General features: G+C 75.0%; 53 protein-coding genes and 1 riboswitch (1 of these 54 only partly in view). Of the genes, 22 read left to right on the plus strand and 31 right to left on the minus strand.

The annotated features are described in order from the left end of the window. Positions 1–137: 137 nt before the first annotated feature. Together ftsL and rsmH are read right to left on the minus strand one after the other, a co-directional pair. Positions 138–758: a cell division protein FtsL gene (gene ftsL, locus J5Y05_RS26185; RefSeq protein WP_210875555.1), complete on the minus strand. Its 621-nt coding sequence runs from the start codon at positions 756–758 to the stop codon at positions 138–140. Positions 759–807: 49 nt separating this feature from the next. Next, positions 808–1,764: a 16S rRNA (cytosine(1402)-N(4))-methyltransferase RsmH gene (rsmH, locus tag J5Y05_RS26190; RefSeq protein ID WP_210875556.1), complete on the minus strand. Its 957-nt coding sequence runs from the start codon at positions 1,762–1,764 to the stop codon at positions 808–810. 427 nt (positions 1,765–2,191) lie between these two features. Here rsmH and J5Y05_RS26195 point away from each other — a divergent pair, with 427 nt between their 5' ends. The 4 genes from J5Y05_RS26195 to J5Y05_RS26210 all read left to right on the plus strand — a co-directional run bounded on the left by J5Y05_RS26195 (position 2,192) and on the right by J5Y05_RS26210 (position 7,786). Then, positions 2,192–2,740 (plus strand): beta-class carbonic anhydrase, encoded by a 549-nt coding sequence (locus J5Y05_RS26195; protein ID WP_210875557.1) that lies wholly within the window; start codon positions 2,192–2,194, stop codon positions 2,738–2,740. Between the two features lie 257 nt (positions 2,741–2,997). Continuing rightward, on the plus strand, positions 2,998–4,059 hold the full coding sequence (locus J5Y05_RS26200) for an AAA family ATPase (protein WP_247615371.1): 1,062 nt from the start codon (positions 2,998–3,000) through the stop codon (positions 4,057–4,059). Then, a complete protein-coding gene (locus J5Y05_RS26205) occupies positions 4,059–5,405 on the plus strand; it encodes a DUF58 domain-containing protein (RefSeq protein WP_210875558.1) in 1,347 nt (448 codons plus the stop codon). The genes J5Y05_RS26200 and J5Y05_RS26205 overlap by 1 nt, the downstream gene beginning before the upstream one ends. Continuing rightward, positions 5,402–7,786: a transglutaminase TgpA family protein gene (locus J5Y05_RS26210; protein ID WP_210875559.1), complete on the plus strand. Its 2,385-nt coding sequence runs from the start codon at positions 5,402–5,404 to the stop codon at positions 7,784–7,786. Before J5Y05_RS26205 ends, J5Y05_RS26210 begins: the two co-directional genes overlap by 4 nt. Before the next feature lie 227 nt (positions 7,787–8,013). On the opposite strand, the gene J5Y05_RS26215 is transcribed toward J5Y05_RS26210, so the two are convergent. The 3 genes from J5Y05_RS26215 to J5Y05_RS26225 form a co-directional block, all read right to left on the minus strand. Continuing rightward, positions 8,014–8,412: an SCO2097 family morphological protein gene (locus tag J5Y05_RS26215; protein ID WP_210875560.1), complete on the minus strand. Its 399-nt coding sequence runs from the start codon at positions 8,410–8,412 to the stop codon at positions 8,014–8,016. Between the two features lie 277 nt (positions 8,413–8,689). After that, positions 8,690–9,460, minus strand: coding sequence for a methyltransferase (locus J5Y05_RS26220; protein ID WP_210875561.1), 771 nt, complete (start codon positions 9,458–9,460; stop codon positions 8,690–8,692). 244 nt (positions 9,461–9,704) lie between these two features. Then, positions 9,705–10,265 (minus strand): SAV_6107 family HEPN domain-containing protein, encoded by a 561-nt coding sequence (locus J5Y05_RS26225; RefSeq protein WP_210875562.1) that lies wholly within the window; start codon positions 10,263–10,265, stop codon positions 9,705–9,707. 174 nt (positions 10,266–10,439) lie between these two features. Here J5Y05_RS26225 and J5Y05_RS26230 point away from each other — a divergent pair, with 174 nt between their 5' ends. The 4 genes from J5Y05_RS26230 to J5Y05_RS26245 all read left to right on the plus strand — a co-directional run bounded on the left by J5Y05_RS26230 (position 10,440) and on the right by J5Y05_RS26245 (position 16,083). Beyond that, positions 10,440–11,384 (plus strand): ABC transporter ATP-binding protein, encoded by a 945-nt coding sequence (locus J5Y05_RS26230; protein ID WP_307854096.1) that lies wholly within the window; start codon positions 10,440–10,442, stop codon positions 11,382–11,384. Continuing rightward, positions 11,356–13,434, plus strand: coding sequence for a YhgE/Pip domain-containing protein (locus J5Y05_RS26235; RefSeq protein WP_210875563.1), 2,079 nt, complete (start codon positions 11,356–11,358; stop codon positions 13,432–13,434). The genes J5Y05_RS26230 and J5Y05_RS26235 overlap by 29 nt, the downstream gene beginning before the upstream one ends. Positions 13,435–13,480: 46 nt before the next feature. Further along, entirely contained in the window at positions 13,481–14,110 is a 630-nt protein-coding gene (locus J5Y05_RS26240) for a TetR/AcrR family transcriptional regulator (protein ID WP_210875564.1), read from the plus strand. Between the two features lie 482 nt (positions 14,111–14,592). Then, positions 14,593–16,083, plus strand: a complete 1,491-nt coding sequence (locus J5Y05_RS26245; protein WP_210875565.1) for a phytoene desaturase family protein — start codon at positions 14,593–14,595, stop codon at positions 16,081–16,083. A 27-nt stretch (positions 16,084–16,110) separates the two neighbouring features. Here J5Y05_RS26245 and J5Y05_RS26250 read toward each other — a convergent pair whose 3' ends face one another. The 6 genes from J5Y05_RS26250 to J5Y05_RS26275 all read right to left on the minus strand — a co-directional run bounded on the left by J5Y05_RS26250 (position 16,111) and on the right by J5Y05_RS26275 (position 21,238). Continuing rightward, positions 16,111–17,106 (minus strand): SCO2102 family sporulation regulator, encoded by a 996-nt coding sequence (locus tag J5Y05_RS26250; protein WP_210875566.1) that lies wholly within the window; start codon positions 17,104–17,106, stop codon positions 16,111–16,113. A 56-nt stretch (positions 17,107–17,162) separates the two neighbouring features. Next, positions 17,163–18,086 (minus strand): methylenetetrahydrofolate reductase [NAD(P)H], encoded by a 924-nt coding sequence (metF, locus tag J5Y05_RS26255; RefSeq protein WP_210875567.1) that lies wholly within the window; start codon positions 18,084–18,086, stop codon positions 17,163–17,165. Between the two features lie 175 nt (positions 18,087–18,261). Further along, positions 18,262–18,915 (minus strand): thiamine phosphate synthase, encoded by a 654-nt coding sequence (gene thiE, locus J5Y05_RS26260; RefSeq protein WP_210875568.1) that lies wholly within the window; start codon positions 18,913–18,915, stop codon positions 18,262–18,264. A gap of 139 nt (positions 18,916–19,054) precedes the next feature. Continuing rightward, positions 19,055–19,420, minus strand: a complete 366-nt coding sequence (locus J5Y05_RS26265; protein WP_210875569.1) for an Rv2175c family DNA-binding protein — start codon at positions 19,418–19,420, stop codon at positions 19,055–19,057. An 80-nt stretch (positions 19,421–19,500) separates the two neighbouring features. Then, a complete protein-coding gene (locus J5Y05_RS26270) occupies positions 19,501–20,742 on the minus strand; it encodes an NAD(P)/FAD-dependent oxidoreductase (protein ID WP_307854098.1) in 1,242 nt (413 codons plus the stop codon). Between the two features lie 109 nt (positions 20,743–20,851). Further along, positions 20,852–21,238, minus strand: coding sequence for an avidin-fold protein (locus tag J5Y05_RS26275; protein ID WP_372450527.1), 387 nt, complete (start codon positions 21,236–21,238; stop codon positions 20,852–20,854). 51 nt (positions 21,239–21,289) lie between these two features. Then, a riboswitch (TPP riboswitch) is annotated at positions 21,290–21,401 on the plus strand. Here J5Y05_RS26275 and thiO point away from each other — a divergent pair. The 5 genes from thiO to J5Y05_RS26300 all read left to right on the plus strand — a co-directional run bounded on the left by thiO (position 21,399) and on the right by J5Y05_RS26300 (position 26,668). Further along, positions 21,399–22,580: a glycine oxidase ThiO gene (thiO, locus tag J5Y05_RS26280; RefSeq protein WP_210875570.1), complete on the plus strand. Its 1,182-nt coding sequence runs from the start codon at positions 21,399–21,401 to the stop codon at positions 22,578–22,580. It overlaps the preceding riboswitch by 3 nt. Then, a complete protein-coding gene (thiS, locus tag J5Y05_RS26285) occupies positions 22,577–22,789 on the plus strand; it encodes a sulfur carrier protein ThiS (protein ID WP_210875571.1) in 213 nt (70 codons plus the stop codon). The genes thiO and thiS overlap by 4 nt, the downstream gene beginning before the upstream one ends. A gap of 2 nt (positions 22,790–22,791) precedes the next feature. Then, complete coding sequence (locus tag J5Y05_RS26290; RefSeq protein WP_210875572.1) at positions 22,792–23,589, plus strand: thiazole synthase; 798 nt, start codon at positions 22,792–22,794, stop codon at positions 23,587–23,589. Positions 23,590–23,796: 207 nt separating this feature from the next. Then, complete coding sequence (gene pknB / locus J5Y05_RS26295) at positions 23,797–25,731, plus strand: Stk1 family PASTA domain-containing Ser/Thr kinase (protein ID WP_210875573.1); 1,935 nt, start codon at positions 23,797–23,799, stop codon at positions 25,729–25,731. Positions 25,732–25,789: 58 nt separating this feature from the next. Continuing rightward, positions 25,790–26,668: a deoxyribonuclease IV gene (locus J5Y05_RS26300; protein WP_210875574.1), complete on the plus strand. Its 879-nt coding sequence runs from the start codon at positions 25,790–25,792 to the stop codon at positions 26,666–26,668. A 42-nt stretch (positions 26,669–26,710) separates the two neighbouring features. On the opposite strand, the gene J5Y05_RS26305 is transcribed toward J5Y05_RS26300, so the two are convergent. Continuing rightward, positions 26,711–27,358 (minus strand): sulfite oxidase-like oxidoreductase, encoded by a 648-nt coding sequence (locus tag J5Y05_RS26305; protein ID WP_210875575.1) that lies wholly within the window; start codon positions 27,356–27,358, stop codon positions 26,711–26,713. 182 nt (positions 27,359–27,540) lie between these two features. Here J5Y05_RS26305 and bfr point away from each other — a divergent pair, with 182 nt between their 5' ends. After that, complete coding sequence (gene bfr / locus J5Y05_RS26310) at positions 27,541–28,059, plus strand: bacterioferritin (RefSeq protein ID WP_030417825.1); 519 nt, start codon at positions 27,541–27,543, stop codon at positions 28,057–28,059. Positions 28,060–28,129: 70 nt separating this feature from the next. Here bfr and J5Y05_RS26315 read toward each other — a convergent pair whose 3' ends face one another. Beyond that, complete coding sequence (locus tag J5Y05_RS26315) at positions 28,130–28,402, minus strand: (2Fe-2S)-binding protein (protein WP_210875576.1); 273 nt, start codon at positions 28,400–28,402, stop codon at positions 28,130–28,132. Positions 28,403–28,583: 181 nt separating this feature from the next. Continuing rightward, on the minus strand, positions 28,584–29,939 hold the full coding sequence (locus tag J5Y05_RS26320; protein ID WP_210875577.1) for a class II 3-deoxy-7-phosphoheptulonate synthase: 1,356 nt from the start codon (positions 29,937–29,939) through the stop codon (positions 28,584–28,586). A 107-nt stretch (positions 29,940–30,046) separates the two neighbouring features. Between J5Y05_RS26320 and J5Y05_RS32695 the strand changes: the two genes are divergently transcribed. Both J5Y05_RS32695 and J5Y05_RS26330 read left to right on the plus strand, forming a co-directional pair. Beyond that, positions 30,047–30,103, plus strand: coding sequence for a trp operon leader peptide (locus tag J5Y05_RS32695; protein ID WP_372450531.1), 57 nt, complete (start codon positions 30,047–30,049; stop codon positions 30,101–30,103). 134 nt (positions 30,104–30,237) lie between these two features. Then, positions 30,238–32,178 carry an anthranilate synthase family protein gene (locus J5Y05_RS26330; protein ID WP_210875579.1) on the plus strand — a complete coding sequence of 647 codons (1,941 nt, stop codon included), beginning with the start codon at positions 30,238–30,240 and terminating at the stop codon, positions 32,176–32,178. Here the strand turns inward: J5Y05_RS26330 and J5Y05_RS26335 are convergent. From J5Y05_RS26335 to J5Y05_RS26350, 4 genes are all read right to left on the minus strand, one after another. Continuing rightward, entirely contained in the window at positions 32,130–33,125 is a 996-nt protein-coding gene (locus tag J5Y05_RS26335; RefSeq protein ID WP_210875580.1) for a 2-hydroxyacid dehydrogenase, read from the minus strand. The two genes, J5Y05_RS26330 and J5Y05_RS26335, sit on opposite strands and share 49 nt — an antisense overlap. A gap of 122 nt (positions 33,126–33,247) precedes the next feature. Then, complete coding sequence (locus tag J5Y05_RS26340; protein WP_210875581.1) at positions 33,248–33,925, minus strand: response regulator; 678 nt, start codon at positions 33,923–33,925, stop codon at positions 33,248–33,250. Then, complete coding sequence (macS, locus tag J5Y05_RS26345) at positions 33,918–35,180, minus strand: MacS family sensor histidine kinase (RefSeq protein WP_210875582.1); 1,263 nt, start codon at positions 35,178–35,180, stop codon at positions 33,918–33,920. The genes J5Y05_RS26340 and macS overlap by 8 nt, the downstream gene beginning before the upstream one ends. A gap of 61 nt (positions 35,181–35,241) precedes the next feature. Continuing rightward, a complete protein-coding gene (locus tag J5Y05_RS26350) occupies positions 35,242–36,051 on the minus strand; it encodes a lysophospholipid acyltransferase family protein (RefSeq protein WP_247615373.1) in 810 nt (269 codons plus the stop codon). A gap of 166 nt (positions 36,052–36,217) precedes the next feature. Between J5Y05_RS26350 and J5Y05_RS26355 the strand changes: the two genes are divergently transcribed. Next, positions 36,218–37,021 carry an alpha/beta hydrolase gene (locus tag J5Y05_RS26355; RefSeq protein WP_210875583.1) on the plus strand — a complete coding sequence of 268 codons (804 nt, stop codon included), beginning with the start codon at positions 36,218–36,220 and terminating at the stop codon, positions 37,019–37,021. Next, the gene (locus J5Y05_RS26360) at positions 37,014–37,706 is read left to right on the plus strand and encodes a hypothetical protein (RefSeq protein ID WP_210875584.1); all 693 of its coding nucleotides are present in this window, start codon (positions 37,014–37,016) and stop codon (positions 37,704–37,706) included. The genes J5Y05_RS26355 and J5Y05_RS26360 overlap by 8 nt, the downstream gene beginning before the upstream one ends. Positions 37,707–37,780: 74 nt before the next feature. Here the strand turns inward: J5Y05_RS26360 and J5Y05_RS26365 are convergent, their stop codons facing one another. The 6 genes from J5Y05_RS26365 to J5Y05_RS26390 all read right to left on the minus strand — a co-directional run bounded on the left by J5Y05_RS26365 (position 37,781) and on the right by J5Y05_RS26390 (position 42,944). Then, positions 37,781–38,539 carry an endonuclease/exonuclease/phosphatase family protein gene (locus tag J5Y05_RS26365; protein WP_210875585.1) on the minus strand — a complete coding sequence of 253 codons (759 nt, stop codon included), beginning with the start codon at positions 38,537–38,539 and terminating at the stop codon, positions 37,781–37,783. 71 nt (positions 38,540–38,610) lie between these two features. Beyond that, positions 38,611–39,564 (minus strand): ROK family glucokinase, encoded by a 954-nt coding sequence (locus J5Y05_RS26370; RefSeq protein WP_210875586.1) that lies wholly within the window; start codon positions 39,562–39,564, stop codon positions 38,611–38,613. A gap of 132 nt (positions 39,565–39,696) precedes the next feature. Beyond that, positions 39,697–40,293 carry a DUF5304 domain-containing protein gene (locus J5Y05_RS26375; protein WP_210875587.1) on the minus strand — a complete coding sequence of 199 codons (597 nt, stop codon included), beginning with the start codon at positions 40,291–40,293 and terminating at the stop codon, positions 39,697–39,699. A 57-nt stretch (positions 40,294–40,350) separates the two neighbouring features. Continuing rightward, positions 40,351–41,523, minus strand: coding sequence for an ArsA family ATPase (locus tag J5Y05_RS26380; protein ID WP_210875588.1), 1,173 nt, complete (start codon positions 41,521–41,523; stop codon positions 40,351–40,353). A 57-nt stretch (positions 41,524–41,580) separates the two neighbouring features. Continuing rightward, positions 41,581–42,021 carry an SRPBCC family protein gene (locus J5Y05_RS26385; RefSeq protein WP_210875589.1) on the minus strand — a complete coding sequence of 147 codons (441 nt, stop codon included), beginning with the start codon at positions 42,019–42,021 and terminating at the stop codon, positions 41,581–41,583. Between the two features lie 125 nt (positions 42,022–42,146). Beyond that, entirely contained in the window at positions 42,147–42,944 is a 798-nt protein-coding gene (locus J5Y05_RS26390; protein ID WP_210875590.1) for a metallophosphoesterase family protein, read from the minus strand. A gap of 296 nt (positions 42,945–43,240) precedes the next feature. On the opposite strand from J5Y05_RS26390, the gene J5Y05_RS26395 reads away from it, so the two are divergent. Beyond that, a complete protein-coding gene (locus J5Y05_RS26395) occupies positions 43,241–45,037 on the plus strand; it encodes an AMP-dependent synthetase/ligase (protein WP_210875591.1) in 1,797 nt (598 codons plus the stop codon). Between the two features lie 82 nt (positions 45,038–45,119). On the opposite strand, the gene J5Y05_RS26400 is transcribed toward J5Y05_RS26395, so the two are convergent. Then, positions 45,120–46,262, minus strand: coding sequence for a glycosyltransferase family 4 protein (locus tag J5Y05_RS26400; protein ID WP_210875592.1), 1,143 nt, complete (start codon positions 46,260–46,262; stop codon positions 45,120–45,122). A 122-nt stretch (positions 46,263–46,384) separates the two neighbouring features. Here J5Y05_RS26400 and J5Y05_RS26405 point away from each other — a divergent pair, with 122 nt between their 5' ends. Further along, complete coding sequence (locus J5Y05_RS26405; protein WP_307854099.1) at positions 46,385–47,614, plus strand: glycosyltransferase 87 family protein; 1,230 nt, start codon at positions 46,385–46,387, stop codon at positions 47,612–47,614. A 39-nt stretch (positions 47,615–47,653) separates the two neighbouring features. Here the strand turns inward: J5Y05_RS26405 and J5Y05_RS26410 are convergent, their stop codons facing one another. The 5 genes from J5Y05_RS26410 to J5Y05_RS26430 all read right to left on the minus strand — a co-directional run bounded on the left by J5Y05_RS26410 (position 47,654) and on the right by J5Y05_RS26430 (position 53,235). Then, a complete protein-coding gene (locus J5Y05_RS26410) occupies positions 47,654–48,838 on the minus strand; it encodes a hypothetical protein (RefSeq protein WP_210875594.1) in 1,185 nt (394 codons plus the stop codon). A gap of 34 nt (positions 48,839–48,872) precedes the next feature. After that, a complete protein-coding gene (locus tag J5Y05_RS26415) occupies positions 48,873–49,943 on the minus strand; it encodes a C40 family peptidase (protein WP_210875595.1) in 1,071 nt (356 codons plus the stop codon). A 210-nt stretch (positions 49,944–50,153) separates the two neighbouring features. After that, positions 50,154–51,230 carry a C40 family peptidase gene (locus J5Y05_RS26420; RefSeq protein ID WP_210875596.1) on the minus strand — a complete coding sequence of 359 codons (1,077 nt, stop codon included), beginning with the start codon at positions 51,228–51,230 and terminating at the stop codon, positions 50,154–50,156. A 354-nt stretch (positions 51,231–51,584) separates the two neighbouring features. Continuing rightward, positions 51,585–52,934 (minus strand): NYN domain-containing protein, encoded by a 1,350-nt coding sequence (locus J5Y05_RS26425; RefSeq protein ID WP_210875597.1) that lies wholly within the window; start codon positions 52,932–52,934, stop codon positions 51,585–51,587. A 61-nt stretch (positions 52,935–52,995) separates the two neighbouring features. Then, positions 52,996–53,235, minus strand: coding sequence for a hypothetical protein (locus J5Y05_RS26430; RefSeq protein ID WP_210875598.1), 240 nt, complete (start codon positions 53,233–53,235; stop codon positions 52,996–52,998). 156 nt (positions 53,236–53,391) lie between these two features. Here J5Y05_RS26430 and J5Y05_RS26435 point away from each other — a divergent pair, with 156 nt between their 5' ends. Both J5Y05_RS26435 and J5Y05_RS26440 read left to right on the plus strand, forming a co-directional pair. Then, complete coding sequence (locus tag J5Y05_RS26435; RefSeq protein ID WP_210875599.1) at positions 53,392–54,153, plus strand: rhomboid family intramembrane serine protease; 762 nt, start codon at positions 53,392–53,394, stop codon at positions 54,151–54,153. Next, positions 54,150–54,431, plus strand: a complete 282-nt coding sequence (locus tag J5Y05_RS26440; protein ID WP_210875600.1) for an Lrp/AsnC family transcriptional regulator — start codon at positions 54,150–54,152, stop codon at positions 54,429–54,431. Before J5Y05_RS26435 ends, J5Y05_RS26440 begins: the two co-directional genes overlap by 4 nt. Positions 54,432–54,468: 37 nt before the next feature. On the opposite strand, the gene J5Y05_RS26445 is transcribed toward J5Y05_RS26440, so the two are convergent. Further along, positions 54,469–55,305 carry the 3' portion of an aminotransferase class V-fold PLP-dependent enzyme gene (locus tag J5Y05_RS26445; protein ID WP_210875601.1) on the minus strand. Its footprint extends 585 nt past the window's final position, so 837 of the gene's 1,422 nt are visible here — the last part of the coding sequence; the start codon falls outside the window, past its right edge; it ends in the stop codon at positions 54,469–54,471.

The raw sequence follows: 55,305 nt of genomic DNA on the forward strand, positions 1-55,305 counted from the left end.
GTCGGGGGGCCGGGGGCGGCCGGCGGGGCCGCGGGGGGACCGGGCGCCGGGTCCGGGCTGCCGCCGTCCGCCGGGGCGGACGGGCCGGGCGGGTCCGGGCACGCGTCGGCGCGGCGGTTGCCTGTCGGACACTTCCGTCACCTGCCGGGGGTCGGGGTCGGGAGGGGGCTGCCCGCCGCGGTGGGGGCGGGGGTGGGTCCGGGCGGCTCGGTGCCGGGTGGCGCCGTGCCGGGGGTGGCGGCCGGGTCGGTGGCGGGCGGCTCGCCGGTGGCCGAGGGGCCGGTGGACGGGCCGATGGCGGAGGGGCCGGTGGAGGCGTCGGTGGCGCCCGGCGACGGGGTCGGCGCCTCGGGGGCGACGGGCTGGGAGGTGGCCGGGGCCGGCGGGGTGGCCGCGGGGCTCGGCGAGCCCTTGACCTTGCCGTCGGGGCCGAGGAAGGCGGGATCGCCGCCGGGGACCATGCCCAGCTCGCCCGCGCGCCGGTGCAGGGCCTGGGGGGCCGCGTAGGCGTCGATGTCCCGCTGGAGGGCCTGCTCCTCGTCGGTGAGGCTCTTCGTCTCCCGTTTCAGGTCGTCGAGCTGGAAGGAGCCCTCGCTCAGCGCCGAGTTCAGCATCAGCAGGCCGATCAGCCCGCCGCCGAGCAGCACGACGACCAGGAGGACGAAGGGCGCCCTGGCCGCCTGGCCGCGTCCGCCGCCGGGCGGGAGGAGCCGGGCGAGCCGGGCGGCCCGCCCCTTCAGTTCGGGTTTCCCGCTCACATACCCTCCCCGCCGCCGGGACGGCGCGTCCGCACTCGCCTGGCCGGCCTCACTCGACGTCCTCCCTGATGCGCTCGGCCCCGCGCAGCCGGGCCGGCGCCGCCCGCCGGTTCTCGGCGATCTCCTCCTCGGTGGGAAGTTCGGCACCGCGGGTGAGCAGCTTGAGCCGCGGCGCGTACCGCTCCGGCACGACGGGCAGTCCGGGCGGCGCGGTGACGGCGGCGCCGGCCGAGAGGACCTGCTTGACCAGCCGGTCCTCCAGCGACTGGTACGACAGCACCGCGATCCGGCCGCCGACCGCGAGGGCGCGCACCGCGGCCGGAACGGCCCGCTCCAGGACCGACAGCTCGCCGTTGACCTCGATGCGCAGCGCCTGGAAGGTGCGCTTGGCCGGGTTGCCGCCGGTGCGCTTGGCGGCCTGCGGCAGCGCGTCGCGGATCAGCTCGACCAGCCGGGCGCTGGTGGTGAAGGGCTCCTTCTCCCGTTCGCGCACGATCGCCGAGACGATGCGCCGGGCCTGCTTCTCCTCGCCGTAGGCGCGCAGGATGCGCACCAGGTCGCCGGGCGGGTAGGTGTTGAGGACCTCGGCGGCGCTCATGCCTGCCGTCTGGTCCATCCGCATGTCCAGCGGGGCGTCCTGCGCGTAGGCGAAGCCGCGGCCGGCCTCGTCGAGCTGCATGGACGACACGCCGAGGTCGAAGAGCACGCCCTGCACGCGGGGCAGGCCGAGCCGGTCCAGGACCTCGGGCAGTTCGTCGTAGACGGCGTGGACCAGGGTGGCGCGCTCCCCGTAGCCGGCCAGCCGCTCGCCGGACAGGCGCAGGGCCTGTGGGTCCCGGTCGAGGGCGACCAGCCGCGCCCCGGGGAAGCGGTCGAGCAGGGCCTGGCTGTGTCCGCCGAGCCCGAGCGTGCAGTCCACGACCACCGCCCCCGGTTCCTGGAGCGCGGGTGCCAGCAGGTCCAGGCACCGCTGGAGCATCACCGGGACGTGTCGACTCTGGCTCAAGTGGGGCGGCCTCTCGGGTCCGGCACGGCGTCACGTACCGCCGGGTCCCCTCCCGCTCGCTCGGAAGGGGAGACCTGCCGGCGCCGAAAGCGTCAGCCGGCCGGGAGCGGGAGGAGGCCGAGCCGTACGTACGCGCCGCGCACGTGGGGAGAGCTGGCGGGATCTCGCCCAGCTCTCCGGGGTGTTCAGTCCAGCGGGGAGAGCCTCGCCTCCCGCTTCGCGTCACTTTAGTCGACCGGGTCGCCCGGTCAATCAACCGGCCTGCGCGTCGCGGACACCGTCGTCCGCAAACCGGTGCACCGCGCCTTTTCACCCGTACGGGCACATTCACACCGCCCTGTGGGTTGGCTCACAACAAGGCTCGATGACGTTCTTTGTCCCGCTTCACAGCGGGCTACGGGCCTGGTCGGCCAGTAACGTCATGGTTATGACGACTTCTGCATCGGTTCCCACAGGCTCCGAATCCGCCATAGGGCGTGAAGGCACCGTCACCGACCGGCTCGTCGAGGCGAACGCGGAATACGCCGCCGCGTTCACCGATCCCGGGATGGACGCCCGTCCCGTTCAGCGCGTGGCCGTCGTCGCCTGTATGGACGCACGGCTCGACCTGCACGCCGCACTCGGCCTTCACCTCGGTGACTGCCACACCATCCGCAACGCGGGCGGCGTCGTCACCGACGACGTCATCCGCTCCCTCACCATCAGCCAGCGTGCCCTGGGCACCCGCAGCATCGCCCTCATCCACCACACCGGCTGCGGCCTGGAGTCGCTCACCGAGGAGTTCCGGCACGAGCTGGAGATGGAGGTCGGCCAGCGCCCCGCGTGGGCGGTGGAGTCCTTCCGCGACGTCGACCAGGACGTACGCCAGTCGATGAAGCGGGTGCGCACTTCGCCGTTCCTGCTGCACACCGGGGACGTCCGTGGTTTCGTCTTCGATGTGCGGACGGGCCTGCTGCGCGAGGTCGACCCCGCCTGACCGGCCCGGCCGCTGCGACACCCGTCCCCGTGTGCCGTCACCGATGCCGCAAGACCCGACATAACGCGGCGAGTTGTCCACAGGCGAGTGACACGAATCGGTAACGGCGGCAAGAATGCGGGGAGTGGCCCCGCGCGGGACCGTGGATTCCGCGAGGTGCCGCTACGGGGTGGGCCGTCCCGTGACACGGGGACCGGCCGGGAAAGCTGGGGTAGCCCCGCTCCTCGGGAGCGTGGGGAAGGGCCGAGGAGGGCCGGTTGACCACCTATGACGATCGTGCGAGCCATGGGGAAGCCCCCGACCGGGCGTATGGGCGGGTGGGGGACGATCTGACCGCCGTCGTCGAGCGGGTGCGCGCGTCGGTGGAGAGCGTGATCGAGGGGAAGCCCGAGGTCGTACGGCTCGCCCTGACCGTGCTGCTCGCCGAGGGGCACCTGCTCATCGAGGACGTCCCCGGGGTCGGCAAGACCATGCTGGCCAAGGCGCTGGCCCGGTCCGTCGACTGCTCCGTGCGCCGTATCCAGTTCACGCCGGACCTGCTGCCCTCGGACATCACCGGCGTCTCCATCTGGGACCAGCAGCGGCGGGACTTCGAGTTCAAACCGGGCGCGATCTTCGCCCAGGTGGTGATCGGCGACGAGATCAACCGCGCCTCCCCGAAGACGCAGTCCGCGCTCCTGGAGTCGATGGAGGAGCGCCAGGTCACCATCGACGGCCAGAGCTACGAGCTGCCCAGCCCCTTCATGGTCGTGGCCACCCAGAACCCGGTGGAGATGGAGGGCACCTACCCGCTGCCCGAGGCCCAGCGCGACCGCTTCATGGCCCGGGTCTCCATCGGCTACCCGCACCCGGACGCCGAGCTGCGGATGCTGGACGTGCACGGCGGGGTGAACCCGCTGGACGACCTCCAGCCGGTGGCCCACGCGCACGACATCGTCAAGCTGGTCGAGGCGGTCCGCGAGGTGTACGTCGCCGAGCCGATCCGGCGGTACGCCGTCGACCTGGTCGCCGCCACCCGCACCCATCCCGACCTCAGACTCGGCGCCTCCCCGCGCGCCACGCTGCACCTGCTGCGCGCCGCGAAGGCCGCCGCCGCGCTCGGCGGGCGGGACTACGCGCTCCCGGACGACGTGCAGGCGCTCGCCTCCGCCGTCCTCGCGCACCGCCTGCTGCCCACCGCCCAGGCCCAGCTCAACGGCGCCACCGCCGAACAGGTGGTCCAGGAGATCCTGCGCCGCACCCCGCTGCCCGCCACCGCGCACCACAACGGCCTCGGGGCGGCCCCCGCCTACGGCCGGCAGCCGCCGCGGAGGCCGTGATGGAGGACGGGGGGACGCGCCGGCCGGACGGGGACGGGGGCGGCGGGGTCCGCGCCACCCTGGCCGGACTGACCACCCGGGGGCGTTCCTTCCTGGCCGCCGGGGTCGCCGCCGCCGTCTGCGCCTACGTCCTCGGCCAGGGCGACCTGCTCCGGGTCGGCCTGCTGCTGGGGGTGCTGCCACTGGCCTGCGCCGCGGTGCTGCACCGCACCCGCCACCGGGTCGCCGGCGGGCGCCGCCTCGCCCCCGCCCGGGTGCCCGCCGCCGGCGAGGCCCGGGTGCACCTGCGTGTCGAGAACGTCTCGCGGCTGCCCACCGGCCTGCTGATGCTCCAGGACCGGGTGCCCTACGTGCTCGGCCCGCGCCCCCGCTTCGTACTGGACCGGGTCGAGCCGGGCGGGCGCCGGGAGGTCTCCTACCGGGTCCGCTCCGACCTGCGCGGACGCTATCCGCTGGGCCCGCTCCAGTTGCGGCTGACCGATCCCTTCGGGATGTGCGAGCTGACCCGGTCCTTCTCCGCCGAGGACACCCTGACCGTCGTCCCGCGCGTGGAGGCGCTGCCGCCGGTCCCGCTGAGCGGCGAGTCCCAGGGCCGCGGCGACGGGCTGCGGCGCGCGCTCGCCCTGGCCGGTGACGACGACGTGATACCGCGCGGCTACCGGCACGGCGACGACCTGCGCCGGGTGCACTGGCGGTCCACCGCGCGCCACGGGGAGCTGATGGTGCGCCGCGAGGAGCAGCCGCGGCGGGCCCGCTGCACGGTCCTCCTGGACACCCGCCGCACGGCCTTCGAGGGCGCCGGGCCCGACTCGGCCTTCGAGTGGGCCGTCGCGGGCGCCGCCTCCGTCCTGGTGCACATGCTGGAACGGGGCTTCTCGGTGCGGCTGCTGACCGACACCGGCGCCTCGGTGCCGGGCGAGGGCGCCGACGGCTTCACCACCGGCGGCGGCGCCGACACGGCCGGGCTGCTGATGGACACCCTCGCGGTGGTCGGGCACTCCGACCACACCGGCCTGTCCCGGGCCCACGACGCGCTGCGCGGTGGGAGCGGGGGGCTGCTGGTGGCGTTCTTCGGGGACCTCGACGAGGAGCAGGCCGCCGTCGCCGCCACGCTGCGCCACCGCGGCGGCGGCGCGATCGCCTTCGTCCTGGACCGTGCCGAGTGGCGCGGGGAACCGGCGCCGGCCACCGCGCCGGACGGGGACGGGGAGCCGCCGCGGCTGCTGCGCGAGGCGGGGTGGACCGTGGTCGGCGTCCCCCGCGGCACCCCGCTGGCGGAGCTGTGGCGCCGGGCCGACCGCGAGCGCGGCGGCCTCACGCCGGCCGCCGGGGAGGACGGACGATGAGCGGGCAGGCACGAGTGGCGCTGTGCGCCTGGGCGGCCACGCTGATGACGGCGTGCGCGCTGCTGCCGCTGGTCGACCCGGCCACCTGGATCGTGCAGGCCGGCTTCCTGCTGGCGGTCCAGTCCGGGGTGGGCGCGGTGGCCCGGCGGGTGCCGCTGGCCCGGCCGCTGACCGTCGCCGCGCAGGCCGTGACCGGCGTGCTGCTGCTGACCGTGGCCTTCGCCCGCCAGGAGGCCCTCGCCGGGCTGATCCCCGGTCCGGAGGCCGTCGGGCGGGTCGGCGCGCTGCTGCGCCAGGGCGCCGACGACATCGCCCGGTACGCGATCCCGGCGCCGCTGGAGTCGGACGGCATCCGGCTCATGCTGGTCGGCGGCGTGCTGGTGATCGGCCTGCTGGTGGACACCCTGGCGGTGACCTTCCGCAGCGCCGCCCCGGCCGGGCTGCCGCTGCTCGCGCTGTACTCGGTGGCCGCCGGGCTCTCCGAGGGCGGCGCCGACTGGCTGTGGTTCCTCCTGGCCGCGGCGGGGTATCTGACGCTGCTGCTCGCCGAGGGCCGCGACCGGCTGACGCGGTGGGGGCGGGTCTTCGGCGGGCCGCAGCGCACCGCCGGGGAGCCCGCGGGCCCCTCGGCGCCGATGCGCACCGGGCGGCGGATCGGCGCGTTCGCGCTGGGCATCGCCCTGGTGGTGCCCCTGGCGCTGCCCGCGCTGGAGGGCGGTCTGCTGGACAGCGCCCGCACGGCCGGCAACGGCGGCGGGGGCGGCGGCACCATCTCGGCGGTGAACCCGCTGGTCTCCCTCCGGGACAGCCTCAACGTGGACGAGGACCGCGAGGTGCTCTCCCTCACCACCGACGCGGCGGACGTCTCCGACCTGTACCTGCGGATCGTCTCCCTGGACGATTTCGACGGCACCACCTGGAAGCCGTCCAAGCGGCACATCACCTCCGTGCCGGACGGCGCCTTCCCCACGCCCGTGGGGCTCGGCCCCGACGTGGAGCGCCGGCAGACGGTGACCACGGTGTCGGCGGCGGACTGGTACGCGCAGGACTGGCTGCCGATGCCGTATCCGCCCAGCGCGGTACGGGTGGCCGGCCACTGGCGCTACGAACCGGTCGGCATGACCCTGGTCGGCGACCACGGCCAGAACACCCGCGGGATGACGTACGAGGTGCGCAGCCTGGACGTGCGCCCGACGGCGGAGCGGCTCGCCGCGGCGCCCCGGCCGCCGGAGGGGCTGCTGCGGGAGTTCACGGAGCTGCCCGGCTCGCTGCCGGGGGTGGTCGCCGAGACCGCCCGCGAGGTGACGGCGGGCGCGTCGAACGCGTACGAGCGGGCCGTCGCGCTCCAGGAGTTCTTCGCCACCGAGGGCGGCTTCGTCTACGACACACAGGTGGAGGTCGGCAGCGGTTCGCAGGCCATAGCCCGGTTCCTGCGGACCCGGCGCGGCTTCTGCGTGCACTTCTCCTTCTCCATGGCGGCGATGGCCCGCACCCTCGGCATACCGGCCCGGGTGGCGGTCGGCTTCGCGCCGGGCACCCCGCAGGGGGACGGTTCGGTGTCGGTGGGGCTGCGGGACGCGCACGCCTGGCCCGAGCTGTACTTCGAGGGCGTGGGCTGGACCCGGTTCGAGCCGACGCCGACCCGGGGCTCGGCGCCCTCGTACACGCTGCCGGAGGCGCCGGGGAGCGCGGTGCCGGACCCGGCGGAGCCGTCCCGGGACGCGCGGGCGGAGCCGTCGGCGGCGCCCTCGGCGAGCGACGGGTGCTCGGCCGAGGACAAGAAGGCCGAGGCGTGCGCGAGCGAGTCCGCGGTGGCCGTGCCGGTGGCAGGCGACGGCGGCCCCGGCGGGTACGCGGTGCTGGGCTGGACGCTGGCCGGGCTCGCGGTGCTGCTGCTGCCGCCGGCGCCGATGCTGTGGCGGCTGCGGACGCGGTCGGTGCGGCTGGGGGCGCACGGGCGCGGTGCGGCGGACGCGGCGCCGCACGCCCTGGCGGTCTGGCAGGAGCTGGGCGACACCGCGTGGGATCTCGGCATCCCGCCCGACGGGTCGCTGACGCCGCGCGGGGCCGCGGGGCGGATCGTCCGGCTGGGGCGCCTGGACGAGGAGGCCGCGGCGGCGGTGCACCGGGTGGCCCGCGCGGTGGAGGAGGCGCTGTACGCTCCCCGGCCGCGTCCGGTGGAGGGCCTGGCGCGGGACGCCGACCGGGCGGCGGCGGGGCTGCGGGCCTCGGTGGGCCGGGGCACGCGGCTGCGGGCACGAATCGCCCCGCGTTCGGCCGTCCGGGTGGTGTGGGCCGTCTCGGCCCGGTGGGCGGCCCTGCGGGACCGCGTCCGCCCGGCGCTGCGGCCCCTGCGCAAGGTCCCGGGCCTGCGCGGCTGACCGGGCGGCGGACGCGGCCGGGCCCCGGGGAGCCGGGGGCCCGGCCGTGAGGCGCGTACGGGCGGCGGGTGTGCGGAAGCGGGCATGCGGGGCGGGGATGCGGGGGCCGGACAGCGGGGGTCGGCCGGGCGCTTCGGCGGCGGGCGCACACGGGTGAGGGGGTGACCACCCGGTGGGTGGTCACCCCCTCGAACCGTCTGTGCGGGGCGCTGGGCGGGTGCCGGGGCTCAGTGGCCCTGCTGCTCGTCCCTGCGCCGCTGCCAGCGCTCCTCTATCCGGTCCATCACGGAACGCCGCCGGCGCCCCTGACCGCGTGGCTGTGGCCCGGTACCCGGGGGCGGCTGCTCGCCCGGCTTGGGGGCCTTGCGCCAGCCGGTCACCGCGAGGACGGCGCAGCCCAGCATGACGAGGAATCCCACCACGCTGAGCCAGACCTGCTTGGCGACCATACCGGCCATGAGGAGCGCAATTCCTACGAGGAAGCCCGCGACCGCCTGGTAGACCCGACGCCGGGTGTACGTACGCAGCCCGCTTCCCTCGAGCGCCGACGCGAACTTGGGATCTTCGGCGTACAGCGCTCGCTCCATCTGCTCGAGCATGCGCTGCTCGTGCTCCGAGAGCGGCACGGAGTCCTCCTCATCGTGCAGTCGCCGGGGCGACCCGGGGGGTCCCTTCAGGATAGGCAGGGAATCGCCCCCGTGAAACCCGCCCCTCTACGCCATGTGGCCAACCAGTATCCGCCATGACCACGTCGACTCGTCGAAGTTCCCATTCCCCGACGGCCGACCGGTCATGCCGGAAGGTCTCCCTCGATCATACGGCGCCCGGCCCCCGTTCGGGTGGGCTGTGGCGTACTCCATCGACGGCCGCGACGCTGATCAGCGGCCTGTCCCGGTGGGCGGCTCAGGCCCCGTCGGTCCCGCCCGCCTCACCGAGCACGTGAAGCTGGGTGGCCACGGCGTGGAAGGCGGGGAGTTCCGCCGCGGCGGCCTCCAGCTTGAGCAGGGCGTCGTGGGCTCCGGGCTCGGTGTCGACGAGGACGCCGGGGACGAGGTCGGTGAAGACCCGCACCCCGTGCACGGCGCCGACGCGGAGGCCGGCGGACTCGACGAGGCCGGTGAGCTGTTCGGCGGTGAAGCGCCGGGGCACCGGGTCGCCGCTGCCCCAGCGGCCGTTCGGATCGTCGAGGGCCCGGTGGGCCTCAGCGAAGTGTCCGGCGAGGGCGCGGGCGAGGACGGCTCCGCCGAGTCCGGCGGCGAGCAGGCTGAGGACGCCCTCGGGGCGGAGGGCGGCGACCACGTTGCCGAGGCCCTCGGCCGGGTCGTCCAGGTACTCCAGGACGCCGTGGCACAGGACGGCGTCGTGGCCGCCGCGCTCGACGACCTCGAAGAGGCCCCGGGCGTCGCCCTGGACGCCGCGCACGCGCTCGGCGACGCCGGCCTCGGCGGCGCGGCGCTCCAGCGCGAACAGGGCGTTGGGGCTGGGGTCGACGACGGTGACGTGGTGGCCGAGGCGGGCGAGGGGCACGGCGAAGTTGCCGCTGCCGCCGCCGGCGTCCAGGACGTCCAGCGCCTGCCGGCCCGTGGCCTTGACCCGACGGTCGAGGGCGTCCTGGAGGACCTCCCAGACCACGGCGGTACGGAGGGCGGCACGGGGGCGCATCGGGTCCGGCACGGCAGTTGACTCCTCGGCGCGGCCCCGCCCCTGGCACGGGCGGAGCGAACGGGCTGCCTCCCCCGGACCGGGACGCGGACGGGGACAGGCTTCAGGCGCCTCCCACCCTATTGCCTGCGCCACGGGGACGAACCACCGCGGCACCCGGCCCCCGGCGCGAGCGGAGGAACCCATCGGAACCCGACCCGGGCCCTCTCCCTCCCGCCCCGGGCCCCCGGACCAGGGCCCGGGGGCCCGGGGCGGGTCAGGCGGCGTCGGACGGGCCGGTGGCGGGGCGGCTCTCGCCGGGTGGGCCGGGCGGGCGGGGGGTGGGCAGGAGGGGCTGGAGGGTGAGCAGGCGCTCGACCAGCCGCAGGAACATCCCCGCGTCGCGTATCAGGTCGTCGGCGGCCCGCGCGTCGGCCGCGCCGCGGATGCCGGCCTCGGCGCGGGCGCGGCGGGCGGCCCCGGCGGCGAACAGGGCGCACCACTCGGTCAGTTCGGGGGCGATCTCGGGGACGACCTCCCAGGCGCTGCGGATGCGGGCGCGGGCCCGTGGGGAGGTCTCCGGGCGGCCCCGGGCGGCGAGCACCGCGGCGGCGGCGCGCAGGGCGGCGAGGTGGGCCGTGGCATAGCGCTCGTTGGCGGTGTCGAGGACGGCGGCCTCGGCCAGCCCGGAACGGGACTGGGCGAGCAGATCGAGGGCGGCCGGCGGGGCGGCGGACCGGCGGAGCACCGGATGCACGTCGCTCGCCGGGCCGTTCAGTGAGGGGGCAGGGCCGGGCGCGCGGTGCCGCCGGGCGGCGGCTGCGGACGGACGGGCCATGACGAACCTCCTGTCGTCTCCGTGACGGCGCGGTGGCCGTATGCGCACATCGTGCGGTATGGCACTGACAATCCTTTCTGACCTGCGCTTTTGCCTCGGTCGAAGGTTCGCGTTAGTTTTTGCACTGACCAGTCAGTACAAATAGCTCCCGGGTGGGGCGGAGGGGGTGCGCTCGTGGTGGACGAGGATGCGTCCGGGCTCGCGGTGGCGGTGCGCGGGCTCGGACTGCGGGGGCCGCGCGGCTGGGTGTTCCGGGACGTCGGACTCGACGCGGCGCCCGGTGCGCTGATCGCGCTGGCGGGGCCGTCGGGCTCCGGGCGCACCTGCCTGCTGCTGGCGCTCACGGGGCGGATGCGGCCGACCGAGGGCACGGCGACCGTGGGCGGCCGGACGCTGCCCCGGCAGATGGCCGCCGTGCGCCGGGTCAGCGCTCTCGCCCACGTCCCGGGGGTCACCGACCTCGACCCCGCGCTGACCGTCGCCGAGCACCTGCGCGAACGGGAGCTGTTGCAGCGCCGGTTCGGCGACTCCGTACGGGCGTTGCTGCGTCCGCGCCCGGGACGGGCCACCGAGGCGCGGCGGCGGACCGGCGCGGCGCTGGAGGCGGCCGGGCTGGACCTCGCGGCGCTGCCGAAGGGGCCGCGTACGGCCGTACGGGACCTGGAGCGCACCGAGGCGCTGCGGCTCTCCGTCGCCCTGGCCCTGATCGGCCGGCCGCGGCTGCTCGGCGTGGACGACACGGACCTGAAGCTGTCGGCCGCCGAGCGGGAGGAGGTCTGGTCCCTGCTGCGGTCGCTGGCCGCGTCCGGCACGACGGTCGTGGCGGTGTGCGCGGAGGCGCCCGAGGACGCGGTGACCGTGTCCACCCGCCCGGACCGGGAGGACCGAGAGGACCGGAAGGACCGGAAGGACCGGAAGGACCGGAAGGAACCGGGCGCGGAAGCGCCGGAACGGCTGGACGGGCCGGACGCCCCCCAGGAGCCGGAAGGGCGGCGTCCCGAGCCGGAAGCGGAGCACGCCCCGGCCCCGCACGACGAGCCCCACCACCCCGACCACCCCGACCACCCCCACCACGACAAGGAGACCGTCGATGCGCTCGCCGAAGCTGGCCGCGATTGAGCTGAGGCGCTTCGGGCGCGGGCGGCTGCCGCGGGCCGCGCTGGTGGCGCTGCTGTTGCTGCCGCTGCTCTACGGCGCCCTGTACCTGTGGTCCTTCTGGGACCCGTACGGCCGTCTGGACCGCATCCCCGTGGCGCTGGTCAACGAGGACCGGGGCGCGGGCGCCGGCGGCGACCGGATCACCGCGGGCGACGACATCGCCGAGGGGCTGCGCGAGAGCGAGACCTTCGCGTGGCACCCGGTGAGCGCCGCCGAGGCCCGCGAGGGCGTGGAGGACGGCACGTACTACCTGTCGCTCACCCTGCCCGCCGACCTGAGCGCCAAGGTCGCCTCCGGCGCGGGCGACGCGCCCGAGGCCGGCGCGCTGCGGGTGCGGACCAACGACGCGAACAACTACATCGTCGGCCAGATCTCCCGCTCGGTCTTCGCCGAGGTGCGCCAGGCGGCCTCCGGCAAGGCGTCGCGGGCGTTCCTGGACCGGATCTTCATCTCCTTCTCCGACATCCACGGCGAGACGGTGAAGGCGGCCGAGGGGGCGGACACCCTCCAGGGCGGCATCGGCAAGGCCGAGAAGGGCTCGGGGGACCTCGCCTCGGGGCTGAAGGACGCCGAGGACGGCAGCGGCCGGCTCGGCAAGGCGCTGAAGAAGCTCGACACGGGCTCCGGCGATCTGGCGAAGGGCTCCAAGGAGGTCGCGGACGGCACCCGGAAGCTGGCCGACGCGGTCGAGGGGCTGGCCGGCAAGGTGAGCCCGCTGCTGGACGAGAAGGCCGTCGGCGACACCGCCCGCTTCGTCGCCGACTCCTCGGGCGCGCTCCGGGAGGACCTGGACGCCCTGGTGGAGCGGGCCCCGGCCGCGGCGAAGGACGCCCGCGCGCGCTCCGACTCCCTGACCGAGGTCCACCGCACCCGCTGCGAGGAGGCCGCGGAGGCCGACCCCGCCTGCGCCGATCTGGAGAAGGCGCGCGACGCGGCCTCGGGCGCGGCGGACGTCGCCGAGGAGGTGTCCGGCCTGGTCGCCGCCGACCGGGCCGAGCTGAAGAAGCTCGACACCCACCTGGCCGGTCTCCAGGAGGCGGCCCGGGACCTCGCCGAGAAGGCGCCGCACCTCTCCGAGGACCTCAAGGACGCCGTCACCCGGGTGAACGCGCTGAACACGGGGGCCGGCGAGGTCGCCTCCGGCGCCAAGGCACTGCACGAGGGGATCGGCGCCGCCCGGACCGGCGCGAAGGAGCTGGACGAGGGGGTCGGCGCCCTGCGGACCGGCGCCGTCGACCTGAACGGCGGGCTGTTCAAGCTGGCCGACGGCTCCGAGAAGCTGGCCGGCGGGCTACACGAGGGTGCCGAGCGCATCCCCGACTACGACGAGCGGGACCGTGACCTGCGCACGGACGTGATGGCCGACCCGGTCCGGCTGGTCTCCGAGAACCTGCACGAGGCGCCGAACTACGGCACCGGTTTCGCCCCGTACTTCATCCCGCTGTCGCTGTGGGTGGGCGCGATGGTGGCGTACATGCTGATCCCGCCGATGAACCGGCGGGCGCTGGCCGCGGGCGCCTCCGCCTGGCGAATCGCGCTGGCGGGGTGGCTGCCGGTGGCGGCGCTGGGCGTGCTCCAGACGGCGGCCCTGATCGCGGTGCTGCACTGGGGGCTGGGCCTGGAGATGGTCCGGGCGGCCGGCACGGTCGGCTTCCTGTTCCTGGTGACGGCGTGCTTCGCGGCGATCGTGCAGTGGCTGAACGCGCGCTTCGGCGCGGCGGGCCGCATCCTCGTGCTCGCGCTGCTGATGCTCCAGCTCACCTCCGCGGGCGGCACCTACCCCGTGCAGACCAGTCCGGGCTTCTTCAACGCGGTCCACCCCTTCCTGCCGATGACCCACGTCGTCGAGGCGCTGCGCCGGCTCATCACCGGCGGCGCGCCGGCACCGGTGTGGCTCGCGTGCGGGGTGCTCGCGCTCTACACGGTGGCCGCCCTGGCGCTGACCGCGCTCTCGGCCCGCCGCCGCCAGGTGTGGACGCCGTCCCGGCTGCACCCGGAGCTGAGCCTGTGAGCCCTGCGGTGACCATCGGGAGGAAGGGCCTGTGACAATCATGACCATGGACAGCACCAACGGCGCCCCCCAGGGCGGCAGCCGACGTGAGGCGACCCGGCAGAAGCTCTACGAGGCGGCCGTGACCCTCATCGCCGAGCAGGGGTTCTCCGCCACGACCGTGGACGAGATCGCCGAGCGGGCGGGGGTGGCGAAGGGCACGGTCTACTACAACTTCGCCAGCAAGTCCGTCCTGTTCGAGGAGTTGCTGCGGCACGGGGTCGGGTTGCTCACCGCCTCGCTGCGGCAGGCGGCGGAGCGCAGCGAGCGCGAGGGCCGCGGCCGGGTGGACGCCCTGGACGCGATGGTCCGGGCGGGGCTGGTCTTCATCGACCGCTACCCGGCCTTCACCCAGCTCTACGTGGCCGAGCTGTGGCGCACCAACCGGGCCTGGCAGTCCACGCTGCTGGTGGTCCGGCAGGAGGCGGTCGCGGTGGTGGAGGGGGTGCTGCGCGAGGGCGTGGCGACCGGGGAGTTCAGCGAGGAGATCGACGTCCCGCTCACCGCCGCCGCGCTGGTCGGCATGGTGCTGGTGGCGGCGCTGGACTGGAAGTCGTTCCAGCCGGAACGCTCCCTGGACGATGTGCACGCCGCGCTCTCCCGGCTGCTCCAGGGCCGGGTGAGCGGCTGCCGCTGAGCGGTCCGTGCCCTCCTGGTCCGTGCCCTCCTGGGGCACGGGAGAGGCGCCGGGCGGTGGTGGCCGCGTCCCCCGCGGGCCGCCACCGCACCGGCGCCTCCCTTTCCGTGTACGTCACATGCCTCACATACGTCACGCATGTCGCACATGTCACGCACGCTCCCGTACGTTCCCCGTACGTCCCCCCGTCGGAACCCCCGTTTCCGGTCGCCCCCCGGGGTTCCCCCGTGCCTCGCTCCCGCCGGCAGCGGCCGGCGGAAGGAGCGGATCGCGGGCCCGGTCCCGTTCCGGCGCCCCGTGCCGCCGGTGCCGGGACCCGGCCCACTCTCCGTGCCTCCACTCTCTCGTTCCCGCAGGTCGCGGCCCATCCGCGCGGGTACTCATCTCCGCGGCTGAGTACCCGTACTCAGGCGTGCGCGATGCGGCCCGGGACCCTCGCCCCCGGGCCGGGCGCGGCCGGGGCGGCGGATAAAGTCCCGGTCATGGCACGGATTGCGGTGATCGGCGCCGGGATGGGCGCGATGGCGGCTGCCGCCCGGCTGGCCGTCGCGGGCCACCGGGTGGCGGTGTACGAGCGGGGCGGGAGCTACGGCGGCGCGGTGGGCCGCCTCGAACGCGACGGGTTCGCCTTCGACACCGGGCCGGGCCTGCTGCCGCTGCCCGCGGTCTGGCGCGATCTGTTCGTCAAGACCGGCAAGGAGCCGCTGGAGGACCGCGTCGCACTGGTCCAGGTCGACCCGTCGTCCGCGCACCTCTTCGCCGACGGCACCCGGGCCGTGCTCCCCAACGCCTCGCGGGCCGGTGTCGTCGAGGCGCTGGACGAGGCGCTCGGCGCCCCCGCCGGACAGCGCTGGGGGGACTTCCTGGTACGGGCCCGGGAGGCGTGGGACCGCACCCGGCGCCCGCTGCTGGAGGAGCCGCTGTGGCCGAACTGGCGGGTGCTGGCCGAGCGCGAGCCCTACCCGGCCGTCCCCCACAAGCGGCTGCTGCGCACCCGCCGGGCCACCACCCTCGCCGAGGTCGGCGCCTGGGAACTGCGCGACGAGCGGCTCGCCGCGCTGCTGGAGGGCCACGCCCTCGCCCACGGGCTGGACCCCCGCACCGCCCCGGCCAACGCGGCCGTCCTCGCGTACATGGAGTACGCCTTCGGCCTCTGGTACGTGCGCGGCGGCCTGCGCGAGCTGGCCCGCGCCGTCCACGAGCGCTGCCTGGCCCGCCGGGTGGAGTTCCGCTTCGACAGCGAGGTCACCCGCGTGCTGACGGCCGACGGCCGGGTGACGGGGATCGAGACGGCGGACGGCACGACCGCCGAGGCCGACTTCGTGATCGCCGGGGTGCCGACCGGCGTGCTGGAGCGGATCGCCGGCGAGGCGGTCCGGCGCGGCGAGGACGAGGTCCCGGCCCGGTCCGCGGCGCCGAGCCGGCTCACGGTCCACCTGGCGCTGCGCGGCGCCCGGCCCGAGGGCACCGCGCACCGCACGGTGGTGCACGCCCCGGACCGCGCGGCCGAGCTGGACGCCCTGTTCGGCGGCGGGAGCGGGCCGTGCGCGGCGCCGACCGTGACGGTGCTGCGTCCGGACGATCCGGAGCTGGTCCCCGGCCCGGGGTTCGAGGCGGTCACGCTGAGCGCGGTGGTGCCGGCCGGCGCGGAGGCGGGCGGGCACGCCGAGTCCCTGATCGACGTGGCGGGGCGGGCGGTGCCGGGGCTGCGGGAGCGGCTGCTGTGGCACGAGGTGCGCGCCCCGGCCGCGGTCGCGGCGGCGACCGGCGCGGCGGGCGGGGCGGTCCCGGCGCCCGCGCTGGCCGCCGCCGGGGGACGGCTGCTGCGTCCGGCCAACACCACCCGGACGAGGGGGCTGTTCACGGTCGGCGGGTGGTCGCACCCGGGCGGCGGGCTGCCGCACGCGGGGATGTCGGGCGCGCTGGTCGCCGGACTGGTCGTGGAGGGGCCGGAGTTCCGCGGCTCGCAGTGAGCGGCGGCCCGCCCGGCCCCGGACCGATCAGAAGCGGTACTGCTGCTCGTCGTAGCCCTGCGGGCTGTTCTGCGCCTGGCCGTTGCCCTGGTAGGGGTACGCCTGCTGCTCCGGCGGGAGTTCGCCGCCGTAGGGCTCGTCGGTGCTGCGCTGCTGCGGGACCCAGACCCCGCCGGCCGGGGTCTCGCCGCCGTAACCGCCGGCGGCGTACGGGTCCTGCGGGTACCCCTGCTGCTCCTGCTGCCCGTACTGGCCGGCGCCGGTGGTGTCGTAGCCGCCGGTGTCGTACGAGGGGGTCCCGCCGTAGGTGTGGGTGCCGATGTACGGGTCGGAGTAGGCGGCGTACTGCTGCTGGCCGGTGTCGTAGCCGTAACCCTGCTGCTGGTAGCCGGAGTAGTCGTAGGCGTAGGACTGGTCGGAGCCCTGGGCGGCGGCCGGGGCCTGCCGCTCCTGGCCGTACCCCGCGGAATCGCCGTAGATGCCGTAGGCGTTGGTGTCGTCGGGCATGGGCTGCGGTTCGTAGACGGCGGTCGTCTCCGCCTCGGCGGGGGCGCCGGGGCGGTTCGGGGTGAACACGTCGTCGCGGTCGTCGTCGTGTCCGTAGGCGCCCTGGTCGCGGCCGGGTGCGCGGTCGCCGTAGGCGTCGTCACGGCCGTAGGCGTCGTCACGGTCACCGCCGTCCCCGGCGGCTTCGAGGCCGGAGACCTCCAGCGTCGGTTCCTGGCGGCCCCGTTCGGGCCGGCCGCGCTTGACCGCGGCGAGGCCCGCCGGGGAGGAGACCGCCCAGCCGGAGGCGAAGCCGCGGCGGAAGGACAGGGTGACGTAGGTCTGGCCGACCGCGAACGCGGCGGCGCCCAGCCCGATCACGACGACCGACGGGATCAGCACCCCGAGGACGACGCCGAGGAAGCCGCCGAAGGCCAGCAGCCGCCAGCGCAGACGCGCCTTGTACTGCAACAGCACTTCGCCGAGCAGCCACAGCGCGACGACGCCGAATGCCATGTAGAGGACCGTCCAGCCCATGTACGCCCCTCTCCCAGTGGCCGCTTCGCAGTGTGTCGCACAGGCGTGCGGCCGGTCTAGGCCCGTGGTGGACGGTGCAGGCCCAGGTTCTCGTAGATTTCCAGCGTAGCCGTGGAGTTGTTGAGCGTGATGAAGTGCAGTCCGGGAACACCCTCGGCCAGCAGTTGTGCGCAGAACTCCGTGGCGAATTCGATGCCAATGGAGCGTACCGCCGCCGGATCGTCGCGTGATGCGAGGATGCGCTCTTTCAGCACCTGCGGGAAGGATGCGTTACTGAGTTTGGGCAACCTCTCCAGCATCTTCACACTGGTCACCGGCATGATCTCCGGAATGACCGGCGTGTCGCAGCCGGCCGCCGCGACCCGCTCGCGCAGCCGCAGGTACGACTCGGGGCGGAAGAACATCTGTGTGATGGCGTAGTCGGCGCCGGCCCGGCACTTGTCGACGAAGTGCCGGACGTCGCTCTCCCAGTCGGCGGAGCGCGGGTGCCTCTCCGGGAAGGCGGCCACGCCGACGCAGAAGTCACCCGACTCCTTGATGAGCCGGACCAGGTCGGCGGCGTACGCCAGGCCCTGGGGGTGCGCCACCCACTCGCCCATCGGGTCGCCCGGCGGGTCGCCGCGCACGGCGAGCATGTTGCGGATGCCGGCGTCGGCGTACTGTCCGATGATGTTGCGCAGTTCGGCGACGGAGTGGTCGACGGCGGTGAGGTGGGCGACCGGGGTCAGCGTGGTGTCGGAGACGATCTGCTCGGTCTCCTTGACGGTGCCCGCCCGGGTGGAGCCGCCGGCGCCGTAGGTGACGGAGACGAAGTCCGGGGCCACCGCCTCGACTCTGCGCAGCGCGCTCCACAGGTTCTTCTCGCCCTTGGGGGTCTTCGGCGCGGAGAACTCGAACGAGTACGTGGTCTTGCCGGCGGCCAGGATCTCGCGCACGGTGCGGGCGCGATCCGTCCTGGTCGATGCGGTTCCGAGGGCCATACGGGCAGGTTAGTCACGGGGCGGCGGTCCCCCAACCGGACAGGGGATTTTGTCCGCATTGTCGATTTGTCGTCCACCTTGTGGACACTTCGCCGCCCCCGGGAGTCCCGGTGGCCCCCCGGGCACCCCGGGTCCCGGACGCCGCGGGCCCGCCCGCTCCGGACCGGGGCACCGCTCAGGGGGCCTCGCGCAGCCGCCGGGCGAACTCGGCCGCCGCGGCGCCCGGATCGTCCGCCCCGGTGATCGCCCGGACGACGACGGCCCGGCGGGCTCCCGCCTCCAGCACCTGGTCGAGGGTGGTGAGGTCGATGCCGCCGATGGCGAACCAGGGGCGCCCGGTGCCGAGGGCGGCGGTGTGGCGCACGAGGTCCAGTCCGGGGGCGGGGCGGCCGGGCTTGGTCGGGGTGGGCCAGCACGGGCCCGTGCAGAAGTAGTCCACGCCCTCCTGCGCGGCGGCGGCCTCGGCCTCGGCGGCGGAGTGCGTGGAGCGGCCGACGAGGACGCCGTCGCCGAGGATCTCCCGGGCGGCGGGCACCGGGAGGTCGCCCTGCCCGAGGTGGAGCACGTCGGCGCGGGCCGCGTGGGCGACGTCGGCCCGGTCGTTGACCGCGAGGAGCTTGCCGTGCCGGGCGCACGCCTCGGCGAAGACCTCCAGGTGCTCCAGTTCCTCGGCGGCCTCCATGCCCTTGTCGCGCAACTGCACGATGTCGACGCCGCCGGCCAGCACCGCGTCCAGGAACGCGGGCAGGTCGCCCTGGGCCGTCCGGGCGTCGGTGCACAGGTAGAGGCGGGCGTCGGCCAGCCGGGCGCGTGCGGAGCTGTCGGGCATGCGGGGTCCCCCCAAGGTGGGTGTCGTACGGGCCGGCGCGGGGCGCGGCGGGTGCGGGCCCGCGCGACGGCCCGCGCACCGGCGGGGGAGGTGCCCCCGCCGGGCCGCGGGCCGCGCGTCGGACGGTGTGCGGTACGGGTCAGACGGCGAGCGCCTGGGCGCGGCGCTTCACCTCCGTCCCGCGGTTCTCGGCGAGGGCCTGGGCCGGGGTGCCGGGCAGGCTGGGGTCCGGGGTGAAGAGCCACTCCACCATTTCCTCGGCCGTGAAGCCGTCGTCCCGCAGCAGGGTCAGCGTGCCGGTGAGGCCCTTGACGACCTTGTCGCCGTCGATGAAGGCCGCCGGGACGTGCAGCGCGCGGTTCTCGCCGCGGCGTACGGCGATGAGCTGGCCTTCCTTGATCAACTGCCGCACCCGGGTCACCTCGACACCGAACCGTTCGGCGATGTCGGGGACGGTGAGCCAGTCGGGTACGAGAGCATCAATCTTCGCGTCAATCTCGGTCACCCCTCCAGACTGCCATCCGCCACCGACAGCCGGAAACCGGACAGGCCCGTCCCGGGGGCCGGGGCGGACCGGCCGCCGGGTCAGGCGGTCGCGGACTTCAGCGGCCGTGCCGGGTCGGCGAGCAGGACCGGGTCCATCGGCGTGCCCGCCTCGATCAGGCGGCGGCCCTGGGCCAGGTCCCGGGGGCGGCCCACCGCGAGCAGGGCGACGAGCCGGTCCTCGCGCAGCCAGCAGACCGACCAGGCGGGCCCGGCGGGGTCGCCGCGCCACAGCAGGGTGTCGGCGGCCGGGTGGTGGCCCGCGTACTGGACGAAGCGCCCGAACTGCTCGGACCAGAAGTACGGCACCGGGTCGTAGACCGCCGGGGCCTCCCCCGCGCCGGCGGCGACGATGTTCGCGGCGACCGTGCGGGGGCCCTGGAGGGCGTTGTCCCAGTGGTGCACGAGCAGCCGCTCGCCGTAGCGCCGGGAGGGGAAGGAGGCGCAGTCGCCGACCGCGTGGACGTCCGGGGCGGTGGTGCGCAGGTGGTCGTCGGCCGGGACCTCGCCGTGCGCGCCGAGGGCGATGCCGGAGCCGGCGAGCCAGTCGGTGGCGGGCCGGGCGCCGACGCCGACGAGGACCGCGCCGGCCGGGAGGCGGGTGCCGTCGTCCAGGACGACGGTGCCGGGCTCGACGCGCTCCACTCGCGCGCGGGTGCGCAGGACGGCGCCGCTGTCGGCGTACCAGGCGGCCATGGGGGCGGTGACCTCGGCGGGCAGCGTGCCCGCGAGCGGCCGGTCGGCGGCCTCCACGACGGTCACCTCGCACCCCGCCTCGCGGGCGGCGGTGGCGAACTCGGCGCCGATCCAGCCGGCGCCGACCACGACGACGTCGTGCTGCCGCTCCAGGACGGGGCGGAGCCGGGCGGCGTCGTCGAGGGTGCGCAGCAGGTGGACGCCGGGCACGTCCCCGGCGCCGGGCAGCCGCAGCGGTTCGGCGCCGGTGGCGAGGACGAGGGCGTCGTAGGGGACGGGCCCCTCGGAGGTGTCCAGGACGTGGTCGCCGGGGCGCAGGCCGAGCGCCTCGCAGCCGAGCCGCAGGGTGACGCCGAGCGAGTCGAAGTCGACGTCGAAGGCGGAGCCCTCGGCGGTGCCGAGCAGCACGGCCTTGGAGAGCGGGGGGCGGTCGTAGGGCCGGTGGGTCTCGGCGCCGACGAGGGTGACGGTGCCCCGGTAGCCCTCCTCGCGCAGCGCGACGGCGGTCTGCACGCCCGCCATGCCCGCGCCGACGACGACCACGCCGGCTCCCGTGCCCTGTCCCGGTTCCCGTGTCTGCTCGCTCACCCGTTCACCATAGACACCCGGCCTGTCACCACCCGCACCTGACGTGCCGTCGGCGCGCGGGGCGGACCCGGGCGCGAGGCGGTGGAGGCGGACCCGGGCGCCGCCGCGGTCACTCCCGGACCTCCTCGACGGCGCTGGTGCCGCGGCCGGGGCCCGACTCCCACTCCCATTCCTCCTCCAGGCGCAGGCGCCCGTCGGGCAGCTCGACGACGGTGGCGAGGCAGTGGCCGCAGGCGGTGGTCCGGTCGGTGCGGAGCTGCACGTACCGGAAGTCGAGCCGGTCGCCGTCGCGGGTGCCGATCAGCCGGCCGTGGAGGACGTCGCCGCCCGCGTACTCGGCCCACACGACGCCGTCCCGCTCGTGGTAGGCGAACCGGGTGCGGGTGCCGACCTGGCCCGCCGGCTGGTCGGCGACGGGGGCGAGGACGCGGCCGTCCAGGGAGGGCAGGGGCGGTGCGGCGGGGCCGCCGGGGCCGGGCGCGGGGGGACGGTTCACGGGGAAGGCTCCCTTACTGGGACGGACGGCATCGGGCTAGGGTGGCCGACGTAAGGCACACGCGGGAGCCCGGACGCACCGGGCTGAGAGGGAGGCTGGCGGCCTCCGACCGTACGAACCTGATCCGGATCATGCCGGCGAAGGGAGGGGCTGGACGCCCATGTCGTCTCCACCGTCGTCCTCGCGCACCTCGGACGTCCTCGTCGTCGGGGGCGGGATCATCGGCCTGGTCACGGCCTGGCGGGCCGCGCTGCGCGGGCTCGCCACCGCCGTCGTGGACCCCGCGCCGGGCGGCGGGGCCGCCCGGGTGGCCGCCGGGATGCTCGCCCCCGTCACCGAACTGCACTACGGCGAGCGGACGCTGCTCGCCCTCGACCTCGCCTCGGCCGAACGGTATCCGGCCTTCGCCGCCGAGCTGTCCGAGGCCACCGGGCACGGTCTCGGCTACCGCCGCTGCGGCACCCTGGCCGTCGCGCTGGACGCCGACGACCGCGCCCACCTGCGGGAGCTGCACGCGTTCCAGGAGCGGTGCGGACTGGAGTCCACGTGGCTGCCGGGGCGGGAGTGCCGGCGCCTGGAGCCGATGCTCGCGCCCGGCGTGCGCGGGGGGCTGCGGGTCGACGGCGACCACCAGATCGACCCCCGGCGGCTGGCCCGCGCGCTGGTCGTCGCCTGCGAACGGGCGGGCGTGGTCTTCCACCGGGACGAGGCCGTCCGGCTCACCGTCGCCGGGGAGCGGGCCACGGGCGTCGTCACGGCGGACGGTACGGAGGCGGCGGCCGGGCAGGTGGTGCTGGCCGCGGGCAGTCTCAGCGGCCGGCTCGCGGGCGTCCCCGAGGAGGTCCGCCCCCCGGTGCGGCCGGTCAAGGGCCAGGTGCTGCGGCTGACGATGCCGCGGGCGCACGCGCCGCTGCTCGGGCGCACGGTGCGCGCGGTGGTCCGCGGCAACCCCCTCTACCTGGTGCCCCGGGAGAACGGCGAGCTGGTCGTCGGCGCCACCAGCGAGGAGCTGGGCTGGGACACGACGGTCACCGCGGGCGGGGTCTACGAGCTGCTGCGCGACGCCCACGAGCTGGTGCCGGGCATCACGGAGCTGCCGCTGACGGAGACCCTGGCGGGCCTGCGCCCCGGCTCCCCCGACAACGCCCCGCTGCTCGGCGCCACCGCGCTGCCGGGGCTGCTGCTGGCCACCGGGCACCACCGCAACGGCGTCCTGCTGACCCCGGTCACCGGCGACGTGATGGCCGAGATCCTCACCGGCGGGGAGCCGCCCGCCGTCGCCCGTCCCTTCACCCCCCGGCGTTTCGACGCCGTCCCCGCACCCACGGAGCAGCCCGTATGAGCACCGACGTCACGATCCGCGTCAACGGGGAGCCGCGCGAGGTGGCTCCCGGCACCGCCCTGGACACGCTGGTGGGCACCCTCACCGCGGCGCCCTCGGGTGTGGCCGCCGCCGTCAACGAGACCGTCGTCCCGCGCGCCCGGTGGTCCGCCACCGCGCTCGCCGAGGGTGACCGGGTCGAGGTCCTCACCGCCGTGCAGGGAGGCTGATCATGGCCGACGACCCCTTCGTCCTCGGCGGTACGGCCTTCACGTCCCGGCTGATCATGGGCACCGGCGGCGCCCCCAGCCTGGACGTGCTGGAACGCTCGCTGACCGCGTCCGGCACCGAGCTGACCACGGTGGCGATGCGCCGGGTGGACCCGTCGGTGCACGGCTCGGTGCTGTCGGTGCTGGAGCGGCTGGGCATCCGGGTGCTGCCGAACACGGCCGGCTGCTACACGGCCGGGGAGGCGGTGCTCACCGCGCGCCTGGCCCGGGAGGCGCTCGGCACGGATCTGGTCAAGCTGGAGGTCATCGCCGACGAACGGACCCTGCTGCCGGACCCGGTCGAGCTGCTGGAGGCGGCCGAGACCCTGGTCGACGACGGCTTCACGGTGCTGCCGTACACCAACGACGACCCGGTGCTGGCGCGGCGGCTGGAGGAGGTGGGCTGCGCGGCGGTCATGCCGCTGGGCTCGCCGATCGGCTCTGGGCTCGGCATCCGCAACCCGCACAACTTCGAGCTGATCGTGGAGCGGGCCGGGGTGCCGGTGATCCTGGACGCGGGCGCCGGTACGGCGTCGGACGCGGCGCTGGCGATGGAGCTGGGGTGCGCGGGGGTGATGCTCGCCTCGGCGGTGACGCGGGCGCGGGAGCCGGTGCTGATGGCGTCCGCGATGCGGGCGGCGGTGGAGGCGGGGCGGCTGGCGTGGCGGGCGGGGCGGATTCCGCGGCGGTGGTTCGCCGAGGCGTCGTCCCCTGCGGGGGGCCTCGCGTCGTTGGACCCCGAGCGGCCCGCTTTCCGGTAGCCCGGCGTCGCCCGTACCGCGCGGGGGTCTCCCACCCGCGCACCACCTGTTCACCGTCGGTCAAGAGGTGAAGGTCTCACGTCGGGGCCGGGCGCCGTCGGCGGCGGGCGGTGGTGGGTGGGCAGGTGTGTCACAGGTGGGCTTCAGGGGGGTTCCGGTCGTGGGCGGGGCCGTCGGGTGTCCGTTTCGGCTCGTACACTCACCTGCGTGGACACGACCCTTCAGGACCCTCTGGTCGGGCAGGTGCTCGACGGCCGGTACCGCGTCGAGGCGCGGATCGCGGTCGGCGGGATGGCCACGGTCTACCGGGCCGTGGACACCCGCCTCGACCGCGTGCTCGCGCTGAAGGTGATGCACCCGGGCCTCGCCACCGACGCGACCTTCGTCGAGCGCTTCATCCGCGAGGCCAAGTCGGCGGCCCGGCTCGACCACCCCAACGTCGTCCAGGTCTTCGACCAGGGCGCCCAGGGGGCCTACGTCTACCTGGCGATGGAGTACGTCTCCGGCTGCACCCTGCGCGACGTGCTGCGCGAGCGCGGGGCGCTCCAGCCCCGGGCGGCGTTCGGCATCCTGGAGCCGGTGCTGGCCGCGCTCGGCGCCGCGCACCGGGCCGGGTTCGTGCACCGGGACATGAAGCCGGAGAACGTGCTGATAGGGGACGACGGCCGGGTCAAGGTCGCCGACTTCGGGCTGGTCCGGGCCGTGAACACGGTGACCAGCACCACCGGCGCCGTCCTCGGCACCGTCTCCTACCTGGCGCCCGAGCAGATCGAGCACGGCACCGCCGACCCCCGGGTCGACGTGTACGCGTGCGGGGTCGTCCTCTACGAGATGCTGACCGGCGGCAAGCCGCACGAGGGCGACTCCGCCGCCCAGGTGTTCTACAAGCACCTGCACGAGGACGTTCCGCCGCCCTCCGCCGTCGTGCCGGGGCTGCCGTACGCGCTGGACGAGCTGGTCGCCGAGGCCACCGCGCGCACGCCGGCGATCCGCCCCTCCGACGCGGTGGCGCTGCTGGCGCGGACCCGCGAGGCGCACGCGGCGCTGAGCGCGGAGCAACTGGACGCGGTGCCGCCGCAGGCGCTGAGCGCGGAGCACGACAACGCCGAGGACCGCACCAGCGTGATCCCCCGGTCCCTGGCCGTGCCCCGCCCGCTGCCGGTGAACGAGGACGAGGACGCCCACCCGGCGGACGGGGTGCACCGCACCAGCCGGCTGGCCGTCCCGCCGGTGCCGCCGCGGCGCGGACCGGCGGGGCTGCCGCGCGGGCCGCTGGCGATCGTCGCGGCCGTACTGCTCGTGCTCGGCCTCGGCACGGGCGTCTGGTACATCAACTCGGGCCAGTTCACCAAGGTGCCGCCGCTGCTGTCCAAGACGGAGGCGCAGGCCCGGGAGCGGCTGGAGCAGGCCGGCCTCGGGGTCGGCACGGTCCGGCACGCCCACAGCGACACGGTCGAGCGGGGCGCCGTCATCAGCACCGATCCCGCGGCGGGCGCCCGTATCCGCAAGAACGACGCGGTGTCGTTCACGCTCTCCGACGGGCCCCGGACGGTGAAGCTGCCGGACGTGGCGGGCTACCGGGAGGACCGGGCCCGCGCGCTGCTCCAGGACGAGGGGCTGGAGCCGGGGATGGCGACCCAGGAGTTCAGCGACGACGTGCCCCGGGGCTTCGTGGTCTCCACCAGCCCGGCCGCGGGCACCGAGGTGCGCGGCGGCACCGCCGTCGCCCTGGTGCTCAGCAAGGGCCGCCCCGTCGAGGTGCCCGACGTCACCGGCGAGGACCTGGAGGACGCGCGGGCGGAGCTGACCGAGGCCGGTCTCACCGTCGAGGTCGCCCCCGAGCAGGTCACCTCCGCGCACGACAAGGGCCAGGTCGCCCGGCAGACGCCGGACCCCGGCAGCCGGGCCGCCGAGGGCGACACGGTGACGCTGACGGTGTCCAAGGGCCCGGAGATGGTGGAGGTGCCGGACGTGGTCGGCGAGAACGTGTCGGACGCCCGGCGGACGCTGGAGAAGGCCGGTTTCGGGGTGAAGGAGGACCGCGGTCTGTTCGGGCTCTTCGGCGACACGGTGAAGGAGCAGTCCGTGCCGGGCGGCGACACCGCCCCGAAGGGGTCGACGATCACCCTCCGCATCCGCTGATCCCCCCTGGTCCCCCGGTCCCCGGCGTCCCGCGCCGGGGGCATGACACCCTTGAGGCGTGAACAGTCTCGGGTCCGCCCCCTCCCGCAATCCCGTCGGCGCCCACGTCCCCGTCGCCGGCGGCCTGCACTCCACCGGCGTGTCCGCCGCCCGCGAGCTGAAGGCGGAGGCCGTGCAGGTCTTCGTCGCCAATCCGCGCGGCTGGGCCACGCCGGCCGGCGACCCGGCGCAGGACGAGGCGTTCCGCGCCGCCTGCGCCGAGGCGTCGATCCCGGCCTACGTGCACGCCCCGTACCTGATCAACTTCGGTTCGCACACCGAGGCGACGGTGGAGCGGTCGGTGGAGTCGCTTCGGCACTCGCTGCGGCGCGGGCGGGCCATCGGGGCGCTCGGCGTGGTCGTGCACACCGGCAGCGCGACCGGCGGCCGGGAGCGGGAGGTGGCCCTGCGCCAGGTGCGCGAGCGGCTGCTGCCGCTGCTGGACGAGCTGACCCACGACGACGATCCGTACCTGCTGCTGGAGTCGACCGCCGGGCAGGGCGCGTCGCTGTGCTCGCGGACCTGGGACTTCGGCCCGTACTTCGAGGCGCTGGACGCCCATCCCAGGCTGGGCGTCTGCCTGGACACCTGCCACATCTTCGCGGCGGGGCACGACCTGGCCGGCCCCGACGGGATGCACCGCACCCTCGACCAGTTGGTGGAGACGGTGGGCGAGGGCCGGCTGCGGCTGGTCCACGCCAACGACTCCAAGGACGTCTCGGGCGCCCGCAAGGACCGGCACGAGAACATCGGCGCCGGGCACATCGGCGAGGAGCCGTTCCGGGCGCTGATGACCCATCCGGCGACCGAGGGCGTGCCCCTGGTCATCGAGACGCCGGGCGGCCCGCAGGGGCACGCGGCGGACGTGGAGCGGCTGAAGAAGCTCCGCGACGGCTGACCGGCCCGAGCCTCCCCCGGCCCCGTCCCCGGCCCCGGGCCGTCACGGCTCGGGGCCGTCCCCGGGCTCCTCCTGGTACGTGTAGCGCTGTTCCTTCCAGGGGTCGCCGATGTTGTGGTAGCCGCGCTCCTCCCAGAAGCCGCGCCGGTCGGCGACCATGTACTCGACGCCGCGCACCCACTTCGGCCCCTTCCAGGCGTACAGGTGCGGGACGACCAGCCGGAGCGGGAAGCCGTGCTCGGCGGTGAGCAGCTCGCCCTCCTTGTGGGTGGCGAAGAGGGTGCGTTCGTCGGTGAAGTCGGAGAGCCGCAGGTTGGCGCTGTAGCCGTACTCCGCCCAGACCATCACGTGGGTGACGCCGGGGGCGGGCGGGGCGAGGTCGAGGACCGTGCGGGCGGGGACGCCGCCCCACTCGGAGCCGAGCATGCTGAACTTCGTGACGCAGTGCAGGTCGGCCACGACCGTGGTGTAGGGCAGCGCCGTGAACTCCTCGTGGGTCCAGCGGTGCTTGCCGCCGTCGGCGGTGGCGCCGAAGACCCGGAAGTCCCAGCGCTCCGGGCGGAACCTGGGCACCGGGCCGTAGTGCGTGACCGGCCAGCCGCGCTGGAGGCGCTGACCGGGGGGAAGCTCGAACGCCGGTGCTCCTTGCGTACCGCCTTCTCCCGTTTCGTGTCCCACCGGCTGACCCATGCCTCCATCCTGACAGACCGGGACCGATACCCCCGACCCGACCGTCCTATTTTCGTTCAGACCGGCCCAACTCAGACTAAGCATGGACTTACTTACTAAGTGCAGACTTACTGGACGATCTTCCTCGGCGGTGCAATCATGCGGCGAAATCCGCCAGTTCCCGCCGGAAGGAGCCGCACCCGATGCAGGGCGACCCCGAGGTCATCGAATTCCTCAACGAACAGCTCACCGCCGAGCTGACCGCGATCAACCAGTACTTCCTCCACTCGAAGCTCCAGGACCACAAGGGGTGGACCAAGCTCGCCTCGTACACGCGCTCGGAGTCCTTCGACGAGATGCGGCACGCGGAGGTGCTCACGGACCGCATCCTGCTCCTGGACGGGCTCCCCAACTACCAGCGGCTCTTCCACGTACGGGTGGGCCAGACGGTGACCGAGATGTTCCGGGCCGACCGGGAGATCGAGGTCGAGGCCATCGACCGGCTGCGCCGCGGCATCGCCGTCATGCGCGCCAAGAACGACATCACGTCGGCCAACATCTTCGAGGCGATCCTCGCCGACGAGGAGCACCACATCGACTACCTCGACACCCAGCTCGAACTGATCGAGAAGCTGGGCGAGCCGCTCTACCTGTCGACGGTGATCGAGCAGTCCCAGCCGGACGCCTCCGGACCGGGCACGGGCGGTTTCTCCACCCGCTGAGCCGGCGCCCGCGACGGGCGGGGGCGAACGCCCCGGCCGGGCCGGGCGGCAGCCCGGTCGTCGCGGCCGGTCAGGCGGCCCTGGGCAGGCCGGGGATCACGGGCGCCCCGGGGACCCCGGGCGTCCCGGGCAGTTCGGCGAGGACCGCCGTGCGCCCCTCGTCGATCAGCTCGCGGCGGGGGCAGGCCCCCCGGCCCAGCAGCGCCTGGATGCGCCGCACGCAGCCGCCGCAGTCGGTGCCCGCCTTGCAGGCGGAGGCGATCTGCCGGGGCGTGCACGCGCCGGCCTCCGCGTGGGACCTCACCTGCTCCTCGGTCACGCCGAAGCAGCTACAGACGAACACGCGGGGTCACCTCCCGGCAGGGGTCCAGGGCCGTGCCGTGCCGACGGACCGGAGGACCCGGCGTGTCGGTGAGGCAAACCTAACCTTACCCATGGCCCCGGTGGGGCAAAAGCGTGGGGGGCGCGGATCGGGTGTGATCCGCGCCCCAATACGTCCGGTACGCGCCCGTGCGGGCGGTCCGTCACTGGTCCCGGTACATCTCCGCGACCAGGAAGGCGAGGTCCAGCGACTGGCTGCGGTTGAGCCGCGGGTCGCAGGCCGTCTCGTAGCGCTGGTGCAGGTCGTCGACGAAGATCTCGTCGCCGCCGCCCACGCACTCGGTGACGTCGTCGCCGGTCAGCTCGACGTGGATGCCGCCCGGGTGGGTGCCGAGCGCCTTGTGCACCTCGAAGAAGCCCTTGACCTCGTCGAGCACGTCGTCGAAGCGGCGGGTCTTGTGCCCGGAGGCCGCCTCGAAGGTGTTGCCGTGCATCGGGTCGGTCACCCAGGCGACGGTGGCACCGGAGGCGGTGACCTTCTCGACCAGCTCGGGGAGCCGGTCGCGGATCTTGTCCGCGCCCATCCGGACGATGAAGGTCAGCCGGCCCGGCTCGCGCTCGGGGTCCAGGCGCTCGATGTACTGGAGCGCCTCCTCGGCCGTCGTCGTCGGGCCGAGCTTGATGCCGATCGGGTTGCGGATCTTCGCCGCGAACTCGATGTGCGCGTGGTCGAACTGCCGGGTGCGCTCGCCGATCCACACCATGTGCGCGGAGGTGTCGTAGAGCTGCCCGGTGCGGGAGTCCACGCGGGTGAGCGCCGACTCGTAGTCGAGCAGCAGCGCCTCGTGGGAGGCGAAGAACTCGACGGTCTTGAACTCCTCCGGGTCGGTGCCGCAGGCCCGCATGAAGTTCAGCGCGTTGTCGATCTCCCGGGCGAGCTGCTCGTAGCGCTGGCCGGAGGGCGAGGACTTCACGAAGTCCTGGTTCCAGGCGTGCACCTGGCGCAGGTCGGCGTAGCCGCCGGTGGTGAAGGCGCGCACCAGGTTCAGCGTGGAGGCCGAGGCGTGGTACATGCGCTTCAGCCGCTCGGGGTCCGGGACGCGGGCCGCCTCGGTGAAGTCGAAGCCGTTGACCGAGTCGCCGCGGTAGGTCGGCAGGGTCACGCCGTCGCGGGTCTCGGTCGGCTTGGAGCGCGGCTTGGAGTACTGGCCGGCGATCCGGCCCACCTTCACCACGGGCACCGACGCCGCGTAGGTGAGGACGGCGCCCATCTGGAGCAGGGTCTTGAGCTTGGCCCGGATGTGCTCGGCGGACACGGCGTCGAAGGACTCCGCGCAGTCGCCGCCCTGGAGCAGGAACGCCTCTCCCCGGGCGACCGCGGCCATGCGCGCGCGCAGTTGGTCGCACTCGCCGGCGAAGACCAGCGGCGGATACGTTTCCAGCTCGGCGATCACATCGCGCAGAGCCTCGGCATCCGGGTACTCGGGCTGCTGCGCCGCGGGCAGGTTTCGCCATGTCGCCTGAGCGGCGACGCTTCGAGAATCAGCGTTCACGGTCACGCGCCCCACAGTACGCGGTCGGTCCGGGTCCCCCCGGCCTCGCTCAGTGGGTGAGACGGTTTGTCCGGTCTCCCCCGGCCGGCCGCGGGTCGTGTACCGTGCCTGCCATGTTCGCGCACTCGACCCGCACCTGGTGGTGGACCGCCCTCCCGGCGGCCCGCTGACCGCGCGTACCCGAGACGCCGCGAAGGCCGCCCGAGGGGCGGCCTTCGGTGTTTTCCGCACCGGTGCGCGAGCGGCCGTCCCTCTCCCCCTCCCCCGGCTCCCCGAGCCGGCGAGACCGAGAAGGACCGGACCCATGACGCTGCCCGCCCTGCCCGACCTGCGCGCCCTGACCGGCGATCCCCGCCCCTTCGCCCTGCTCCAGCGGCGCACCCCGGGCCGCGACCACGACACCGTCGAGCTGCTGATCGGCCCCGTCACCGCCTGCGAGCGGCTGTCCGAGCTGCCCGACGAGGGGCTGGCACTGGTCCCGTTCCGCCAGATCCGCGAGCGCGGCTTCGACGTCCGCGACGACGGCACGCCGCTGCTGGTCCTGACCCCCGAGGAGCGGTACGAGATCCCGCTCGGCGAGGCCCTGGACCGGCTCCCCGCGCACGAGGTCCGGGTGACGGACGGCGGCTTCGACGTGGACGACGAGGAGTACGCGCGGACCGTCGGCCGGGTGCTGGCGGAGGAGATCGGGCGGGGCGAGGGCGCCAACTTCGTGATCCGGCGGACCTACGAGGGGCTCGTCCCCGGCTTCGGGCGGGCCGACGCGCTGGCCCTGTTCCGGCGGCTGCTGGAGGGCGAGCGGGGCGCGTACTGGACGTTCGTCGTGCACACCGGGGCGGCGGCGGGCGGGCGCACGCTGGTCGGCGCGAGCCCCGAGGTCCATGTGCGCATGTCGGGCGGGACCGTGGTGATGAACCCCATCAGCGGCACCTACCGCTACCCCGACGGAGGCCCCACCCCGGAGCACCTGCTGCGCTTCCTCGCCGACGGCAAGGAGATCGAGGAGCTGTCGATGGTCGTCGACGAGGAGCTGAAGATGATGTGCACCGTGGGCGACCGGGGCGGGGTGGTGGTCGGCCCCCGGCTGAAGGAGATGGCGCACCTCGCGCACACCGAGTACGAACTGCGCGGCCGGTCCTCGCTGGACGTGCGCGAGGTGCTGCGGGAGACGATGTTCGCGGCGACGGTCACCGGCTCGCCGGTGCAGAACGCCTGCCGGGTCATCGAGCGGCACGAGAGCGGCGGACGCGGCTACTACGCGGGCGCCCTGGCCCTGCTCGGCCGCTCCGAGGAGACCGGCGCCGACGGGACGGACACCGGCACCGGGGCGCAGACCCTGGACTCCCCCATCCTCATCCGCACCGCCGACATCGACGCCGGCGGACGGCTGCGGGTGCCGGTCGGCGCCACGCTGGTCCGCGGCTCCGACCCGGCCGGCGAGGTGGCCGAGACCCACGCCAAGGCGGCCGGGGTGCTGGCCGCGCTGGGCGTGCGGCCCGCGCGGCCCCGGGCGGAGGCACGGCGGCCCCGGCTCGCCGACGACCCCCGCGTCCGGGCGGCGCTGGACGGGCGCCGGGCCGCGCTGGCCCCGTTCTGGCTGCGGATGCAGGAGCCGGCCAGGACCTCGGCGGGGCACGCCCTGGTGGTCGACGGGGAGGACACCTTCACGGCGATGCTCGCGCACCTGCTGCGCACCTGCGGGTACGCGGTCGACGTGCTGCGCCACGACGCGCCGGGGCTGCGCGAGGCGGTCCTGCGGCACGAGGGCCCCGTGGTGCTGGGACCGGGCCCCGGCGACCCGGCCGACGCAGCCGACCCCAAGATGCGGCGGCTGCGCTCGCTCGCCGCCGACCTGGTCCGCGGCCACCGGCACGGCGTGCTCGGCGTCTGTCTCGGGCACGAGATGATCGCGGCCGGGCTGGGCCTGGAGCTGGTGCGCAAGGCGGTGCCCTTCCAGGGGGCGCAGACGGAGATCGGCCTCTTCGGGCGGCGGGAGACCGTCGGCTTCTACAACAGCTTCGTGGCCCGCTGCGACGACGAGTCGCTGCGGGAGCTGGGCGCGCGGGGCGTCGAGGTGAGCCGCTCGGCCTCCGGTGAGGTGCACGCGCTGCGCGGGCCCGGTTTCGCCGGGGTGCAGTTCCACCCGGAGTCGGTGCTGACGCTGAACGGTCCGGCGATCGTGCGGGAGCTGGCCGGTCAGCTCCGCGGCACGAGGACGTTCTCCGAGCGGCGTCCCGCGCGGTAGTCGAGGACGTTGCGCACGGTGGTGTCGACGATCTGCCCGACGGCCTCGCGGGTGTAGTACGCCTGGTGCGAGGTGACCAGGACGTTCGGGAAGGTGATGAGGCGGGCCAGGGTGTCGTCCTCGATGGCCTCCAGGGACCGGTCGAAGAAGAACAGGCCCGCCTCCGCCTCGTACACGTCCAGGCCGACGCCGGTGAAGCGGCCCGCGCGCAGCTCGCCGACGAGGGCGGCGGTGTCGATCAGGCCGCCGCGGCTGGAGTTGACCAGGATCGCGTCGTCGCGCATCGACTTCAGCGCGGCGGCGTCGATCAGGTGCAGGGTCTCGGGCAGCAGCGGGACGTGCAGGCTGATCAGGTCGGAGGTGGCGAGCAGTTCCTCGCGGGGGACGTAGCGCATGCCGAGGGCGAGGCACTCCGGGTTCTCGGCGACGTCCCAGCCGAGCAGTTCCATGCCGAAGCCGTGCGCGATGCGGGCGAAGGCGGCCCCGATCCGGCCGGTGCCGAGGATGCCCGCGGTGCGGCCGTGCAGATCGCGGCCGAGGAGTCCGTGCAGCCGGAAGTCGAAGTCGCGGGTGCGGGTGGAGGCCCGCACGATCCGCCGGTTGACGGCCATGGCGAGGGTCCAGGCGAACTCGGCGACCGCGTACGGGGAGTAGGTGGTGACCCGGGCGATGGTGAGGCCGAGGCGTTCGGCCGCGTCCAGGTCGATGTTGTTGAAGCCGGTGGAGCGCTGGGCGACCATGCGGGTCCCGCCGGCCGCGAGGACCTCCAGGACGGGGGTGCCGAGGTCGGCGTTGACGCTGGTGGAGATGGCCTCGTGGCCGGCCGCGATGGGGGCGGTGTCCTCGTTGAGGAAGACGTCCAGGCAGTGGACGTCGAAGTGGCCGGCGAAGGCCCGTTCGATGAGAGGTTGTTCGTCGGCCTGGACGCCGAAGGCCAGGATCTCCATGACCGCTCCCGTGTGAGGACCGCTTTCCGTTCCGCCGGGCCCGGCCACCCGGGGGCGCCGGACCCGGGCCCGAATATACGGCCGCCGCGCCGCCCCGCGCGGAAGAACGGCGGGGCGGGGCGTCAGCCGTCGTCGAGGCCGCGCTCTATCGCGTACCGCACCAGCTCCACCCGGTTGTGCAACTGGAGCTTGCCCAGGGTGTTCTGGACGTGGTTCTGCACGGTGCGGTGGGAGATGACGAGGCGTTCGGCGATCTGCTTGTAGCTCAGCCCCTTGGCGACCAGCCGCAGGACCTCGGTCTCGCGGTCGGTGAGCCGGGGGGCGCCCGGGGCGCCCGTGTCGGGGGCGGGCGCCGGCTCGGAGGCGAGGCGCCGGTACTCGCCGAGGACGAGTCCGGCCAGGCCCGGGGTGAAGACCGGGTCGCCGTCGGCGGTGCGGCGCACGGCGTCCTGGAGTTCCCGGGTGGACGCCGACTTGAGCAGGTATCCGGTGGCGCCGGACTTGACGGCCTCCAGCACGTCGGCGTGCTCCCCGCTCGCCGACAGCACCAGGACGCGGACCGCGGGGTCGGCGCCGACGACCTCCTTGCAGACCTGGACACCGGGCTTGCCGGGCAGGTTGAGGTCGAGGACGAGGACGTCCGGCGTGGTGGCGCGGGCCCGGCGCACCGCCTGTTCGCCGTCGCCCGCGGTGGCGACCACCTCGAAGCCGGACTCGGCCAGGTCCCGGGCGACCGCGTCGCGCCACATCGGATGGTCGTCGACCACCATCACCCTGATCGGTCCCTGTCGTTCACTCATCGCCTGCCGCCTCTCCCCGTGGGCCGGCCCCGGGGCGCCCGGGGGCCGGCGTGGTCTTCGGTGCCCTCAGTTCGACCTCGGTGCCCTGGCCGGGGACCGAGATCAGCTCGGCGGTGCCGCCGAGGTCGCGCAGCCGGCCCCGGATGGACTGGGCCACCCCGAGCCGCCCCTCCCCCTCCGCCTCGGCGAGCCGGCCCTCCGGGATGCCGGGCCCGTCGTCGCGGACGGTGACGATCACTTCGCCGGGCTCGTCCTCGACGAGGAGCCAGGCCCGCGCCCCCTCGCCGGCGTGCCGTCGGACGTTGTCCAGGGCGGCGCCGACCGCGGCGGCCAGTTCCCGGGCGGTGGCCGGGGGCAGCAGGACCGGCGCCCCCGGTTCGGCGAGGCTCACCCGCGCCCCGGCCCGGGGGGCGAGCAGGGCGCGCAGGTCGACCGGGGCGCCGGGGTCGTCCCCCTCGTCGTCCGGTTCGTCCACGATCCGTACGACGGCGCCCTCGGCGGTGTCCTCGGAGACCCGGGAGACGGGGACCAGCCCGCCGGAGACCAGGGTGCGCAGCGCGACCTCCTGCTCGCCCGCCATCCGGCCCAGCTCGGCCGCCTCCCCGCCGATGACGGCGCCGCGCCGCTGCACCATGGCCAGCACCTGGAGCACGCTGTCGTGGATGTCCCGGGCGAGCCGCTCCCGCTCCCGGGTGGCGGCCTCGATCTCCAGGGCGCGGGCCAGGGTGCGTTCGGAGGCGCGGGCGACCTCGACGACGTAGCCGATGGCGATGGAGGCGACCCAGACGAGGATGACGTTGTGGACGGTGTCGCGGGCGGGGGTGCCGCGTTCGACCAGGTTGGCGAGGGCGACCAGCGAGGAGGCGAGCGCCGCCCAGCGCCAGCCGCCCTTGACGGCGAAGGCGAGGACGGACCCGGCGGTCCATATCGACGGCAGGGTGGGCCCGCCGTCCATGACCCGCGCGGGGGCGTCGGCGACGGGGGTGAGCAGGATGCCGGTGAGCGCGAGGGTGAGGTCGGCGGCGAGGAACCGCTTGGTGCAGCGGGCCGCGTTCGCGACCCTCGGGAGGGTGGCGAGGGTCCACACGCACAGGACGGCGAAGTAGCCGACGGCGAGCCAGGGCCGGGTGAAGCCCTCGTACGCGGTGGCGAAGAGCCCGGTCGCGTAGAGGGCGGCGAGGACCCGGTAGGCGGTCAGCGCGCGCCACAGCGGCTGTTCGACCGACATCCTCATGACTCGCTCGCGTCCGGCCATGTCCCGTCTCCCCCGTCTCCGTCACCGCCCCGTGGCGGCCCGCCCCGTCCGGCGCCGGCCGCTACGGCTCGGAGCGGCCCTCGCCCCCGGCCGCGTCGGTCTCCGTCGCCGTCGCCGTCTTCGGCTTCGTCTCCGGCCTCGTCTCCGGCTTCGCCTTAGGCGAGTCCTTGCCGGCCTTCGCGGCTTCCTTCTCCGCCTTCGCCGCCTCCGCGAGCTGCCGCTTCATCGCGGTCGCGTAGACGTCGACGTACTCCTGGCCGGAGAGCTTCATGATTTCGTACATGACCTCGTCGGTCAGCGCCCGCAGCACGAAACGGTCGTGCTCCATGCCCTGGTAGCGGCTGAAGTCCAGCGGCGCCCCGATGCGGATGCCGGGACGCATCAGCTTGGGCACGACCTGTCCGGGCGGCTGGATCTTCTCCGTGTCGATCATGGCGACCGGCAGCACCGGGGCGCCGGTGGCGAGGGCGACGCGGGCGAGGCCGCCGGGCTTGCCCCGGTAGAGGCGGCCGTCCGGGGAGCGGGTGCCCTCCGGGTAGATGCCGAACAGCTCGCCGCGCTCCAGCACCTCGATCCCGCTCCTGATGGCGGCCTCCCCGGCGCCGCGCCCCCCGGAGCGGTCCACCGGGAGCTGGCCGACCCCCTTGAAGAAGGCGGCGGTCAGCCGGCCCTTGACGCCGGGGGTGGTGAAGTACTCGGCCTTGGCGATGAAGGTGACCTTGCGGTGCAGGACGGCCGGCAGGAAGAACGAGTCGGAGAACGACAGGTGGTTGCTGGCCAGGATGGCGGGGCCCTCGGCCGGGACGTGCTCCAGTCCCTCCACCCAGGGCCGGAAGGCGAGCTTCAGCGAGCCCCCGATGGTGACCTTCATCGCGCCGTACAACAAGCGAGTGCCTCCCGTGTCCGATGCTCAGAGATTATCCCGGGCCACGGTCAATGGCCCCGACGCCCCTGGTCGGTGTCAGTGCGGTCGCGTACGGTGAAGTACCCGCACCCGGTGTGCCCGCGGTGCCCGCTCGTCACGAGGGAGACCACACGTGCCGGTCCTGCCCGGAGCCGAGCCGTTCCGCCACGACGGCGGGGAGGCCGGCGTCCTCCTCTGCCACGGTTTCACCGGCTCCCCGCAGTCCCTGCGCCCCTGGGCCGTCCACCTCGCCGCGCGCGGCCTCTCCGTCTCGCTGCCGCTGCTGCCCGGACACGGCACCCGCTGGCAGGACCTCCAGCTCACCGGCTGGCAGGACTGGTACGCGGAGGTCGACCGCGCGCTGCGCGTCCTGCGCGAGCGGTGCGAGACGGTCTTCGTGGCCGGGCTGTCGATGGGCGGCGCCCTCGCGCTGCGGCTCGCCGCCCGGCACGGCGACGCGGTCTCCGGCGTGATCGTCGTCAACCCGGCCAACCGGATGCACGGCCTCGCACCGCACGCCCTGCCGGTCCTGCGCCACCTCGTGCGCACCACCCGGGGCATCGCGAGCGACATCGCCCGGCCCGACGTCGAGGAGCTGGGGTACGACCGGGTGCCGCTGCACGCCGCGCACTCGCTGCGCGCCTTCTTCCGCCTCGTCGACGGCGAGCTGCCCCAGGTCACCCAGCCGCTGCTGCTCCTGCGCAGTCCGCGCGACCACGTGGTGCCGCCGGCCGACTCGGCCCGGGTGCTCGGCCGGGTCTCCTCGACGGACGTGACGGAGATCCTGCTGGAACAGAGCTGTCACGTGGCGACGTTGGACCATGACGCGGACCGGATCTTCGCGGAGAGCGTCGCGTTCATCGGCCGGCTCGCACCCGGTTCCGTCGGGGAGACGGAGCCGGGTCTCGGCAAGGAAGGGACGACCGCAGGTGGCTGAGCACGACTCCGACCGCGACGAACGGGAGGAGCGGGAGGACCGGGGCCCGCACCCCGCTCCGGAGGCGGACCGACCGCACCCCGCCCCCGAGGGGGAGAGTCCGCGCCGCGAGGCGGCGGCCGGTCCGGCGGACAGTCCGGCGGCCGGACCGGCGGGCCCCGCGCCGGGCGCCGCGCCGGGCGCCGCCGAGCCGGCCTTCGACGAGGACGCCGCCTGGGCGGCGATCGTCGCCGGGTACGGGCAGGAGCCGCCGGACCCGCCGGGCGCCAAGCCGTTCAAGTCGGTGGAGGACCTGGCGCTGCTGGAGGCCGACACCAACGACGAGAAGCCCGCCCCGGCCCGTCCGCTGGGCGGTTCGGTGGTCTTCGCGCCCGGGGTGGGTCCGCGCGACCACTCGCTGGCCGAGCCGTCCGAGGACGACTTCGAGGAGGAGGACGAGGGCCACTTCGTGCCGCCCGAGCCGCCCCCGCTGTCGGAGGGCGACACGACCACGAAGTTCGCCTGGCTGGGCGTGATCGGCGGTCCGGTCCTGCTGCTGCTCGCGGTGGTGCTCGACTGGGAGATGACGTGGTGGCTGACGCTGCTCACCATCGGCGGCTTCCTCGGCGGCTTCGCCACGCTGGTGGCGCGGATGCGCACGGGTGACGAGGACGACGACGACCCGGGCCGCGGCGCGGTGGTCTGACCCCCCTTGCCGTACGCCCCGGCGGCGCGGCGGTCCGGCCCCTCGGCCGTCCGTCCCGCCCGGGGCCGCAGGGCTCAGGAGGCCGGGACGCGCAGGGCGGCCAGCACCGGCAGGTGGTCGGTGGCGGCCACCAGGTCGCCCCGGTCCACCCCGGGCAGGCTCCGCGGCACCCCGCACCCCAGCACCTCGACGCCGGCCGTGGTGAACAGGGCGTCGATGCGCTGGTGCGGGTCGGCCGCCGTGGAGGTGTACTCGCCGCCCCAGGGCGTGGCCGTCCAGCAGTCCCGCACCCCCTCGGCGAGCCGCCGGTGGGTGGGCCCGCCGGGGCGTTCGTTGAGGTCGCCGCCGGCCACCGCGTGCTCCACGCCCAGCCCGGCCAGGTGGTCCAGGACCATCCCGGCCTGGGCGAGGCGCTCGTCGGCCCGCAGGGAGAGGTGGCAGCTCAGCACGCCGAGGCGGGCTCCGCCGATACGGACCACGGCGGTGGCGAGGCCCCGGCGGTGCAGCCCCGGGGTGAGCGGCAGCAGCACGTCCCCGGTGCGCTCCACGGTGGCCCGCAGCGAGCACAGCAGCGCCGGTCCGGCGGCCGGGGCGCCCCCGGAGAGGACCACCAGCCCGGAGGCGGCGGCGAGCCGGGCGAGCTTCTTGCGCCAGCGGAAGAAGCGGGGCGCCTCCTGGAGGAGGACGAGGTCGGCCTCGCAGGCGGCGACGACCCGGGCGAGCGCGTCGGTGTCGTCGCGCATCGAGCGGACGTTGTACGAGAGGACCCGGACGACGGCGGAGCCGTCGGGCTCGGTGCGCGAGGCGGGCAGCGGGGTGTCGGTGGTCGCCATGCGGGTCAAGATACGACGCGGGCCCGCCGTCCCCGGGTGGGGCTCGGCGGGCCCGCGCGCACGACCGGGCGTCACATGATCGGGTCGGGCTCCCGGGCGAGGTCGGCGGCGCCCACGAGGCCCGCCTCGTTGCCGAGCCGGGCGGCGATCACGTCGGCCACCGGACGCCAGTTCCCGCCGACCAGCCACCGCTTGTAGGAGGTGCGGATCGGGTCGAGGACCAGATCGCCCTCGTCGGAGAGGCCGCCCCCGACGATGAACGCGGAAGGGTCGAAGAGCGAGGCCAGGTCGGCGAGGCCGGCCCCGGCCCAGCGGGCCAGTTCCCGGTAGGAGTCGACGGCCACCGGGCAGCCCTGCCGGGCGGCGACGGAGATGTGCTTGCCCTCGATGCCCTCGGGGGTGCCGTCGCCCAGCCCGAGGAGGACGCCGGCGCGCTCCGGGGTGGCGTTGGCGCGCTGCTTGGCGTAGCGGACGAGGGCGCGGCCGGAGGCGTACTGCTCCCAGCAGCCCTGGGAGCCGCAGCCGCACAGCAGCCCGTCGGGCACCATGCGGATGTGGCCGAACTCGGCGGCCACGCCGAAGTGGCCCCGGCGCAGCTTGTTGCCGATGATGATGCCGCCGCCGAGGCCGGTGCCGAGCGTGATGCAGATGACGTTGCGGTGGCCCTTGCCGGCGCCGAACTTGTACTCGCCCCAGGCCGCCGCGTTCGCGTCGTTCTCCACCACGACGGGGAGCCCCACGCGGGCCTCGACCTTCTCCTTGAGCGGCTCCTGGCGCCAGTCGATGTTCGGCGCGAAGTAGACGGTGGAGCGCTGCCGGTTGACGTACCCGGCGGCGCCGATGCCCACGCCGACGATCTCGTGTCCGGCCCGCGCCCCGTCCACGGAGGCGGCGATGGCGTCCACGATGGCCTCGGGCGTGGTCGGGGTCGGCACCTTGAAGGTCGAGAGGATGTTTCCGTCCTCGTCGACCACGCCGGCCGCGATCTTCGTGCCGCCGATGTCGACGCCGATGGTGAGTCCCATGAATCCCTCAGTTTCGGTCGAGCCCCGCTACGGCCAACCGTACCCGAGGCGATGCCGTCGGATTCGCGTCCCGGCCAGGCCGCACGGGCCCGGATCGCACGGCCGTTCGCACCGGAACCGGGGGTGGGAACCTCAGTCCAGGTCGATGCGCCGGCCGGTGCCGTCGCCCTCGCCGTCGTCGCCGGTGTCGGCGGCGTCGGCGGCGTCGGCGGCGTCGGCGGCGTCGGCGGCGTCGGCGGCGTCCTCGCCGTCCGCGCGGGAGGCGGCGGCGTCCCGGGGGTCGCGGGGGTCGCCCTCGGCACCGCTCCCGGTGGCCCCGGTGGTCCAGCGGCGCTCCTGTCCCTGGACCGCGGAGCGGTAGGCGGCCAGGAGTTCCCCGCCGGCCGCGGCGAGGTGGTCGAAGACGTCGGGGTTGCGCTCGATGACGGGCTCGACGGCGGCCTTGGCCTGCCGGACGGCCTGCCGCACCGCCTCCTGGGCGGCGGGTCCGGCGACCGCGCCGAGCAGCGGGGCGGGGAGGCCGGTGAGCTTGTCGGCGACGGCGTCGACCAGCCGGCGCAGCTCCTCGGCGGCCGAGCCGGGGGGCGGCCCGTAGGCGGAGCGGCGGCGGGCCTTCTCCTCCTCCAGGTCCTCGGCGCAGGCCGTGGCCCAGGCGTCGGCGTCGGTCACCCGTACCTCGTCGGCGGCGTCGGCGCGAGCGTCCTCGGGCGTGGGCGGCTCTTCGCTCATGACGGACTCCTGACTGGGTTTCGTGCCTCCGACGTTACCCGACCGGGCCCGGGAGGTTCACCGGCCGCGGGGCCACAGCCGCGGGTCCGGCGCGAACCGGACGGCGAGGGTGCCCTCCCGCAGCGCGGCGCCCTCGACGGTGCAGCGGCGCAGCGCGGAGGGCAGCGGCACGATCCGGCGGAACGGGCCCGCCGTGACGACGAGTTCGTCGCCGCGCCGCACCAGGTCGAGTTCCTCGCGCAGGGCGCCGGGGAGCGGGATGTGCCAGACGAGGACCCCGTCGGCGGCGAGCCGGTCGGTGACCGGCCAGGCGACGGGCGGACCGTCCGGCCCGGTGTGCGGGGCGGCGAGGGCGGCCAGGTCGTCCTCGCCGCGCGGGTCCCGGCCGAGGTGGGCGACGGGGTGCACGGGGTGCGTCTCGCGCCATTCGTCGAGGGTCTTGCGCTGCTGGGCGAGGGGGCCGGCCAGCCAGCCGTCGGCGGGGACGTCCTCGGGCAGCACCCGGTTGGCGACGAGCAGGTCGGTGCGCAGTCCGCGCAGGGCGAGGCCGAGGCCGGCGGCGCGGACGGCGTCGGCGCCGGCCGGGCCGGGTTCGGCGACCAGCCGGACGACGGTGCCGGGGTCGGCGAGGACGGCCTCGGTGGCGGCCAGCTCGCGGTCCCAGCGGGCGGTGGTCTCGTAGAGGCCCTCGGCGGGCATCGGGACGCCGGCGAGCCGGCCGAGGACGGGGCGCAGGGCGCGGGCCGCCTGCCGCTCGGGCGGGAGGAGCCGGCGCAGGTAGCGGCGGAGTTCCTCGGGCAGGGCGAGCAGGGCGAGGGCCTCGGGCACGGGCGGCAGGTCGACGACGAGCACGTCGTGGGCCTCGGCGAGGGCGGCGTCGCGCAGGGCGCGCAGCAGGGCGAGTTCCCCGGCGCCGGGGAGCGGGGTCAGCTCCTCGGGGTCGAGGCGGGCGGCGCCGAGCAGGTCGAGTGCGGAGGCGGCGCGTTCCTGGAGGCCGGCGAGGTCGTCGCGGAAGCCCCGGGCGGCGTCGGGACGCCAGACGGTCAGGCCCGGTGCGGCGGGGGCCGGTGTCCCCCCGGTGGGGACGCCGAGCGCGGCGCCGAGGGTGTCGTCGCGGTCGGAGCCGATCAGGAGGGTGCGGTGGCCCGCACGGGCGGCGGCGAGCGCGGTGGCTGCCGCGACGGTGGTACGGCCACTGCCGCCGGGGCCCGTGATCAGGAGGGTGCGCATGGAAGCGAACGCTACCCGCGCCGCGGCGCCCCGGTGCCCGCACACCGGGTCGGCGGGCTACGGGTGGACCGACTCCACGCGCTTCTTCAGGCCGGCCAGGGCCCGGTCGATGATGACCTTCTCGGCCTTGCGCTTGATCATGCCGAGCATCGGGATCTTGACGTCGACGGTGAGCCGGTAGGTCACCTCGGTGCCCTTGCCGGAGGGCTTGAGCTGGTAGGAGCCGTCCAGGGAGCGGAGCATCTGGGACTTGACCAGGGTCCAGGAGACCTCGTACGGGCCGGTCCAGGTGTAGGCGAGGGTCTGGTCGTCCTTGATCGCGCCGGCGTCCATGACGAGGCGGACCTGCTCGGCGCGGCCGTCGGCGCCGGCGGCGAGGACCTCGGCCTCCTTCACCTCTCCGGTCCACTCCGGGTAGCGGGCGAAGTCGGCGATCACCTCCATGACGTAGGCGGGCGCCGCCTCGATCGTGATGCTCGAACTGGTGTGTTCCGCCATCGCCGTGGCTCCTCCGGATGCGGGCCGGTACTGGGGTCGTCTCGGCACGTGTGTGCCGCGTGCAGGCTACCGCGCACCCGGACGGTCACCGCCGCCACCTGCCGGGCCGCCGCGGCACCGCCGCCTCACCACTCCAGGACCCAGGGCCGGCCCGTCGTGGCGAAGTGGCCGACGTTCACGCACTCGGTGGCCCCGATCCGCATCCGCCGGACCAGCGGCTGGTGGATGTGGCCGAAGAGGGCGTAGCGGGGCCGGGTGCGCCGGATCGCCTCCAGCAGGGCCCGGCTGCCCCGCTCGAAGCGCCGGGCGACGGTGTCGTAGACCAGTTCCGGCACCTCGGGCGGGATGTGGGTGCAGAGCACGTCGACCTCGCCGACGGCCTCGATCTTCGCCGCGTACTCCTCGTCGCCGATCTCGAACGGGGTCCGCATCGGGGTGCGCAGTCCGCCGCCGACGAAGCCGAAGACGCGCCCGCCGATCTCCACCCGCTGCCCGTCCAGCACGGTGGTGCCGGGTCCGGCGTACTCGGGCCACAGGGCCGGCATGTCGACATTGCCGTAGGTGGCGTACGTCGGGGTGGGGAAGGCGGCGAACAGTTCGGTGTACTGCTTGCGCACGGCCCGCTCGATCAGCACCGACCGGTCCTCGCCGGCGCCGGCCCAGAGCCGGGCCCCGAACTCCCGGGCCTCCTCGAACCGGCGGGCGGTGCGCAGTTCGACGATCCGGTCGGCGTTGGCGACCCCGAAGAGGTCGGGGAAGATGCCGCGCGAGTGGTCGGCGTAGTCGAGGAAGAGGATCAGGTCCCCCAGGCAGACCAGGGCGTCCGCCCCCTCGCCTGCTCGGGCCAGGTCGCGGGCGTTGCCGTGGACGTCGCTGACCACGTGGACGCGCGTCGTCGCGCCGCCGGGCGGTGTGAGTGCCATGCCGATCAAGCGTAAGCGGGTGCGGATGGCGTGAACAGTGGCGGGTGCACCTGCCGTTACTGGCTGGCCGGTCGCCGCGTCGACTACTCTGCGCAAAGGAAACCCCCTACGTGTGACGCAGCGAACATCTCGCGGGGACCCCCTGTCGGAGAGCCCATACCGGCGGGTAACGTCCGGGCAGTCCCATCGTGCTCAGGCTTTCGGCATGCGAAGCCCCGAGCACCAGCCCGAGCCATGGACCGCACCGTCGCATCACACACCGTCATGGCGCCGGCGCCCTAAGAGGAGCAGCAGTCTTGCGCGAGTTCAGCCTTCCGGCCTTGTACGAGGTCCCCGCGGACGGAAACCTGACCGACATCGTCCGCAGAAACGCCGCGCAGCATCCGGAGGTCGCCGTCATCGCCCGCAAGGTGGGCGCCGCGTGGCAGGACGTGACCGCGCGGGCCTTCCTCGCCGAGGTGCACGCCGCCGCCAAGGGCCTGATCGCCGCGGGCGTGCAGCCCGGCGACCGGGTCGGCCTGATGTCCCGGACCCGCTACGAGTGGACGCTCCTGGACTTCGCCATCTGGAGCGCGGGCGGGATCACCGTGCCGGTCTACGAGACCAGCTCCCCGGAGCAGGTGCGGTGGATACTCGGCGACTCCGGCGCGACCGCCTGCCTGGTGGAGTCGCCGGCGCACGCCGCCGCCGTGGAGTCCGTGCGCGAGGAGCTGCCCGCGCTCAAGCACCTCTGGCAGATCGACGCCGGGGGCGTGGAGGAGCTGCGCCGGCTCGGCCAGGACGTGACCGACCGCACGGTCGAGGAGCGCGGGTCGCTGGCGAAGGCCGACGACCCGGCGACGATCGTCTACACCTCGGGCACCACCGGCCGTCCCAAGGGCTGTGTGCTCACCCACCGCAGCTTCTTCGCCGAGTGCGGCAACGTCGTCGAGCGGCTGCGCCCGCTCTTCCGCACCGGCGAGTGCAGCGTGCTGCTCTTCCTGCCGCTCGCGCACGTCTTCGGGCGGCTGGTGCAGATCGCGCCGATGATGGCGCCGATCAAGCTGGGCTGCGTCCCGGACATCAAGAACCTCACCGACGAGCTGGCCGCCTTCCGGCCGACGCTGATCCTCGGTGTGCCGCGGGTCTTCGAGAAGGTCTACAACGGGGCGCGGGCCAAGGCCCAGGCCGACGGCAAGGGCAAGATCTTCGACAGGGCCGCCGACACGGCCATCGCGTACAGCAAGGCGCTGGACTCCCCGTCGGGCCCCTCGTTCGGCCTGCGGATGCGGCACCGGCTCTTCGACAAGCTGGTCTACGGCAAGCTGCGCGCGGTCCTCGGCGGGCGCGGCGAGTACGCCATCTCCGGCGGCGCCCCGCTGGGCGAGCGGCTCGGCCACTTCTTCCGCGGCATCGGCTTCACGGTGCTGGAGGGGTACGGGCTGACCGAGTCCTGCGCGGCCACCGCCTTCAACCCCTGGGACCGGCAGAAGATCGGCACGGTGGGCCAGCCGCTGCCCGGCTCGGTGGTGCGCATCGCCGACGACGGCGAGGTGCTGCTCCACGGCGAGCACCTGTTCAAGGAGTACTGGAACAATCCGGCCGCGACCGCCGAGGCGCTGGCCGACGGCTGGTTCCACACCGGCGACATCGGCACCCTCGACGAGGACGGCTACCTGCGGATCACCGGCCGCAAGAAGGAGATCATCGTCACGGCGGGCGGCAAGAACGTCGCCCCGGCGGTGATCGAGGACCGCATCCGGGCCCACGCGCTGGTCGCGGAGTGCATGGTGGTGGGCGACGGGCGTCCGTTCGTGGGGGCGCTGGTCACGGTCGACGAGGAGTTCCTCGGCCGCTGGTGCGCCGACCACGGCAAGCCGGCCGGTTCGACGGCCGCCTCGCTGCGCGAGGACCCCGACCTGCTGGCCGCCGTGCAGGCGGCGGTGGACGACGGGAACGCGGCGGTCTCCAAGGCGGAGTCGGTGCGCAAGTTCCGGGTGCTCGACGCCCAGTTCACGGAGGAGTCGGGCCATCTGACGCCGTCGCTGAAGCTGAAGCGGGGCGTGGTGGCGAAGGACTACGCCGACGAGATCGAGGCGCTCTACCGCAAGTGACCGGAGGGCGGGGCCGCGGGCGGGACACCGCGCGCGGCCCGGCCGCTCCCGCCGGGCCCACGCGTCCCGCCGCTCCCGCCGGTCACAGGAGGGCTTTCAGCCGTTCCGCGAGCAGGTCCCAGCGCCAGGTCTCCTCGACCCAGGCCCGGCCCCGCTCCCCCATCCGGCGGCGCAGCTCCGCGTCGCCGAGCAGGGCGGTGATCCGCTCGGCGGCCTGTCCGGCGGAGCCGCCCGCCACGACCCAGCCGGTCTCGCCGTCGAGGACCGCGTCGGGGGCGCCGCCGGAGTCCCCGGCGACGACGGGCAGCCCGGTCGCGGACGCCTCCAGGTAGACGATGCCGAGCCCCTCCACGTCGAGGCCGCCGCGCCGGGTGCGGCAGGGCATGGCGAAGACGTCCCCGGCGCCGTAGTGCGCGGGCAGTTCGGCCCAGGGCACGGCGCCGGTGAAGCGGACGGAGGCGGCGACGCCGCTCTCGTGGGCGAGGCGGCGCAGCTCCTTCTCGTAGGGCCCGCCGCCGACGATCAACAGAACGGTCTCCGGCTCGGCGGCGAGGATCGCGGGCAGCGCGCGGATCAGCGTGTCCTGGCCCTTGCGCGGCACGAGCCGGGAGACGCAGACCACCACGGGCCGGCCGGTCAGCCCGAGCCGGGCCCGCACCGCGTCGCCGCCCGAGCCGGGGTGGAAGGTCTTCTCGTCGACGCCGGGCGGCAGGTGCGCCATCCGGGCCGCCGCCTCGGCGGTGAGCGCGCCCGCGATCCGCGAGCGGGTGTACTCGCCGAGGTAGGTCACGGTGTCGACCGACTCCCCGATGCGGCGCAACAGCCCCCGGGCGGCGGGGAGCTGGGCCCAGCCCGCCTCGTGGCCGTGGGTGGTGGCGACGATCCGCCGGGCCCCCGCCCGCCGCAGCGCCGGGGCCATCAGGCCGAGGGGTGCCGCCGCCCCGAACCACACCGACTCGCACCCGTGCTCGCGCAGCAGGGAGACCGCCCGCCGGGTCGCCGCGGGCGTCGGCAGCAGCATCGTCGTCCGGTCCCGTACGACCGTGAAGGGCTGCTCGGCGTCGAAGGCGGCGGTGGCCTCGGCGCCCTCGCGGCCCCGCTTCCAGGTGGAGGCGTAGACGACCAGCCGCTCGGGGTCCAGGCGCAGCGCCATGTTGTGCAGAAATGCCTGGATGCCGCCCGGTCGGGGCGGGAAGTCGTTGGTCACGATCAGGGTCTTGCGCATCGCCGCCGACCCTACCGAACGGGCCGCCCGCGGCGGGTCCCGGCCGCGTCGGTGGCACCGGCGCCGCCTGACGGGACATCATGGGGCCCGCACCAGGACGGCACGCGGACGGCGGGAGCACGGTGAGGACGACCAACGCGCTGCGCTCGTGGGTGCCTTTGGCGGCGGTGTGGGCGGTGACCCGGCTCGCGCTGCTGCTCTTCGTGCTCGGCGTGTGGGACTTCCCCGGCCCGGACGTCACCAGCGACGTGTCGGTGATCTACCGGGACTGGCACCACGTGCTGCGCACCGGCACGTTCCCCGCGCACGACGTCACCTGGCAGTACCCGCCCGGCGCGGCCTTCGCCGTGCTCTCCCCGGACCTGCTGCCCTTCCTCGACTACCCGACGGCCTTCTACGTCCTCGCCTGCGCCGCCGACCTCGCCGTCCTCGTCCTGCTCGGGTACGCGGCCCGCCGGCCGGGCCGGTCCTGGGCCGGGGCGTGGGTGTGGGTGGCGGGCGTCCCGCTGCTCGGCCCGACGGTCTACGCGCGCTACGACGTGATGGTCACCGCGGTCGCGGTGGCGGCGCTGCTGGCGGCCGGCCGGCACCCGCGGGCGGCGGGGGCGCTGGCCGGGTTCGGGGCGATGCTCAAGGTGTGGCCGGCGCTGCTGCTGGTGGGCGTGCGCCGCCGGGGCGCGTGGCTCGCGGCGGCGCTGGCCGCGGCCTCGGTCGCGGCGGTGTTCTCCGCGGCGATGCCGGGCGCCTTCGCCTTCCTGAGGTTCCAGCGGGACCGGGGCATGGAGGTGGAGTCGCTGGGGGCGCTGGTGCTGCACGTGGTCCGGCACGCCGGCTGGGAGGGCGAGGTGCGGCTCCACTACGGCTCGGTGGAGTTCCTCGGCCCGTACGTGGGAGTGCTGAGCGCGGTCTCGCTGGCGCTGACCGGGGCGGCGTTCGGCTGGCTGCTGCTGTGGCGGCTGGCGGCCTCGCGGTTCTCGGCGCGCACGGCGGCGGACGCGGCCTTCGTGGCGGTGCTGATGTTCACGGTGACCAGCCGGGTGCTCAGCCCGCAGTACCTGGTGTGGCTGATCGGCCTCGCCGCGGTGTGCCGGTGTCACCGGGCGGGCCGGATGCGGGTGCCGGTGGCCCTGGTGCTGGCGGCGAGCCTGGTGACGGTGCTGGAGTTCCCGGTCTGGTTCGCGGACGTGGTGGCGAGCGACCCGCGCGGCGTGACGCTGCTGTTCGTGCGCAACGGGCTGCTGGTGGCGGCGGCGCTCACCGCGGCCCGGGTGCTGTGGCGGGACACGGTGCGCAGGACGGGGCCGGCCCGTACGGAACCGGAGCGGGCGGGCGAGGCGCCGGCCACGCCGTGACCCGGCGGCGCCGCCGCGGCGGCTTCCCCGGGGGACCGCTCAGGCGAGGGACGTGCGCAGGTACGTGGTCCAGCGTTCCGTGAACCGCTGCGGCGTGGTGTGGAGCACCGTGTCCAGGGCCGTGGCGAGCGCCCCCTCGCGCCGCCCGTGCGCGCCGACGGCCCGGTAGAAGGCGTCGAGCCGGTCCTCGCCCCACTGGTCGGCGATCATCCGGCAGGCCAGCCAGCCGCCCTCGTAGGCGCGGGCGGTGGCCTGCGGGCCGCCGTCCGGGCCGAAGTCGCCGTCGGCCGGCAGCCGCACCGGTGCCTTGTCCTCCCGTACCGCGCGGGCGAGTTCGGGGGCGGCCTCGGCCGGGGTGTAGGGGCCGCCGCGGTAGGCGGCCCAGTCGGCGTACCCCTCGGAGAGCCAGAGCGGGGTGGCGGCCGTGGTGGCGTGCCGGGTGGCCACGTGGGCGGTCTCGTGGGTGAGGACGACCTGCCGGCCCGTGGCGCCGAGCAGCGCGTACGCCTCGGGGTTGACGATGATCCGGTCGGCGGGGGCGGGCGCCGGGCCGCCGGTCACCCCGGTGGTGACCGCGGCGATGTCGCGGTAGGCGGAGGGCGGCGAGCCGAGCAGCCGGGCCATGTCCTCCAGGGAGCGCGGGACGAGGACGAGGACCCGCCGGGGCCACTCCTCTCCCCAGGCGTCCGAGACGGCCGGCACCGCCTTGTCGGCCAGGTCCGCGAGGCCGTTCAGTTCCCCGGCGCCGCGGCCGACGCCGAGGACGAGGCCGCGTTCGCCGCGGACCGCCCGCACCTCGCCCTGGTCCCAGGGCTGCTCCCCGGCGCCCGGCGCGGGCCGTTCCTCGCCGACGGACCACTGCCCGCCGACGTCCCGGACCAGCCGTACGGCGCGGCGGGCGGTGACGGCGCCGGGGTCGTAGCCGTCGACGCGGTACCGCAGGTCGGCCTCGGCGGTGGCGGTGTTCCCGTCCCGTTCCAGCCGGGTCACCCGGTAGGACCAGGCGGCCAGCGGCACCGCGCCGAGGGCGTCGAAGCCGGCCGGGGCGCCGGTGCGGGCGTAGGCGGCCCGGTCGTGGCCGAGGACGGCCGCCGCGCGCCGGTCCAGCAGCCGCTGCACCCCGGCGAGTTCGGGGTCGGCGGCGGGGCCGTGGCAGGCCGGGGCGGCGAGCAGCAGGCACAGGGCCGCCGCCGGGGAGCGGCGTACCCGCCGTGTGCCGGTCATCGCCCGATCGTAAGGGGGCCGCGGGTCGCCCGGGTCAGACCCGGGTGACGGAGGAGACCGGCATCATCCCCACGGGGTCGTAGCGCACCGGGGCGCCGGGCCGGGGCGCGTGGATGACCTGGCCGCCGCCGGCGTACAGGGCGATGTGGCTGGCGTCGTCCCGGTAGGCGATCAGGTCGCCGGGGCGGGCCTCGGAGAGCGGGACCCGCCGGCCCGCGTACCGCTGCTCCTGCGAGGTGCGCGGCAGGCTGATCCCGGCCTGGGCGTACGACCACTGGATGAGGCCCGAACAGTCGAAGCCGCTGGGGCCGTTGGCGCCCCAGATGTAGGGCTTGCCGAGGGCGGAGCGGGCGGCGGCGAGGGCGGCGGCGGCCCGGGAGGAGGCGGGGACGGCGCCGTCGAGGCCGGGGGGCAGGTCGTCGCGGCCGGAGCGGGAGGCGCGGTCGTGGGCGCCGCGTTCGCCGGGCGGGAGGGAGAGCAGCAGCCGCCGGGCCTCGCCCAGTTTGCGTTCCACGGTCCGCTTGTGGGCGGCGACGGCCTTGCGGCTCTTCTCCAGTTCGGCGAGGTCCGAGGTGGCCTCGGAGCGGTCCTGGGCGAGCCGGCGCAGGGCGTCCTGGAGTTGGCCGAACTCGCCGGCCTGCCGGGTGCTGACCCGGTCCAGCGCGAGGGCGCGGTCGAGGTAGTCGTCCGGGAGGGCGGACAGGAGCAGTTCGAGCGCGGGGTCGAGGCCGCCGGAGCGGTACTGGGCGCCGGCCAGCGAACCGAGCGTCTCGCGCAGGTCGTTGACCTGGTCCTGCCGGCGGGCGACCGCGTCGCGGGCGGTGTCGACCCGCTCGCGCAGGGCCTCGGCGCGCTCGTCGGCCCGGTTGTACTCCTCGGTGGCCCGCTCCGCCTCGGTGTAGAGGCGGTCGACCTCGGCGCGGGTGTCCCCGTGCGGGGTGGCGGAGGCCGGTACGGCGCCCAGGACGGCGGCGGCGACGGAGAGGAGGCCGGCCGCCCCGGTGAGCGTCCGGGAGGCCGGCACAGCGGACCTCGTCGGTGCCGGACGGCCGGCGGCCGGGCCGCGGCGCGTGCCGGACGGCGCAAGACGGCGATGGGACCCCACGGGAAGCCGCACTCCTTCCGCTGGCGGACGGGGAATCGCGGCAGACAGTAGCCCCGTGGCACGGCGGAGGCCAACGACCGTGGGCGGCCCGCGACACGGCGCCCCGCCGCTGACGCAGGTCACCGGCGGGGCGAGGGTCGAAGTACCGCAGCGTGATTCGCTCGAACGGGCGGTATGGCGGAGGTTTTCGGAGCGTGTGTGCCCGGTGGGTCAGACGCGGACGCCGAACATGAACGGGCCGCCGATGGTGTTCATCGACTCGTAGCGGACCACGGTGCCGGTGCGCGGGGCGTGCAGGACCTGGCCGTTGCCCGCGTAGAGGCCGACGTGGTGGATGTCGTTGAAGAAGAAGACGAGGTCGCCGACCTGGAGCTGGTTGACGGAGTAGATCCGCGTGCCCGCGTTGGCCTGGTCCTGGGACATGCGGGGCAGTCCGACGCCGGCCTGGGCGTAGGCCCAGCGGGTCAGGCCCGAGCAGTCGAAGGAGGAGGGGCCGGTGGCGCCGTAGACGTAGGGCGTGCCTATCTTGCCCTGCGCGGCGGAGAAGGCCGCCCCGGCCCGGCCGGAGGCCGAGACGGAACCGCTGATCGAGCCGGTGTCCGTGCTGCCGCCGCCACCGCCGCTGAGCACCTGGCGCTCGCTGTCGCGGCTGGCGCGGGTCTCCTCCTCGGCGAGGGCGGCCTTCTCGGCGGCGGTGAGGCTGTTGAGGAGCTTCTGCGCGGAGGAGAGCTTGCCCTGGACTTCCTTCTTCTTCTTGCCCAGTTCGGTGCGGGTGGAGGAGAGGTCCTTGAGCTTGTCGGACGCCTCCGAGCGCTGCTGGGCGAGGTCGCGCTGCTTTTCCTGGATCTTCTTCAGCGCCTCGACCTGCTGGCCGCTGAGCTGGTCCAGGGTGGACGCCTTGTCGAGGTAGTCGTCCGGGTCGGCGGAGAGGAAGAGCTGGAGGGAGGGGTCGAGGCCGCCGGTGCGGTACTGGGCGCTGGCCATCGAACCGAGGCCGTCGCGGAGCTTGTTCAGCTCCTCCTGGCCGCGGGCGACGTTGTCCTGGAGGGTGGAGATCTCCTTCTGGAGCTTGTCCTGCTTCTCCTTGGCGCCGTTGTACTTCTCGGTCGCCTGCTCCGCCTCCTGGTAGAGCTTGTCGACCTTGGCCTTGACCTCGTCCTTGCTCGGCTTCTCACTGGGGGCGGCGTTGGCGGCCTGCGAGCTCAGGGCGACAGCGGCGGCGGCAGCGGTGGTGAGCACGGTCACTCGCGCACGGCTCGGCTGCTTGGGACGACGGTGGGACGCCACGGAGGCGAGCTCCTTCTTCCTCCAGCCGCCTACCGACACGCCGGCGGGCGGTGCCCTTCGCCGTCACTCACCCCTTGTGAGTGATCACCCGAGCGAAGGTTCGAGCCGACCCTAGTGACCCACTTGTGATCAGTTCAAATCCTCGGGTGAAAAATGTGAGGCGTCCGAGACATATTTTGCCTTCGACTCACCGCGTGTCACGTGTGGTTGACGCGCCGTCGTCCAGATGTCCGACAAGGCCCGTCAAGCGGCTCTTATGGCGTGGCCGTGACGTAAGGGGCTGTTGGGACACATCGCTCACGGCCCGGTACGGCCGGGACGCCGCGTACGGCGAAACCGCCGGACGCCGCCGGGTCAGCCGCGCGAGAAGCGCTTGAGGAGGACCGCCGACGCCACCGGCCGGGCACCGGCCCGCGCGATCCCGTCGGCGACCTCGCGGTCGGTGGAGACCACCACGACCGGCCGGCCCGGCGGCTCGGCGCGCACGAGCTGGCGGATCAACTCGTCGGCGGTGACGCCGGGTTTGGAGAAGAGCACCCGCACCCCGCGCGGCGGCGCGAGCAGCACGGGCGCGGCGAGCTCGGCGCCGTCGAAGACACAGGTCGTCTCGGCGCCGGTCTGCGCGGCGAGCTGGGAGAGCTGGCCGAGCAGCCGCAGCCGCTGCTTCTCCAGCGGCATCTGCGGATAGCCGGTCTTGGTGACGTTGTAGCCGTCGACCACCAGATGCGCCTGGGGCAGCGCCAGCAACTGGTCGAGGATGGCGGGGTCGTGCTCGGACAGGGCGCGGGCCGCGATGTCCTTCGCCGACATCCGGCCGGGCTCGACCGCGTCCACCGTCTCCGCGGGCCGTACGGAGACCGGGGGCAGCGCCAGTTCGCGGCGCAGCCCCTGGGTCGCGTCGAGCAGGGTGTCGAGCAGCAGCCGTACCCGCATGTCCTCGACGCTGCGCCCCTCGCGGGCCGCTTTGCGGGTGGCCTCCAGGGCGGCCTCCGCCTCCCCGAGCCGGGCCTTCAGCCGCCGGTTCTCGCTCTCGGCGGCGGAGACCAGCGCCTGGGCGTCGGCGCGGACCGCGTCCGCGTCGGCCCGGATCTTGCGCAGCGCCGCCTCGCCGCGCCGCACGTCGCTGAGGGCGGCGCGCAGCTTGCGGTGGAGCGCGTCGGACTCTTTGCGCGCCGCGTCCAGCTCCGTCCGCAGCCGCTCGGTCTCGGCCCGGGTGTGGTCGCGGGCGCGGGCCAGCTCGCCGTGGAGCCGCTCCAGCTCGGCCCGGTTCTCCTCCCCGGCGCGCTCCGCGTCCGCGCGCAGCGCCTCCTCGCCGGCCGCCGCCACCAGCTTGACCCAGCCGGGCGGGCGCAGGACATAGGCCGCCGCCGCCACGTCGAGCGCGTCCGCGGCCGGGGGCGGGGAGCCGGAGTCGAGGGCGCCGGCCAGCTCCGGCTGCGCCTCCCGGAACTTCTCGCCGACGCGCTGGCGGAAGAGCGGGTCGCTCTCGACGGCGGCGGCCATCGCGTTGCCCGCGAACCTGATCCGGCGGCTCGGGGTGAAGCGGGCGTACTGCCTGAGCTGTGCGGGCAGTTCACCGAGGGTGAGTCCGCCGAAACCGTCGGACACGATCTGCACGACCCGGCGGCGCACCCCGTCGGGCAGCGGGCGGTCGAGTACCTCGGCGGCGCCGTCGCCCGGCTCTCCGCTCTGCGTCTGCGCCATCCGTCACCCCCATGCCTGAGGACGGTCCCCGGAGGGACCGCCGCCGGCGGGGCCCGCTCCCTCAGGAGCCGGCGCCCGGCCTGTCCACGAGTTCCACCTGGTCCACGGCATTGCACCAACGGCACCGCACCGACTCGACGGTCTCACTGAGCACCTCGCGCTCCTCGATCTTCGGCTCGCCGGCCAGATCGAGGTGGACGTACTCGACGACCTTCGACGCACGGGTCACGTCGAAGCGCGTGAGGTTGCCGCAGAGGGTGCAGCGCCACCGTGTCGTCTCGGTCGGCAGGGGAACGGTCATCGTGGCGGTTCGCTCTCTTCCGGTCCGGATGACGCGCCGGACCGTCCGGTGCGTCTGGCTCGTAACCCTACGGCCTGGCGGGTACCCGTCGCCCGCGTGTCCACGGCGGCGAGGCGGCCTGGGCGGTTGCGCCCGGTTACGTCATGCTCTGTACTCATGATCCGCAACTGGAGCCCGGGGGCCCTGAGGAAGGCCCGCCCGAGGGGCGGCGGCGGCACCTCCCGGTGCCGGTCGGCGCCGGTGACCTACGGACTGATCGCGCTGTGCTGTGTGTCGTTCCTGGTCAGCCCGGCCTCGGGACTCCATCCGGGGTACGGCTCCGGGGAGGTGCTGCTCACCGCGCAGCGCGCCTGGTTCCGGCGCTGGGGCGTGATCCCCGCAGAGCTGTTCGACGGTTCACCCGGTGCGGTGTACACGCCGGTCACCGCGCTCTTCGTGCACGCCGGCTGGGTGCACCTGCTCGGCAACATGCTCTTCCTCTACGTCTTCGGCGCGATGACCGAGATCCGGATGGGCCGGCTGAGGTTCGCGGTGTTCACCGTGTGCTGCGGGAGCCTCGCCCTGCTGGGGTACGCGGCGGCCAACGCCTCCTCCGAGGAGTCCCTGGTGGGCGCCTCGGGGGCGATCTCGGCGGTGCTCGGCGCCTTCCTCCTGCTCTTCCCGCGGGCCCGGGTGACCAGCCTGCTGCCCTTCCTGTTCTTCGTGCCGCTGCGCTTCCCGGCGTGGGTGGTGCTGCCCTTCTGGGCCGGGCTCCAGGCGATGGCGGCGGGGCGGGCCGGCGACGGGCCGGGCGTCGCCTACCTCGCCCACCTGGTGGGGTTCGGGCTCGGCTTCCTCTACGCCTGGGTGCGCTTCGGGCGGGGGACTAGAGTTGGGGGCGTCCCAGCGACGGCCCCCGAGGGAGAGAACCAGCCGTGATCAGCGCGATCGTCCTCATCAAGACCAGCGTGGACCGGATTCCCGAGATCGCGGAGCGGATCGCCGCGCTGGAGGGCGTCAGCGAGGTCTTCTCGGTCACCGGCACCTACGACCTGATCGCCATGGTCCGGGTCCACCGGCACGAGGAGCTGGCGGAGGTCATCCCGGGCCGGATCAGCAAGATCCCCGGTGTGGAGGCCACCGACACGCACGTGGCCTTCCGCACCTACTCCCAGCACGACCTGGAGGCGGCCTTCGCCATCGGGCTGGACAACTGACCCCCTCCCCCGCCGCACCCCCGCCGGCCCGCCCGGCTCACGTCGCGGGGGCCTCGGGCACGCAGCGCCCGTCCTCGGTGCGGTAGCTCCACCGGGCGCCCTCGCGCACCAGTCGCCCCACGGCCTCGACGAACCGGTCGACGTGCTCCTCGGGCGTGCCCGCCCCGAAGCTCACCCGCACCGCGTGCGAGGGCCCCTCCCCGCCCGCCGGCTCCGCCGCGCCGCAGCCACCGGGCGCCTGCGCGCCGTCGCCGTCGCCGTCGCCGTCGCCGTCGCCGAGCAGGGTGCGCACCAGCGGGTGGGCGCAGAACAGCCCGTCGCGCACGCCGATGCCGTACTCGGCGGAGAGGGCCGCGGCGAAGTGGGAGGCGTTCCAGCCCTCGACGACGAAGGAGACCACGCCGACGCGGGGCGCCTCGTCGCCGAAGAGGGACAGCACCCGCACCTCGGGCACCCGGGCCAGCCCCGCCCGCAGCCGGCCGAGCAGGTACCGCTCCCGGGCCACCAGGGCCTCGAACCCGGCCTCGGTCAGCGCGGCGCAGGCGGAGGCGATGGCGTGGGCGCCGATCACGTTGGGCGAGCCGGCCTCGTGCCGGGCGGCGCCGTCGTGCCACTCCACGTCCAGCGCGCCGTCGGCCCGCCGGACCACCGCGCGGCTGGCCCCGCCCCCGGCGAGGTAGGGCTCGGCCTCGCCCAGCCAGTCGGCGCGGCCGGCCAGCACGCCCGCGCCGAAGGGGGCGTACAGCTTGTGCCCGGAGAAGGCGACCCAGTCGACGTCCAGGTCGCGGACGCCGACCGGGTGGTGCGGGGCGAGCTGGGCGGCGTCCAGGACGATCCGGGCGCCGTGGGCGTGGGCGGCGGCGGCCAGCTCGCG

The organism is Streptomyces tagetis, from assembly GCF_018069565.1.
Classification (GTDB): domain Bacteria; phylum Actinomycetota; class Actinomycetes; order Streptomycetales; family Streptomycetaceae; genus Streptomyces; species Streptomyces tagetis.

Bases quoted from the DNA above. Each gene is read 5' to 3' on its own strand.
- J5Y05_RS26195 (WP_210875557.1), top strand. From the start codon at position 2,192: ATGACGACTTCTGCATCGGTTCCCACAGGCTCCGAATCCGCCATAGGG.
- J5Y05_RS26205 (WP_210875558.1), top strand. From the start codon at position 4,059: ATGGAGGACGGGGGGACGCGCCGGCCGGACGGGGACGGGGGCGGCGGG.
- J5Y05_RS26210 (WP_210875559.1), top strand. From the start codon at position 5,402: ATGAGCGGGCAGGCACGAGTGGCGCTGTGCGCCTGGGCGGCCACGCTG.
- J5Y05_RS26225 (WP_210875562.1), bottom strand. From the start codon at position 10,265: ATGGCCCGTCCGTCCGCAGCCGCCGCCCGGCGGCACCGCGCGCCCGGC.
- J5Y05_RS26235 (WP_210875563.1), top strand. From the start codon at position 11,356: ATGCGCTCGCCGAAGCTGGCCGCGATTGAGCTGAGGCGCTTCGGGCGC.
- J5Y05_RS26240 (WP_210875564.1), top strand. From the start codon at position 13,481: ATGGACAGCACCAACGGCGCCCCCCAGGGCGGCAGCCGACGTGAGGCG.
- J5Y05_RS26245 (WP_210875565.1), top strand. From the start codon at position 14,593: ATGGCACGGATTGCGGTGATCGGCGCCGGGATGGGCGCGATGGCGGCT.
- J5Y05_RS26250 (WP_210875566.1), bottom strand. From the start codon at position 17,106: ATGGGCTGGACGGTCCTCTACATGGCATTCGGCGTCGTCGCGCTGTGG.
- metF (WP_210875567.1), bottom strand. From the start codon at position 18,086: ATGGCCCTCGGAACCGCATCGACCAGGACGGATCGCGCCCGCACCGTG.
- thiE (WP_210875568.1), bottom strand. From the start codon at position 18,915: ATGCCCGACAGCTCCGCACGCGCCCGGCTGGCCGACGCCCGCCTCTAC.
- thiO (WP_210875570.1), top strand. From the start codon at position 21,399: ATGTCGTCTCCACCGTCGTCCTCGCGCACCTCGGACGTCCTCGTCGTC.
- thiS (WP_210875571.1), top strand. From the start codon at position 22,577: ATGAGCACCGACGTCACGATCCGCGTCAACGGGGAGCCGCGCGAGGTG.
- J5Y05_RS26290 (WP_210875572.1), top strand. From the start codon at position 22,792: ATGGCCGACGACCCCTTCGTCCTCGGCGGTACGGCCTTCACGTCCCGG.
- J5Y05_RS26305 (WP_210875575.1), bottom strand. From the start codon at position 27,358: ATGGGTCAGCCGGTGGGACACGAAACGGGAGAAGGCGGTACGCAAGGA.
- bfr (WP_030417825.1), top strand. From the start codon at position 27,541: ATGCAGGGCGACCCCGAGGTCATCGAATTCCTCAACGAACAGCTCACC.
- J5Y05_RS26330 (WP_210875579.1), top strand. From the start codon at position 30,238: ATGACGCTGCCCGCCCTGCCCGACCTGCGCGCCCTGACCGGCGATCCC.
- J5Y05_RS26335 (WP_210875580.1), bottom strand. From the start codon at position 33,125: ATGGAGATCCTGGCCTTCGGCGTCCAGGCCGACGAACAACCTCTCATC.
- J5Y05_RS26340 (WP_210875581.1), bottom strand. From the start codon at position 33,925: ATGAGTGAACGACAGGGACCGATCAGGGTGATGGTGGTCGACGACCAT.
- macS (WP_210875582.1), bottom strand. From the start codon at position 35,180: ATGGCCGGACGCGAGCGAGTCATGAGGATGTCGGTCGAACAGCCGCTG.
- J5Y05_RS26350 (WP_247615373.1), bottom strand. From the start codon at position 36,051: ATGAAGGTCACCATCGGGGGCTCGCTGAAGCTCGCCTTCCGGCCCTGG.
- J5Y05_RS26365 (WP_210875585.1), bottom strand. From the start codon at position 38,539: ATGGCGACCACCGACACCCCGCTGCCCGCCTCGCGCACCGAGCCCGAC.
- J5Y05_RS26370 (WP_210875586.1), bottom strand. From the start codon at position 39,564: ATGGGACTCACCATCGGCGTCGACATCGGCGGCACGAAGATCGCGGCC.
- J5Y05_RS26375 (WP_210875587.1), bottom strand. From the start codon at position 40,293: ATGAGCGAAGAGCCGCCCACGCCCGAGGACGCTCGCGCCGACGCCGCC.
- J5Y05_RS26380 (WP_210875588.1), bottom strand. From the start codon at position 41,523: ATGCGCACCCTCCTGATCACGGGCCCCGGCGGCAGTGGCCGTACCACC.
- J5Y05_RS26385 (WP_210875589.1), bottom strand. From the start codon at position 42,021: ATGGCGGAACACACCAGTTCGAGCATCACGATCGAGGCGGCGCCCGCC.
- J5Y05_RS26390 (WP_210875590.1), bottom strand. From the start codon at position 42,944: ATGGCACTCACACCGCCCGGCGGCGCGACGACGCGCGTCCACGTGGTC.
- J5Y05_RS26400 (WP_210875592.1), bottom strand. From the start codon at position 46,262: ATGCGCAAGACCCTGATCGTGACCAACGACTTCCCGCCCCGACCGGGC.
- J5Y05_RS26410 (WP_210875594.1), bottom strand. From the start codon at position 48,838: ATGACCGGCACACGGCGGGTACGCCGCTCCCCGGCGGCGGCCCTGTGC.
- J5Y05_RS26425 (WP_210875597.1), bottom strand. From the start codon at position 52,934: ATGGCGCAGACGCAGAGCGGAGAGCCGGGCGACGGCGCCGCCGAGGTA.
- J5Y05_RS26430 (WP_210875598.1), bottom strand. From the start codon at position 53,235: ATGACCGTTCCCCTGCCGACCGAGACGACACGGTGGCGCTGCACCCTC.
- J5Y05_RS26435 (WP_210875599.1), top strand. From the start codon at position 53,392: ATGATCCGCAACTGGAGCCCGGGGGCCCTGAGGAAGGCCCGCCCGAGG.